Raw genomic sequence first — 57,671 nt, 5'->3', positions numbered from 1 at the left:
CGGGTTCGAGTTCCGTCTTCGCCGCGTTGCGCTGGCTGGCGCGCGGTGCCGCGATGGCGTCGACCAGGGGCAGGTGCCGGTCGAGGAACTCGGTGAGGGTCTGCAGCACGGTGGTGATGATGGTCGCGCCGCCGGGCGAACCGAGCGCCACCACCGGCCGGTTGCACCGGTCCAGGACGATGGTCGGCGAGATGGACGAGCGCGGCCGCTTGCCCGGCCCGGGCAGGTTCGGGTCGTGCACGGCCGGGTTGGCCGGGGCGAAGGAGAAGTCGGTCAGCTCGTTGTTGAGCAGGAAGCCGCGCCCGGGCACCGTGATGCCGCTGCCGCCGGTCTGCTCGATGGTGAGGGTGTAGGAGACCACGTTGCCCCACTTGTCGGCGACCGTCAGATGGGTGGTGTTCTGGCCCTCGTACGTCGTGGGGGCGGCCGTTCCGCCCTTGCCGCAGGCCGCGGGGTGGCGGGGGTCGCCGGGGGCGAGGGGGCTGGTGAGAACCGCGTCGTCCTTGATGAGGCAGGCGCGCGAGTCGGCGTACCGCTGGGAGAGCAACTGCTTGGTGGGGACGTCCTCGAAGGCCGGGTCGCCGACCCAGCGCCCGCGGTCGGCGAAGGCGATGCGGCTGGCCTCGATGAAGTGGTGCAGGTACTGCGTCTCGCTCGCCTTGGAGAGGTTCGTGCTCTGCAGGATGTTGAGGGCCTCGCCGACGGTGGTGCCGCCGGAGGAGGAGGGGGCGATGGAGTAGACGTTCAGCCCGCGGTACGACGCCCTGGTGGGCGCCTGGAGCTTGGCGCGGTAGACGGCGAGGTCCTTCTCGGCCAGCTTGCCGGGGCGGGCGTTCCAGCCGGAGGCGGGGTCCACGGGCGGGTGCTCGACCGTCTTGACGATGTCGTCGCCGATGTCCCCGCGGTAGATAGCGCCGACGCCCTTGCGGCCCAGCTCCTCATAGGTGCGGGCCAGTTCGGGGTTCTTCAGCGTGGAGCCGACGACCGGGAGCTGTCCGTTCGGCAGGAACAGCTTCGCGGTGTCCGGGAAGTAGCGGAACCGGGTCTCGTTGGCCGCGGTCTGGGAGCGGAAGGTGTCGTCCACGGTGAAGCCGTCGCGGGCGATGCGCTCGGCGGGCCTGAGGACCGTGCCGAGCCGTCTGCTGCCCCATGTCTCCAGGGCCGTCTGCCAGGTGGCGGGCGTCCCCGGGGTGCCGACGCCCAGCCCGCTGCTGACGGCGTCGGCGAAGGCGAGCGGCTTGCCGTTCTCCAGGAACAGGTCGGAGTCGGCGGACAGCGGGGCGGTCTCGCGGCCGTCGATGGTGTGGACGGTGCGGGTTCTCGCGTCGTAGTAGACGAAGTAGCCGCCTCCGCCGACGCCGGCCGAGTAGGGCTCGGTGACACCGAGCGCGGCGGCGGTGGCGACGGCCGCGTCGACCGCGTTGCCGCCGTTCCTGAGCACCTCGATGCCGGCGGCGGAGGCGTCGGCGTCCACGCTGGCGACGGCTCCGCCGTAGCCGACGGCCACGGGGACCTTGGTGGCCTTCTCGCTCGGTGTGGCGGCGGGTGGCGCCGCAGCGCCCACCGACACCAGGGCGGCCGAGACCGCCAGAACCGCCAGTTTCCGCGTGCCAGGACGACCCATCCGAACCTCCCGTCGGGACATCCGCGCAGCGTAACCAGATTGCCGTACTACCGACAGTACGCCTCGGCCGCTCACCACACGAACGCCACACCTCGAACACCGGTGCGCCTCAGGTGACCGGGGCCCGCTAGCATGCGCGGCCATGAACGACGACGTGCGCACCATCGTCCTGGGTGTCGTGGCCGCGGGCATCAGTGCCGCGCTGGGGTGGCTGGCCCGTACCTCTCTGTGGCGCCGCACACTGCGGCGCAAGCAGGCCTTCTTCGGGCTGCCGGAGCATTCCGAGTCGCTGCTGGTGGTCAACCGCAACGTGACCGGCGGGGAGTTGTCGGTGATGCGGCAGGACGTGTTCGCGCTGCTGGAGCTGTCCGCGCTCATCAAGGACTGCCACGCGCACGCCCAGGTGGTGGCGCACGACGCCATGCAGCAGGGGTTCGGGGAGCGCACGGAGTTCTGTCTCGGCGGTCCGGCCTCGAACCGCCGGATGGCCGCCCATCTGTCGTCGCTGCTGCCGGGTGTGCAGGTGAACACCGAGGACGAATCCGGCCCGGACATGGGTGCGTTCCGGATCGGCGAGCAGGACTACCGCATGGAGAGCGGCCGCTGCGAGTACGTGCTGCTCGCCCGGCTCACCGCCGGTGCGCGGGCCGGCTCCCGGCCGGTGTTCCTCTTCTGCGGACAGCGGGCGATCACCCACCAGGCGGCGACCCGCTATCTCGCCCGCGAGCACACGCGGTTGGCGCGCAAGTACGGCGGCGGCTCCTTCGTCCTGCTGCTGAAGGTGGTCAACTCGCAGGCGTACGGCCCGGATGTGGTGGAGCTGGTCGCGGACGTGACACGGCCCGCGCAGACGCCGCTGCCGGATCCGGAGCCCGCGCAGTCGTAGAAACCTTTACCGGTGCGTAACTTACCGACGGGTTACTTACGGTAAGGTCCTCCGGTTACCGTCGGGTCACTTTGCATGTGAACCAATGAGGAGTGACCCCATGGGACTTGGTCGCACCACCCTGCGCACCTCCGCCGTCGGTACCGTCTCCGCGGCTCTGATCGCCGGCACCGTCGTCGGCCTGGCCCCGGCCGCGCAGGCCGCCCCGTCCGTCCGCTTCGTGGACATCGCCGGCGACGGAGGCACCGTACTGAAGGCGAACGTCCTCACGCCCGAGGGCGCCGACGGCTCGCACCGCTACCCCCTTCTCGTGCTCCCCACGAGCTGGGGCTTTCCCCAGGTGGAGTATCTCGCCCAGGCGCAGAAGCTCGCGGACGCCGGATACGTCGTCCTGGCGTACAACGTGCGCGGGTTCTGGCAGTCCGGCGGTCACATAGAAGTGGCCGGTCCACCGGACACCGCGGACGCCTCCAAGGTCATCGACTGGGCCCTCGCCCACACCCCCGCCGATCCCGCGCGCATCGGCATGGCGGGGGTCTCCTACGGCGCCGGCATCAGCCTGCTCGCCGCCGCCCACGACAAGCGGATCAGGGCCGTCGCCGCGCTGAGCGGCTGGGCCGACCTGATCTCCTCGATCTACCCGAACCGCACCCAGAGCGTCCAGGCGGCGGCCGTCCTGGACGGCGCGGCCACCCTCACCGGCCGCGAGAGCCCGGAACTGCGCGAGATCTTCGACAACTTGTACTCCTCGAACCTGTCGCAGGAACAGCAGATGATCGACTGGGGGAGGAAACGTTCCGCCGCAACGTATGTCGACCAGCTCAACAAGAACCGCCCCGCGGTCATGCTCGCCAACGCGTGGGGCGACACGGTCTTCCCGGTCAACCAGTACGCCGACTTCTACGAGAAGCTCACCGTGCCCAAGCGCCTGGAGCTGCGCCCCGGCGACCACGCGACCGCCGAGCTGCCCGGCCTGTTCGGGCTGCCCAACGACGTCTGGACGGACACCGAGCGCTGGTTCGACCACTATCTGCGCGGCGCCGACAACGGCGTCGACCGCGAGCAGCCCGTCCGCGTCAAGCCGCGCAGCTCCGGCGGGTACGAGGACTACCCGGACTGGAAGTCGCTCGCGGCGACCCGGCGCAAGATCGCGCTCGCGGGCTCCGACACCATCCACGCCAACGTCGACTCGGGCGCGGACGGCGGCATCGTCTTCCTCTCCAGCATCCTGGACCAGATCGCCCAGTTGCCGCCCATCGCCTCGATCCCGCTGCTGCCGCGCCGCTGGGCGGCCGTGTGGCAGTCGGAGCGGTACGGCACCGCCCAGCGGGTGCGCGGCACGGCCACCCTGCACACCACGCTCACCCCGACCGAGGAGAGCGGCACCTTCATCGCCTACCTGTACGACGTGGGGCCGCTCGGCTTCGGCAAGCTGGTCACCCACGTGCCGTACACCTGGCACGGGCGCACCCCCGGCGAGCCGTTCGACGTGAACCTCGACCTGTTCTCCACGGCCTACGACGTGCCCGCCGGGCACCGTCTGGCGCTGGTGGTCGACACGGTCGATCCGCTGTACATCGAGCACAACCCGTCCGGCGCGCAGCTGACCTTCTCCTCGCCGCCGGACGACCCGTCGTACCTGTCCGTCCCCGTGCGCGAGCAGTGATCTCCGGCTGCCGCCGGACGAGCCTGGCCCGTGAACTGCCGCCCCCTTACGGTCTCAGGGCCGTGGGCGGCTCCCCACCCGGCAGCAGCGTCCCGGGTCCGACCGCGGCCACCGCCACGGCGCCGGTCCTGGGACTGCGCTGCTCACGGCGGGACACCCGGCCGGCGCACCTCGAGAGCAGCAAGCCCATCCCGTTGTGGATCGGCGGGATCACCGCACCACGGGGATGAACGGCACATCGTAGTCGAGGTTCGGCGCCCGGGTCCCGTGCATGCCGGGCGCGAACTCGGCCCTCCGCCGACCGCGTTGCCGCCGACGCGGGCGCCGGAGGGCGCGGGGCCCGCCGAACTCGCCCGGCCCGGCACGGAGTTGACGGACGACAGGCACTCCCCGGGGCGAGAACCGTAGGCGTGCTCCCGGGGACGCCGCTCACGCCTCGGCGACCTCCGCATAGAGCTGCGACAGCTCCGGGACACCGCTCGCGGCCCACTCCCGGCCGGGCTCCACCACCTCCACCTCCCGGCCGGAGGCAAGACGTACGACGGGCTCGCCGTCGGGCCGGATCCGCCAGGCGGCGCCGGGTACGGTGCGCACGACGACCGTGCCGAGATACAGCCCCGCGTCGTTGCCGAGCCAGGGCAGGATCTCCGCGTCGTCGCGCCAGCGCGGCACCAGCTGGTCCAGCGCCTCCAGGGAGGCCGGGGTGTCGTCGAGGCGGACGCCCGCCCGGGCCGCCTGGGAGCGCAGCAGTTCGCATTCGGACAGCAGCGCGGCGATCCCCTCGGGGTCGGCGGGGAGCCCCGCAGCACCGTTCTTGTCGTGCCGGTGGCCCAGGAACGGAATGTTCATGGACCCAGCCTGGCATCAGACGTCGAGGTCGACCACCACCGGCGCATGGTCGGACGCGCCCTTGCCCTTGCGTTCCTCCCGGTCGACGTAGGCGTCCTTGACGGCCTTGGCGAACGGCGCGTTGCCGTACACCAGGTCGATGCGCATGCCCCGGTTCTTGGGGAAGCAGAGCTGGCGGTAGTCCCAGTACGTGAACGGGTGGTCGTACTTCAGCGGGCGCGGCACGACGTCCGTCAGGCCCGCCTCGCGCAGCGAGGCGAGGGCGGCGCGCTCGGCGGGGGTGACGTGGGTGGAGCCCGCGAAGGCGGCCGGGTCGTAGACGTCGTCGTCCGTCGGCGCCACGTTGTAGTCCCCCAGCACCGCGAACGGGCGGCCGCCCGAGGCGTCACCGGCGACGGCGGCCTTGAGGGCCTCGAACCACTGGAGCTTGTACGCGTAGTGCGGGTGCTCCACCTCGCGACCGTTGGGCACGTACACCGACCAGACGCGGACCGGGCCGCACGTCGCCGAGAGGGCGCGCGGCTCGGTCACGCCGTCGAAGCCCGGGTCCCCGGGCAGGCCCTTGACCACGTCCTCGATGCCGACGCGGGAGAGCACCGCCACGCCGTTCCAGCGGCCGGTCGCGTGCACCGCCGCCTCGTACCCCAGCTCGCGCAGCTGCTCGAAGGGGAACTGCTCCTCGGCGATCTTGGCCTCCTGGAGGCAGAGCACGTCGGTGCCGCTGCTCTCCAGCCAGGCGAGCAGCCTCGGGAGGCGGGCGGTGATCGAGTTCACGTTCCAGGTCGCGATGCGCATGCCTCACAACCTACCTGGCGGGTGTGACAAGGGGTCCGGGGTCACAGGTCGGCGGACGCCCCCGGGGCCAGCCGCAGGTGCTCGGCCCCGGCGAGGGCACCGATCTGGCGGTCGTAGATCGGCCGGGCCAGGTCGGTGAGCAGGGCGTCGTGGACGTCGTAGGCGCGCTGCGGCTTCACCTCGCGGACGTAGTCGATGACCTCGGCGATCTTGTTCCAGGGCGCCATGACCGGCAGCATCAGGGTCTCGACCGGCCGGCCGGGGACGGTGAGGGCGTCGCCGGGGTGGAAGACCTTGCCGCCGTCGACGAGGTAGCCGACGTTGGTGACGCGCGGGATGTCCGGGTGGATCACCGCGTGCAGCTCGCCGTGCACCTGTACGTCGAAGCCGGCGGCGGTGAAGGCGTCGCCGTGCCCGACGGTGTGCACACGGCCGGGGAAAGCCGCCGCGAGCTGTTCGGCGACGGACTTCAGGGTCCAGATCCGGGCGGCCGGGTCGTGCTCCAGTGCGGCGCGCAGCCGGCCCTCGTCGAAGTGGTCCGGGTGCTCGTGCGTGATCAGGATCGCGTCCGCGCCGACCGCCGCGTCCGGCTCGCTGAACCCGCCGGGGTCGATGACGAGCGTCTGCCCGTCCTTCTCGAGGCGGACGCAGGCGTGGGACTTCTTGGTGAGCTTCATGCTTCCCCATCCTGCCGAACACGGGGCCCCGGGGCCTCACTCGGCGGGCGTGGTCTCCTCCCGGATCACCTGCTGGGCCACCCGGAACGCGCGGTCGGCGGCCGGGAGGCCGCAGTACACGGCCGCCTGCAGCAGCACCTCCCGGATCTCGACGGGGGTGAGGCCGTTGCGCAGGGCCGCGCGGGTGTGGTCGGCCAGCTCCTCCAGGTGACCGCCGGCGACCAGGGCGGTGAGCGTGACACAGCTGCGGGTGCGGCGGTCCAGGCCGGGCCGGTCCCAGATCTCCCCCCAGGCGACGCGGGTGAGGAAGTCCTGGAAGTCTCCGGAGAACGCGTCGGCCTGCGCGAGCGCCTGGTCCACGTGCGCGTCGCCCAGGACCTCCCGGCGGATCTTCAGCCCGGTCTCGTACCGGTCCGGCGGCACGGGCGGCTGCGGCGGTACGACGGCCGGCGCGATCTCGGCGACCGGCACGGGCTGCGGCGGAGCGGCGACCGCGGGACCCACGGGGACGGCCGGGAGCGCCGTCTGACCGGTGTCGTAGGGCTGCTGCCAGGCGGTGGAGAAGTGCCGGACCAGCAGGTCGGTGACGGCCGCCGGCTGCTCGACCGGGACCAGGTGGGAGGCGCCGGGGACCACCGCGAGCCGCGCGTCCGGTATCCCGGCGACCAGGGTGCGGGCCTCGGCCGGGCCGGTGACCTGGTCGTCGGAGCCGACCAGCACCAGCGTGGGCACGCCGACCCGGCCCAGCTCGGGGCGTACGTCGAAGCCGGCGAGGGCCTCGCAGGCGGCGATGTAGCAGCCCGGGTCGGTGGTGCGGACCATCTGCACGGCCCACTCGGTGATCGCGGGCTGGGCGGCGGCGAACCCACCGGTGAACCAGCGCTCCGGCGCGGTCCGGGCGATCGGGTCGAGGCCGTTGGTCCGCACGACCACCCCGCGCTGACGGAACTCGTCGGCGGTGCCGAACCGGGGCGAGGCGGCCACCAGTGCGAGCGAGGCCAGCCGCTCGGGGTGGCGCAGCGCCAGCTCGATACCGACGGCACCGCCCAGCGCACAGCCGGCGTACCCGAAGCGCTGGACCCCGAGCGCGTCCAGCGTGGCCAGCAGCCGCGCCGCCAGCTCCCCGACCGACCCGGCCGGGTGCGCGGGCGCCCCGCCGTGCCCCGGCAGATCGAACCGGAAGACCCGCCACTGCCGGGCGAGCTCCGGGATCTGCCGGTCCCACATGTGCCAGGTGGTACCCAGCGAGGGCCCCAGGATCAGGACGGGAGCCTCTTCTGGCCCGTCAAAGCGGTATTGCAGGGTGTTCGACGGTGTCTCACTCACGCGTCAGACCCTCTCACGTCTCACGGACGCCTCTATAACGTAGGGGTGCGGGAGACTGTTCCGACGTTCGTAGTACGCCTGGGTACGGGGGTCGTGGCGCAGGCGGGTGAACACGATGCGGTGCAGGGCGGCGTTCGCCTGCCGGTCGCCGCCGTGGTTGAGCCGACGCGTGCTCCGGCGGCCGGAGGAAATGGTGATCAGCAGTGTGACGGCGCTGTCCGGGCCGACGCCCACCGGTACGAGTAGCTGTGGACGTGGCGTTCGACGAGCTGGGTCAGGCATTGGTTCAGCTCACCGCGTCCTCGTCTCGCCCACCGCCGGGCAGACCGAGGCGTGCGCAGGTGCGGAAAGCTCGCGGTTGCCAAGGCTGGACAGCCGTTCCCGCAAGGCGGGATCGGCGATGACCAGGACGGCCTTGAGCTGGTTGATCGCCTGGGTTGGCTCGCGCGGCGGCCTGAGCGTCGAGCGGGTCCGACTTCCCGAGCAGCCGGCGGGCCGCGCGGTCGGGCCGGTTCACTTCGAACACCTGGATCTGCTGGGCCGGCAGGTAGCGGGACAGGCCCGCGCCGAAGGTGCCGGTTCCCTCCAAGACGGCCCGGCGCACCGTACCCCGCTTGCGGGCCCGAACAAGAAGCGGCCGATAGCCGGAGGCCGGCACAACGGCACGTCCCGACCACAGCCGGATGACTTCGCACGAACCAGCGCTCAACGTGGTACGCGGCTGTCCACATGTCGTGTAGTGGGCACCGCCGGCCCGCCTGATAGACCTGTTCAACGCCTCGCCAAAACCCTCCAGGCGGTTCCCGGCCAGGCCGGTGAAGCCGACCCGGCACCGCAAGCTGGAGGACGACCTACCCCGCGTCCACGCCGAACGCGACGACCTCCGGTCCTGACCCAACAACTCGTCCGCGCCGTCCACGGCCTGGAGCTCGAAGGCATCGCGCTGAGGGAAGCGAACCGCGCTCTTGAACAGGCCCTGGCCGCGCGTCGCCCGGGCTGGCGCCGTTGAGCGGGGGGCCCAGCCGGTCAGCTGCCGCAGGCGCAGCCCGCGGCCGCCTTCGCCTCGGCCCGCGTCTGGGCCGGGTCGACGGACTCCTCGTCAGGGGTGCAGCAGGCCCTGAGGCCGACGCCGAACGACTCGGCAAAAACGTTCGCCACCGATCCGCCCGGACCATGACCAAGGCGTAGGGCGCACCGCGGCCAAGGGGGGTTTCCCCGCAGGCCGGACCGTGCGTGGCGGCAGGGTGAGTCCTGCCGGCACAGCCGCTGCACCCTCAGGCTTAGTAGGCCACCAGCGCTGGCAAGTGCGGCTTGCAGGTGCACCGGATGCCACATGGTCGTCGTGTCGCCGCAGGCACGGTGAAGCATCGAACTGGTCAGCCGGGAGTGGTCCCTTGCAGCGCTGAGCAGATCTGGACGTGTTCCATCGCCGACAGGCCCCACGCCGAACAGCGAGGAACCAATGATCGCCCAATGAGCCGGTCGCCCGAGACCAGGAACGTACCGTCCCCGGCCGGCGCTCGGGACAGTGTGATCAGGACACCGCGGTCAGCACTCACCTGAGTCAGACCCCGCCGTAGGGCCCTCCCGCCGACGCCGGCCCGGCACATCGCACGGCAGACCGCGACCGGGGCCCGGCCGCCGGCGGCATTGGCCTTCGAGCGTGTTGGCGATTTAGGCTGCGTCGGTTCGTGCCGTTCACGGCGGCAGCCCATCGACGGAGAGGAAAGCCGATGATGCAGCAGGCATCGGCCACCGACCCGGCTCCCGGGCGCCGCCCCGAGCTGGTCCCTGACCCGGATGTGGAGGCAGCCCGGATTGCGGCGGTGCGCCGCTACGACATCCTCGACACTCCGCCCGACGGGGCGTTCGACCGGGTGGCGGCGATGGCCGCCCGGCTCTTCGACGTGCCGGTGGCGACCGTCACGATCGTGGATACCGACCGCATCTGGTTCAAGGCAGCCCACGGCCTGGAGGGTGTCGTGGAGATCGGCCGTGATCCGGGCCTGTGCGGCTCGGCGATCCTGCGTGATGACACGATGGTCATCCCCGACACTCTCCAGGACCCCCTCGCGGTGGACAATCCGCTGGTCGCCGGAGAGATGGGGGTGCGTTTCTACGCCGCCGCACCGATCATCACCCCCGACGGGCACCGGCTGGGCACGGTCAACGTCCTTGACACCCGGCCGCGCTCGATCACCGAGGGAGACACCGCCACCCTGGCCGATCTCGCCGCGATCGTGCTGGACGAGATGGAGCTGCGGCTGTCGGCGCTGCGCGCCCTGCGCGACGAACAGGCCCGCCGGGAGGCGGAGAGGCGGCACGCCGAGGCGGAACGGGCGCGGGCGGAGGCGGAACGGGCGGCGCGGGAGAAGGCGGAGCAGGACAAGGCCGCCATCGCCGCGTTCGCCGCCACCCTCCAGCGCACCCTGCTGCCCCCGGCTCTTCCCGTGGTGCCGGGTCTGGAACTGGCCTGCCACTACCGCACCGCCTCCGCCCACGACGTGGGCGGCGATTTCTACGACGTCTTCCCACTCGACGGCGACCGGTGGGCGTTCTTCCTCGGTGACGTGTGCGGCAAAGGCCCCGAGGCGGCGACCGTCACCGCCCTGGCCCGCCACACCCTGCGCACCGCGGCTCAGATCAACGCCGACCCCGTCACCGTGCTGAGCGCGCTCAACACCATGCTGCTCACCGACGTCACCGCCGGCCGCCGCTTCTGCACCGTCCTCTTCGGCCTCCTGGAGCCCCGGGAGGACGGCGGCTTCACCGTCACCATCGCGACCGGTGGCCACCCGCCGGCCTACCACGTGCGCCCCGACGACAGCGGCGCCGTCTGGGTGCGGGCCGTACGCCCCAAGGGCGGGATGCTCGTCGGCGCCTTTCCCCAGGCACCCTTCACCCAGACCACGTTCTCCCTGACGGCCGGGGAAAGCCTGTTCCTCTACACCGACGGGCTGACCGAAGCCCGCACCACCGAGGGTGCCATGCTCGGTGACGACGGCCTGACCGGCTTCCTCCACCAGCGCACCGGGCCCGTCACCGCCACCTCCCTGGTCGAGGACAGCATCACCCTGCTGGCCTCGCTGCCCGACGGAGCCGGCGACGACGTGGCCCTGCTGGCCCTGTCCGTCCCCTACCCTTGCACCACACCCGACGGCAGTGTCGCTGCCACCGCCCACACCGCCGCCGCGCCCGAACACTTCGGCCAGGAGTGATGACCGACGTGACCGACACGCTGCAGCTGACCGTCCAGCACCCCCGTCCCGGCCTCGCGATCGCCATCGTCGCCGGCGACGTGGACACGCGCACCGCGGACACCCTGCGCCACGAAGCCTCAGGAATCATCGAACAAGGGTGCCCGCACCTGGTTCTGGACCTGTCACAGGTCGGCTTTTGCGACTCCGCCGGTCTGAGCGCGCTCATCGGCCTCTGGCACGCCGCCCAGGCGGTGGGCGGTGCGCTCAGACTTGCCGCCGTCCCCGACCGCCTGATGCGGATGCTCGTCCTCACCGGTGTCGACGCAGTCCTGCCGGTCCATGCCACCGCCGCCGATGCAGTCACCACCATGACCGACAGCCCATCCACCAGCACCAGCGAGCACGGCTCCATCACCCCCGCCTCCACCGGCGGCGGGACCAGTACGCCGACCGGGATGCAGCGCGCGGCCTGCGACAGCGCTCACAACCCCCCTGCCAACCTGAGCTGATCGCGCCGACCCGCCAGGGGGTTCGTACCAGCGACCGTCCCGGCCCTCCCGCCGGAGTATCGGGCCCGAGCTGATCCCTTCCCCGGGCACCGCGGCGCGAGCGAGCTGCTTGCGCATCACTTCGATCCCCCCGACCGACAGGCGCAAGTCATCGGCCTTACGTGCGAGGTCCTGACGGCCGACGGGATCATCAGCTGGCCGTTCGGATTTTCGCGATCTGTCGACGTGCTGCTGACGAAAGACGCGCGGGACGGCGAGTCATGGTGCCGCCTTGTCCCCGGCATCCGCCGCCTGCCGGGCCTGTTCGGCGTGGTGGCGCTCGACGGCCAGGGCGGCCGTGTCGGACGGGACTGAGCGTCCATCACGGCGCACCGATCAGTCCAGCGCCAGGTGCATACGAACGATCAGGCCCGACGGCGGGGTGCGCATCTCGACCAGGTCGCACAACTGGTGCATCATCCAGACGCCCCGGCCGCCGGCCGGGGACAGCGGATCGGGACGGCGCCGGCCCACGAGCGCGTCCGTGAGCCGTCCGCGGTCCCGCACCTCGGCGACCAGGGTGTCGGCCGTGCGCCACAGCCGGAGAATGCCCTCTCCTCCGCCGTGCCGCACCGAATTGCCGGTGGCCTCGTTGACGGCCAGCAACCAGTCGGTGTGTCGACGAGGGGACAGGCCGGCCGTCTGTGCCCAGTGCCCCGCGGTGTCACGGACATCGGCGAGGTCCTGCTCCGTGAAGTGCAGGACGAGTGGATCCGCCGGCTCCTCCAGGGGTTTGTCGCAGTCGCGGCACACTGTCTGCGGGTCCTCGTAGCGCGGGCTGTGCCGGTAGCCGTCCGGGGCTCCGACAACGGGGTGCGTGCGGTGCGCCTCCGCCAGCACCCGCTCCGGCAGGGCAGTGTCGTAGGGGCACAGAATCGTGACAGGCCGACCGTTGAACGCCAGGTTGATCAGCGCCTCGTGGCGGGTCGCTTCCCGTGCCTCCGCTTCCGTGCGCCCTACCCAGATGGGTTCGCCCACGATGGACGGGCGCCTTTGCGGGTGCCGGTCGGCGAAGTCCTGGAGCACCGACAGGATGCGCCCGGGGTTGCGTCCGGCCTGCCGCATGTCGACGAAGGTGACGTTCTCGTCCTCGACACCGACGGCTTCCCTGAGCAGCTGCAGTCGTGAACCGGGAACAGCGACCAGAACGGGGCGTCCGCCGGTCGCCTCCGCCTGGACGAACTCACCCACGCCTTGCAAGTACTCCTTCTCCGTGGAGTAGAAGAGGGCGGGGTGGTGGAAGAACGGATCGACCCGGCTCGTCGCCGGCGTCGGTGTGTACGGCGTCACCGGCCGGCCTCCTGCAGGCCGGCTCCGAGCTCGGGGAAGAGTTCCAGTATGCGGCGAAGCGCGGGCGGCGCCCCGACGAGCCGCAGCGGTGTCCCGAAGGGGCGTCGCCGCGCGGCGTGGGCGATGTCGGCCAGTGCGGCGACGTCGAGGTGGTCGAGGCAGGACAGGTCCAGGGTGATGTCCTGCGTCGGCGAGGCAGCGACAGCCGCTGACGCCGAGGCGGCCACGCGGCGGCTCTCATAGCCCGCCGATCCGGACAGACGGAAGCCGGGCCGACCGGCCAGAGGCACGACCGAGAGCCCGGGCCGGACGTGGGAGCGAGGCTCGGCGCCTGCCCGCGTCAGGTGGGCGCCCGTCAGTACGTCGAGGGCATCGGGTGCCAGCAGGCGGCGGTCGTAGAAGCACCAGGCCGTCAGCGGCAACTGCTCGAAGACCTCGTGGTGGATGCGCAGCTCGTATTCCAGCAGGCGCTCGGCGCCGGTGATGTGCCGGGCGCCCCAGGACATCTCGCCGATCACCCGCAGGTTGCCGTACCCCTGACCGAGGGCGGTCTCGACGGCGCGGCCCCACAGACCGATCATGGCGTCCGGGTCGAAACGGGCCCCGCTCAGGTAGGTCTCGTCGGCTGTGGTCACCACGAGCTGTCCGCGCCGGACCGCGGTGTCGGCGTCGATGCCACGCTCGGCGAGCGTGCGCATCACGAGGCGGGGGTCGGTGGCATCCGCGAAGTACTGCACCTGCTCGCCCCTGTCGAAGCCCGCGCGGACGAAGGGCACGAGGTGAGCGGCCCAGTCGTCGTCGGTGGAATACTCCACCGCGACATGACGGTCCGCCGCGGCCTCGCCGTCGTGAGATCCGCATACGGCGTGCATCAGATCGCCCGCCCTTCCCGCGTGACCCCGTTGCCCACCATGGGCGCCCATCACCCTAACGCAGGACTCGAAAGACTCGGGAAACCCTCACTCCCACCGGTGAACGTTCCATGAGCGTCACGGTGGAGCGGCCATGCCGTCACTCGGACGAGGCGGGGCTGCGGTTCGGCACCACGCTCGACCTGGGCGCATGTTTTCCCCGAACAAGATCCGCAAGGCTGGAGGGCTCCAGGTGGACCCTGTGCGTCTGGGACTACTGGAGAGAGCGGGTCGAGGCCGGAAGCGTCACAGGAATACAGAGAGGACCCCAGGCCGGGCGGCGAACACCGCCACGGCGCCGCCCGGGCCCGGTATGGACTCCAAGCTCCGGATAAATGCGTTGGACTGCCCGGCCACCGCTGATAGCGTCTGGGCAGCCGTGAGAGAACGCGAGGAGGTGAGACCCATGAAGGCTGTATCCATGTGGGTGCTCCCCCATGTCGTCACGGTGGGCGATTGACGTAGGTGTCGCCGGGAGCGCCTCAACAAGGCACTCCTGAAAGGCAACACCTATGAACTTTGTGCATTCCGCTCCGGGCACGGACAACCATCCGGTCGTGGTCACGCGGGTCTCGGACACGCAGTGGCACGCTGTGGAGGACGACCTGACGGTCGGCCGCGGTGTCGCTTCGCGTCGGCCCGACGGGCGGCTCTTCGTAAGCATCGACGCATGGCACGGCGCGGCCTTCGACCGCATCGCCGACGCGATGCTGGCAGACCTGCCGACACCGCTGTACACCGTCGTCGACGAGGCCGACCGCGACTCGAGGTCCGCCTGGGAGCGGGCCGGCTTCGCCACCGCACGCCGCGAGTGGGGCTATCTCGTGCCCACCGACCCGCACATCACCGGTCTCGGCTCGGTGCGGCCCCCGTCCGGCATGACGGTCGTGCCCGCCGGTGAGGCGGAGGAGGGCCCGCTGCGCGCTCTGGACCGCCTCATCCGCGACGAGGTCGAGGCCACCGTCGGATGGCAGACGATGCCCGCTGAGGTGCTGCCCCGCCCGGCGGGCACCACCCTGCTCGACCCATCGAAGTACGCGGTGGCGCGGCACGTGGACCAGTACGTGGGACTCATCCGGGTGGCCCCGCTGACCCGCCGGCCACGGATCGGGCTGATCGCCGTCCGGGCCGACAGACACCGCCGCGGCATCGCCCGGACGCTGCTGGCCCACGCGCTGGGTGCGCTGCACCGCTCCGGGACCGCTTCGGCATGGGCCGAGGTGGACGAGTCCAACGCGGCGGCCACCGCCCTGTTCGAGAGCATCGGTGCCCGGCGGACGGCCACCACCCTGGAGCTCGTCAACCGCTGACGATCCGCCACACCAGGCACCGAGCGACCGTTTCCTACCGAATTCGCCGTCACAGAACGGGAGAAGTGAGGGACCATGACCAAAACAGCAGGGGGCGTAGAAGCCGAAGGCACCGTCGTCGAGTGCCTGCGCAATGCCACCTTCAAGGTGGAGCTCCAGAACGGGCACACGGTGCTCGCCCACATCAGCGGGAAGATCCGGAAGAACCGCATCAAGATCCTCCCGTACGACCGGGTGCTCGTGGAACTCAGCCCCTACGACCTCACCCGCGGCCGGATCCGCTACCGGTACCGGGCGTAGCGGAAGGAGCCGGCGCCTCACATTGCCGCTGCTGCTGACGCGTCACGTGGGTCACCCGACGACTGCGGATCTTGCCGGTGAGGACACCGAGATGCAGCCAGAGGCGGTCGTACGCCTCCGTGTTGGCACGCAGCGGCCGCTCCTCGCCCGCGCCTCCCTGCCGGAAATCCCAGGTCTCCGGGGCCAGCCGGGCGCGGGCGAGATGCGTGAAGTCGTGCGGGGTGAAAGCGTCCTCGGCCACCGGTCCCGGAGCCGCGCCGGTCATTCGGCGTTCAGCCGGTCGCGCTCCACGGCCTCGTAGAGGGCCCTGATGTTGGAGCTGCCGAAACCGCGGGAGCCTCGTCGCTGGATGAGTTCGTAGAAGAGGGTGTTGCGCTCGTAGGGCGAGCGGCTGAACAGCTGGAGCAGATAGCCCCATTCGTCCCGGTCGGCGAGAACGTGGGCGGCCCGCAGAGAATCGATCTCCGAGTGCAGCCCATCGTGCCGTTCGAGGAGCATGTCGTAGTAACTGGCAGGCGTGTTCAGGAACTCCACGCCCCGGCCACGGAATGCGTGCACGGTGGGCACGATGTCGTCGACGAGGAACGCCAGGTGCTGGACGCCCGGGCCCGCGTTGCGTTCCAGGTAGGCGTCGAGCTGTCCGGATCCCAGGCGGGGGTCCGGCGCGACGAGGGTGAAGGTGACACGGCCCGACGCGCTGCGGACGACGATGGAGTCCATGGCCTGTCCTCCGACGTCCACGTACTCCGAGGAGTAGCGGGAGAACCCGAAGGCGTCCCGGTAGAGGTCGGCGTACTCCTCCAGGGTGCCGCCCTCCAGGCAGACGGCGACGTGGTCGAGCAGGCGGATGGCGTCAGGGCCGGACTGCCGTGTGCCCGGGGTGGGCTCGGGTATCCAGGGACGGTCGTCGGGCAGGACCGGACCGGCGTTTTCGGCTGCGGGCAGCAGGGTGTGGCAGACGTCCCCGAATCCCGAGACCACCGTGCGGCTTCTCGTTCCCGACGTGACGATCCTCGCCCCGGCCGCCGCTGCCGCGTCCCGGGTACGTACGACGTCGTCGCAGCGCAGGGCGATGTCCGCGACGCCGTCGCCATGGGCGTCCAGGAACTTCCAGGTCGCCGGACCCGAGGAGACGACGAGGCGTACGTCTCCCTGCCGCAGGAACACCGAGCTTCGTTCGGGCTCCGTGGACCTGGCCACCTGACTGAAACCCATCGCCGCCTGGAAATAGCTGACGGTGTCCTGTTCATCGCTGGTGAGCAGTTCGACATAGGCGATGTCGCGCACTGTCATTTTGAGAACCCTCTCGAAAGCAGAATGGCCAGGAGCGGCCCGCCCGAGCAGCAGCATTCCTGTGCCGTGAAATCAATCGGAGCGGCTTCGTCTCAATTGACCGAAGAACGGGATCGCTCAAGAGGAATACCCGACCACTATCTCGGGAGTGGCGCCGTTAATCAACGGCGTGCTGCTAGCAACTCCCGGCCGGCCGCCGGCGCTCGGCGCGCGCTGTCCCGTTGACGCACTCCTCCAGTTCCTGCGCAAAAGCGCTCCATTTCCTTGCGTACTGGTGCGCGAGTTGCGCAATAAGGGCGCGCCGGTGCGGTGGCACCGCGGCGATGAGCCGGGACCGTTCCCGCAGGACGACGGCGTTGTACTGGAGCAGACGCGGCAGGTCCCTCCGTCCTTGCGCCGCCGCAGCGACGGATCGCCCGTCAGCTGTTCGAGCACCGCGTCTGGATCGGGCGTCGGCCGGCGGTTTCCTTGGGACGAGGCCATCCGGGACGCGCGCGGCTCTTCCGCGCCCTCGGGCCCGCCACCCACCGTGGCCGCTGCCGGCTCCGCCCTCCCCGTGCCGTCCGGGACGGTTCCGTCCTCGTCCGCGTCTGCCGCGGGCCCTGCCGGGTGGTGCTTCGGTCCGGCCGACGGCGGTAGCCGGACGCGAGGCGTCTGCGGACGTCGCTCCCGGTCGCCGGGGAGAGCCCGACCAGTGCGGCGATGTGGCGCAGCGAGGCGTCGGGGTGCTCGGTGATGAGTTCCGCCGTCCGAAGCCGGGCCTTGGCGGCCTCCAAGGGGCGCATCCGGCCGTCCCGGCCGCGTCTGGCGTTCAACTGCGGCCTGCCCTCACTTGAACGAGCGCGCAGCGCGGCCACCGCCTTGGCGCTGAGACCCGATATGCAGGCGATCGCCCGGTCCGACAGGTGCGGATGCGATGCGATGATCCTCTTCACCGCGATCCACCGGTCCTTGCGGACAGCGGCAGTCCGTGGTCCACGTTCGCCGAAACGGCGAGCAGCGCATTGCGCGCCGGTTCACCAGGATGGGAGGGAAGCGGCTGGTGCACGGTCACGAGTCTCGCGACGTGTTCGGCGTCGCATCCCTGGGAGCATGGGGACTCGCCGGGCAGCCGTGAGGCGAGGAGTAGGACGACCACGGGTCTTCCGTCCGGATCCCGCTCCGGTCTCGGGAGGTCGGCGCACACGCGGGGGCCGGCGGCGTCGGTGACGGGGACCGGGCGAGTGTCTGCTTCCCGCAAGAAACCCTCCCTGTGGAACCGACGCGCCGGCTTTCGTCTCGTTCGGGGCCGGGTCGAGCCGCCGCTGTCAGCCGGTTGAGGTCAGCCCTCGACCCAGCCGTGCTTCTTGACGAACGCCGTCAGCTCTCGTCTGATCTCGACAATCTGAACAGCCGTCAGTGATGATGTGCGGAGGAGGAGTTCAGTCAGTTCCACGGTGAACTCGTCCTCGCTCACGACGTCGTCGATAACGTTGTCTCCCCCCGAGTTCCGTGCCACCGGAACTGGCAGTTCGGCCCCCTCGGCCAGCCGTACCGAGAACGCCTTCGGCCCCCTGTCACCGACGTCGACTTCGAATTCCACCGCGAGGCCGGACCTCAGGTAGGCCTCGGGAATGAGGAGGTCGTTGGCGTGCAGAAAGACGTCCTCCTCACCGTTGTCCGGGGCGATGAACCCATAGCCTCGAGCACCGTCGAACCTCACCACACGACCGGCGACCACACCAACCTCCGAAGACGTCGTCTCTGTATGCCACAACAGCGGAGCGCACTGATCCCGTCACTCTCCCGCGGCGGGACGGCGGGCCGACTGCACCTTCTCGTCGAGCTTCTGGGCGAACTCCAGCCACGTCTCCGCGTACTGCCGGGCGAGGTTCACCACCAGCGCACCGCAGTGCGGTGGGACCGCGGCGGTGAGTTCTGAGCGCTGGCGCATTCCGATGGCGTTCTGGTGCAGCAGGCGCAGCAGGTTCCTGCCCTCCTCCTTGTGCCGCAGGGAGGGGTCGCGCAGCAGCTTCTCCAGCATGGTGATGGAATCGGCGTCGAGCAGTTCCTCCTTGCGCTCGCCGCGCAGCCTTCGCACCCGCGCGGGTGCGTCGGTTGCCTTGCCCTCCGGCGCCGGCTGCTCGGCGGAGACCACCGGGGGCTCGCCGGCCCGCAGTCGCCTGCGGACGTCACTGACCGTCGCCGGGGAGATCCCCGCCAGCCGCGCGATCTCCCGCAGTGAGGCGTCAGGTCGCTCGGCGATCAGTTCCGCAGCCCGTCTGCGTCCTTCATCACTGCTGAGCGGGCGGACCTTGCCGTCCCTGCCGACCCTGGCGTGCAACTGCACCACCCCGCCGGCCTGGCGGCGGATTCCGGCCACCATCTTGGCACCCAGGCCCGCGGCATGTGCGATGGCCCGATCGGACAGGTGCGGGTGCGAGGCGACGATCTTGGCCGCGGCGGCCCGACGGTCGGCCTGCGACAGTGGAAGACCATGCGTCACGTTCGCCTGCACCGCATGCAGGAACGCGTCCTCGGTGCTGCCCTCGAAGAATTTCACACTGATCATCTGGTCGCCTCGAACGAAGGCGGCCATCAGACGGTGCATTCCGTCGATCACCCGCATGGTGCGGCGGTCGACGAGAATGGGCGGAAGAGCGTCTTCGACTTCGGCGAGGCGAGCGACGTGTTCCGTGTCCGGCCCTTCGGACCGGGGTGAAATGCCGGGAAGTAGATTCGATATGGGTACCCACTCGGGGCTTGGCCGCTCCTGAGGCGACGGTGATCCGGACTCCGACGTTCCGGATTCATCGCCACCGGTGCCCGTGCTGTGGGCATCGGCGGCCGATGGAGGGTAGACGACAGCGTGAGGAACTCCGACTGGAACTGGCTGATGCAAACTGCTCACCCCGTTGGTTGACTGCTCAGGACCTGACGCGCGCGGGATCTCAGGGCAAGGGAATTCCACCTCACCGCCGGGCCACGCCGTCCCGACCATCGACAGTAAGCACTGGGTCGGCCGTGAGGATCAGACGAAACAAAGGGTTCCGGTCACATTGCGCTCGAGTAGAAAACTACTCTTAATGCAGGTCAAAGCGACAAGAACCGACCTGCCGGATACGCCCCCGCCCCGCTCTTCGATTTGCCGGTTGGTCACTGGTAATGATCATGTGTACCGCATGTCATTGTCGAGTCCTCAAGCTTCAACCAGCGAAATCCTTAGGGATTCATTACCGATTTTTGAGGGGACCATTCCGCGTTGGCCAGTGGCGCTCCGCGCCTCCGACAGTCCTTTTGGTCAACGATCCAGTTTTCACGGTGGGCCCGCCGGAATCTCACCGGCCTAACAGGGCCTGGTCGGGCTTTCCGGACGTCGGCCTTGACGAAGTCACGGTCCGTCCAGCCCTGCCGCGGTGTTCCCCACCGACGGCGCCTGACGGTACGAGGCCAGGACCGGCTGTCGGCCCGGCGCGTCCCCCGACGAGTCCGCATCGGATCATCCCACTGCCCGCGGTCCGGTGCCGTTTCATCCCGTCGGCGTACGCCCGCGGGCCGAGACCATCACCGAATGCGCCAGCCCTGGGAGTGGAGCGCGTCCTCCAGAGCAGGTGCGGCGCGCTGGTCGACGCTCAGCCGGACGACGCCGGTGAGCCGACCCGTGGAGTGTTCCAGGTGGATGTCCTCGATATTGACGCCGGATCGGTCGGCGTCGGCGAACAGCCGGGCCAGCTGGCCGGGTTGGTCGCCCACCACCACTCCGAGCGTCCGGTAGCGGGCGGGCCGGATGCCGTGCTTGCCGGCGATGCGCCGACGGCCCGACCTGCCCTGACGCAGCAGGGCGTCGACGCACTGTCGGCCGGCATCGCGTTTGGCCTCATCCGTGGCCGCCATGGCGCGCAGGGCGGCCACAGCGTCCCCCAGGTCGGAGCCCAGCTCTTCCAAGATGTCGGCGACGACACCTGCGTTGGCCGAGAGGATGTCCACCCATAGGTCCGGGTCACCGCCCGCGATCCGGGTGAGGTCCCGCACGCCCGGCCCGGCGAGGCTCACCGCCCGTTCCCCCGCCTTCGCAAGGCGCTTGGCGACCAACGCCGCCACGACGTGCGGGGCGTGGGAGACGAGGCCGACCGCGCGGTCGTGCTCGGCGGCCGCCATCACGACGGGGGTGCCCCCGCAGGTCGCCACCATCTCCAGGGCGGTGTTGAGCGTCTCCGTGCCGGTGTCCGGCGTCGGTGTGAGCACCCAGGTGCAGCCTTCGAACAGGTCGGCGCGGGCGGCTGTGGGTCCGCTGACTTCTCCGCCGGCCATGGGATGACCGCCGATGTAGCGGGTGGTGTCGCAGCCGAGCACGACGACGTCCTCCCGCGGCTCCGCCTTGACGCTTGCCACGTCGGTGTAGTGGCGGGCGATCCCGGCCGCCTGAGCGTCGGCCAGGACGCTGCCGACCAGGGCGGGAGGCACCGCCAGCACAGCCAGGTCGACAGCCGCGGTCGGGGCCTCCACGGTCCCGGCGCCCAGGGATGCGGCGATGCGGGCCGCCTCGGGATCCGCGTCCCGCAGGTGCACCGCCACGCCCTGGGCGCTGAGCGCGAGCGCGACGGACGTTCCGATGAGTCCGGTGCCGACCACAACTACGGAGCGCATGACAGCTACTTCCTTCTCCGGCGGTGCGGTGGCCGGTGTCAAAGGCGGCGGGCGGGATCATCCGGCGGTCAGCCGGTGGTGGTTCCCCGCTTTCCGCGGGGCCAGGACCTGTGCGGCATCGCCGCCGCACCCGCCCCGCTGGACGAGTTCGATGCAGAGGGCGCCGCTCAGACGGGGAGGGCGTGCGGCGGCGACGTCATCGACCAGGAAGGACAGCTGCCGCACGCCGGGCCTGTCATCGTGCCCTGCGTGTGCGGTGGACTCCCCTGTCAGAGGGCGTGGTTGATGCCGGAAGAGGGTGAAGGTCGTGCCGCGGCCGGCGCTGTCCAGGAGGACGGCTGACGGTTCCTGCGCAGCCCCGGAGGCGTTTTCCGGCCGCTGCCGGACGAATCCCAAGACGTCCACGTAGAGTGGAAGGTAGGCCTCCGGATCCGGCCCGTCGACCGCGATGCTCACTCGGTCGAGCCGCCAGCTCCCTTCAGTCGACGGCCCGAGATCCTGGGGCAGTTCGACCCAGCGGTGGCCCGTCGGCAACAGGTTCGCGGTCCGGGTGGCCGGCAGCAGGGTGTGGGTGAGGCCACCGGGCCCGGACAGGATCGGGTTGCCGCGCAGGGAACCGGTCAGGCCGGCGCCGGCCCGCACGGCCCGCTGCGCCGTCGCCGTGACGTCGGCACAGAGCAGGGCGATGTCCGCGACGCCCTCCCCGTGCGTGTCCAGGAACTTCCAGGTCGCGGGACCCGAGGTGATGACGAGGTGGGCGGCGCCCTGCCGAAGCAGCAGAGAACTGCGGTCCGGCGCCACCGAGTCCGCCACGCAGGTGAAGCCCAGCGAGGCAAAGGAGTGGGCGGTCTGCTGCTTGTCCTTGGCGTACAGCTCGACGTAGGCGATTTCGCGCGCTGCCATGCCTGTCCTTCCTGCGAGCGATGGGGCGGAGGCCGGCGGGCCGGGCGCTCCGGGGGATCCGCTGTTCAACTGTGGCCGTGCGGCAGTTGAACAGGCGGTACGAGATCGGGCTGGGGCACTCCGGACGCGCCGTCGGTGTCCTCGGTCGCCTGCTCGGCGAACTGGGTGCGGTACAGGTCGGCGTACAGCCCACCCTGGCTGATCAGCTCCGCGTGGGTTCCGCGCTCACGGATCCGGCCCGCCTCGACCACGAGGATCTGATCGGCCTCGCGGATGGTGGACAGGCGGTGGGCGATCACGAGTGACGTACGGCCGGCCAGCGCGGTCTTCAGAGCTCGCTGGATGGCGGCCTCCGACTCGGAGTCGAGATGGGCGGTGGCCTCGTCGAGGACGACGACGGCCGGCGCCTTCAGCAGCAGCCGGGCGAGGGCGATGCGCTGCTTCTCCCCGCCGGACAGCCGGTAACCCCGGTCGCCGACCACGGTGTCGAGGCCGTCGGGGAGCGCCTGGACGATGTCCCAGATCAGGGCCGCCCGGCACGCCTCCGTCAGGTCCTTCTCGTCGGCGTCGGGCCGGGCGTAGAGCAGGTTGGCGCGCAGTGTGTCGTGGAAGAGGTGCGCGTCCTGGGTGACCACGCCGACGGTGTCCCGCAGCGACTGGAGGGTCAGGTCGCGGATGTCGTGGCCGCCGATGCGCACCCGGCCCTCGTTGGGGTCGTAGAGGCGCGGCACCAGGTGGGTGATGGTGGTCTTGCCCGCTCCTGACGGGCCGACCAGGGCGGTGAGCTTGCCGGCAGGAGCGCGGAAGGTCAGTTCGTCCAGGGTGAGGCCGCTGTCGGCGCGTTCCGGCCTGCGCAGCGCGATGGTCTCCAGGGAGGCGAGGGAGACCTCCTTCGCGACGGGATACCGGAATGAGACATGGTCGAACTCGATGTCGGGCGCGGAATCGGCAACCAGCGCGCGCGCCGTGGGGCTTTGGCTGACGATGGGCTTCAGATCCAGCACCTCAAACACCCGGTCGAAGCTGACCAGGGCGATCAGCGCGGTCGACTGCATGGTCGTCAGCTGGTTGATCGGCACGTACAGGCGGAGCAGCAGCGTCACCATGGCCACCAGGGTGCCGATCTCCAGCGTCCCGTCGATGGTGAGGACGCCTCCGAGGCCGTAGACGAGAGCCGTGGTCACGGCGGCGAGGACGCTGACGATGATGAACAGGAGCCGCCCCCACACTACGCCGACCGCGGCGACGTCCCGCACCCGGGCGGCCTTGCCCGCGAACATCGCCTCCTCGTCCGTCGAGCGGCCGTAGAGCTTGGCGAGCATCGCCCCGGAGACGTTGAAGCGCTCGTTCATCATCGAGCTCATCTCGGCGTCGAGCTGCATCGTCTCCCGGGTGAGCCGTTGCAGGCGGCGGGAGATGAGCCGAACCGGCACGAGGAAGAAAGGAATCATCACCAGCGCGGCGACGGTGATCTGCCACGACAGACAGAACATCGCACCGAGCACGAGGACCAGCGTCAGGAGCGTGGAGACCGACTGGGACAGCAATGTGGTGACCGCTTGCCGGGCACCGACGACGTCGGCGTTGAGCCGGCTGACCAGCGCACCGGTCTGTGCCCGGGTGAAGAAGGCCAGGGGCTGCTCCTGCACATGGGCGAAGACCTGGGTGCGCAGCTCGTAGACGATGCCCTCGCCGACCCGGCCCGAGCACCAGCTCTGGACGTACACCGCCGCGGCGTCGACCAGCGCCAGTCCGGCGACCGCCAGGCACAGCCCCACCACGACTGAACGGTCCCTCGGCTCAATGCCGTCGTCGATGATCATTTTCAATATCAGCGGGGTGGCGACCGCGGTGCCCGCGTTGACGACCGTGGTCAGCATCAGCAGCAGCAGCGACCAGCGGAACTTTTTCGTATACGGGATGATCCGGCGCACCGTACCCGGCCTGACCCGTTGCCGGGTGATCGACTCATCGTCCAGCCGGAGCCCTGCCGGGCCCAGTGCCGGGCCTCCGCCACCCATCATCGACACGGACATCCGCCTCGCTTCTCATGCAGCCGCGCATGGCGCGCCGCCACGTGCTCAGTACTTGTCGAAGAACTCGATGACGGCCGCGTTGACCTCGTTCGGGCGTTCCAGGTAGCCCAGGTGGCCGCAGTCCGGTATCTCCACGAAGTCGCAGCCGGGGATGGCATCGGCCACCTCGGCGACCAGGTGGGGCGGGCTGATCAGGTCGTCGGCGAACGCGATGGCCCTGCATGGCACGGTGATGCCGCCCAGCGCCTCCCGGCGGTCGCCGAGCCGCTCGACGACCGCTGCCTGCCCCGCGACGGTATTCCCGCCACCGACCAGCTCGAAGAGTTCCAGCATCGGACCGACGGCGGCGTCGTCGTTGAGCGTCGCCGGCGAGAACATCTCGGCGACCGCCTTGACCGCCTCGTAGTCGGCGGGCAACCGCACCCCGCTCTCCCGCAGCGCCTTCTCCGCGGCGAGCTGGGCCCGCCGGAAGGTGTCCGACCGGGCCCTGCTGGCGATCAGCACCGCCGAACGGACCAGTTCGGGCGCGGCGAGCGCCAGCTCTTGGGCGACCATGGAGCCCAGCGAGGTTCCCACAAGGTGGCAGGGTCCCAGCTCGAGCCGCTCGATGAGGCCCTTGGTATCGGCCACCAGGTCGGCGAGCGCGTAGTCGCCCCCAGGCGCGTCGGACGGGGGAACGCCCCGGTTGTCGAAGGCGACCGTCTCGTAGCCGGCACGATTCAGGGCCGGTGTCTGGTGCAGGGTCCACACCCGGCCCGAGGCCGAGGACCCCATGATCAGCAGGACGGGCACACCGCTCCCCGACCGCTGGTAGGAGAGCCGGATGCCGTTGGTGCTCACGAATGGCATGACGAGCCCCTTCTCGTAGGGGGCGACACACACGCCCCGCGCGGCGCGGAAGCGGTCCCGGGTGGCCGCTTCGCCGGTGACCTCGTGCCAACTCGGGTGCCAAGACTGGCCGTTGTGCGGGGATCATCCCTGCTGCGCCGCGGCTCACGATGGCATCGCAGCGCTGCGGCGATCAAGCGTCGCCGACCGCGTACACCCGCCCCGCGGGTGTTCAACCGCCGCGGGGACGCAGTTGAGCACACACCGGGCGACACCCTTGCGTCCATGGGTTCGGGGGGAAGTGCAACTGTCACAGATGACATGGACCGCCAGGCCAGGCTCGGTCCGGCGGTTGATCTCGGCCAGGAAGTTCAGCACGGCGAACAGGTCGATGGTGCCGTGCCGCACGTAGTCGAGGCTGCGGCGCCGGTCGCGGAAAGCGCGTCCGCCAAGGGCGCACCGCGGAGCGGTCCGTGTCACACCGCGCGGCGGCCACGGTGTTGTTCCACCCCCCGGGCACGTGCGAGCACGATCCGTGCCAGCTTCGCCAGGCCCTGCGCCGTCGCGCGACGCCTGGCCCGGTTCTCCGACACCAGCCGCTCACCAGCCGCTCGGCCTCGGACAGCACCAGCGGCTCCAGCCTGGGATCACCCACGCAGCCTGGGATCACCCAGGAGCGACCGGTGACGACGGCATCCACGGCTGCACAAGCGGCCTCCGCGCGGGGCGTCACGAAGACCTACGGTGCCGGAGAGACCCGCGTCACGGCCCTCAACGCGGTCGACGTGGACATCCCTGAGCGACGGCGATCACCAGCATCGGCCAGGTCGGCTGTCGGAGCGTGGCGATCACACTCGCCTCGGCCCGGCCTTCTTCGGGCCGGCGGTCTGACCACGCCAACCCGTTCACGATCCCGTGTGCCGTGCCGGTGCGGGTGGGTGTCACGGGGCTTCGCGCCCTGCGGTCAACTGCCGTACTGATGGGTCGAGTTCGGCGTGCAAGGCAGTGATCCCGCCGGCCAGGAAGCGGTCGCGCATCGCGGCGCGCTGGATCTTGCCGCTGGTAGTGCGGTCGACGCTGCCGCGCCGCACCAGCAGGACGTTGCGGACCGGCGCGCCGGTGGCGGCGGTGAGGCGGCGGATGACGGCTGCCGCGGCGGCGCGCAGTTCCTCGGCCGATACGGTCGGGCTGACCTCGTGCACCAGCACGATCCGCTCGTCGGGTGCCTGGACACCGAAGGCGGCGCCGACGAACCTCTCCAGCGCGGGGTGGGCGGCGCGCGCCTCGTGTTCGAGGTCGTGCGGGTAGAAGTTGCGGCCGTGGACGATCATCACCTCCTTGAGCCGACCGGTGATGAACAGTTCGCCGTCCACCAGGGCGCCCAGGTCGCCGGTGCGCAGCCAGCCGGGTTCGGCGTCGTCGGCACCGGCGGGGCGGGCCTGGAAGGAACGGGCGGTGAGGTCGGGTTTGCCCCAGTAGCCGCGGCCGACGCTGTCGCCGCGCAGCCAGATCTCGCCGACCTCGCCGGCGGACAGGGGGCGCAGGGTGGCGGGGTCGACGATGAGGGTGTCGAAGGCCTCGGGGCGTCCGACGCCGGTGATCTCCGTCCCGTGGCCGTCGCGGGCGGGAACCAGCACGGGGTGGTCCGCGTCAGCGAGGCGCTGGGCGTCGACGACCAGGACGGTCGGCGGGAGCGGGATGGGGGTGCCGCTGGCGTAGACGGTGACCTCGGCCATGCCGTAGCCGGCCACGACGGCTTCGGGACGCAGGCCGATCTGCGCGAACCGCTTGGTGAACGAGGCGATGGTGGGGGCATGGATCGGCTCGGAACCGTTGCTCAGGAAGCGCAGCGGTGACAGGTCGAGCCCTTCGAGGTGTTCGTCCTTGATGAGGCGCAGCGCAATGCCGTACGCGAAGTTGGGGGCGGAGCTGGCGGTGGTCCGGAGTTCGCTCATCATCCGGAACCACTCGACGGGCCGGCGGGCGAACACCGTCGGCGGCATCAGGACCGATGTTGCGCCGAAGAAGAGTGCGCCGCTGAGCTGACAGAAGAGACCGAAGTCGTGGTGCAAGGGCATCCAGCTGCCGAACGAGTCGTCACCGTTCAGGCCCATGACGGAGTGCAGGGCCGCGAGGTTCGCCTGGACGTTCCCGTGAGCGAGCATCACGCCCTTCGGCGTGCCGGTGGAGCCGGAGCTGTACTGGAGGACGGCGAGCGAGTCATGGTCGGCGTGGCGGCCGCGGAGCGCCGCTGGGGCTGCCTCACCGGCCGGCACAGGGGCGGCGGCCCGGACGGGGACGCGACCCAGGCCCTGCGCGTGGAAGCGCTCGGCGAGCGTGTCGAGGTCCCCGGCGTCGGCGAACACCAGTCCGGGGGTGCAGTCCGCGGCGATCGCTGCGACGCGCTGGGCGGCGCTGCTGGAGCCGGTCGCCGGCGGGGCGGGCACAGCGGTGACACCGGCCAGCAGGCAGGCGAGGTAGAGCTCGACGAACTCGGTGCCGGTCGGCAGCGCGATGAGGACGCGCTCGCCGGGAACCAGGTGCTGCGCCAGGTCGGCAGCGCGCAGGCCGGCCCGGCGGAAAAGTTCGGCGTAGCTGAGGCTTTCGTGCGCGGCCTCGGCGGAGTCGCGGTAGATGGTGATCGCGGTCTTGTCGGGGTGTTCGGCGACACGCGCGGCGAACGCATCGCCGAGGTTCCGGTAGCCGGTCAGCTCGAAGGCCATTGCTTCCCCTTGGGCTTGGCGCTGCGTCGATCTGGGCGGCGCGCGGACATGCACGGCGGCGCGCGCCGCGCGGCTGAGTGATGTCGTTCTCGACTGTCGGGATCAGGCAGTTCGGCCGTAGCTCTGCCCGCGGTTCCTCGATCCGGTCCAGGCGTCCTGACATCCGGCCTAGCCGAATTCCGTCGGTTCCTGGCGGCACAAATCACTATGCCCCAACCACTGGCGATGGTGCGGGCGTTCAACCCCGGTGCAAGTGATCGGCACGGGTGTTCAACCATCGCCGTGCGCCAGTTGAACGAGGACCGTCGGAGGTGGAGTCGTCCGCTTGGAAGGCGGCGTCGGCGAGGTACGGCGGGTCGCAGCCCGGTGTGTCGGCTCCGGGCCAGGACGCCGGTCAACTGAGCGGCCTGGTGCGCCGGTTCATCGAGCGATCGCGAGTTGTGGACGGCGCTGCCGCACCCTGAAGGGTCGTGGTCCGGCCGCTTCCGACACCGGAGTGCGTGACCGGGCCCGCCGGTGGCCCAGTTGTGCGGCCCAGAGCCCCGCGATCCGTCGGGTCCGCAGGGACGCAGGTCCGCAGGTCCGCAGGTCCGCAGCGGCAAGGTCATCCTGATCTGCGACAAACAACTGTGGCGCCCACAAGACGGCGTCAAGGGCTGAGGGCCCTTCAGGCCGCCGACCGTTCGGCCACCAGGCCGGCCAGGTGAACGGTCAGAGCCGCGACCGTGTCGACGTCCCACACCAGAGTGGGCTCCACGGTCACACCCAACCTGTCCTCGATGTCCCCGCACAACGCGAAGGCGTACACCGACTCCAACCCGTACTCGGCGAGCGAGACACCCGGATCGATCTCCCCCACCGGCGTCTCCAGGTAGTAGGACACCCGCTCCATCAACCACCGTTCGATGTCCTCGCCCGACACTCGCACACCCACTGTCCGATCAGTCATTGCAGTCCCTCTCTCATCTCAGGTATATGATGAAAAGTCAGTCCATAGTCGACGGCCCACGGATGCTCGGGACCGCGAGATGGAGCAGTGCCTGCTCGAACCGGCGCTTCGCGCCGTACGGGCCAGGACTCGCTGTAATGCCGGCCCCCCTGCCGGCGGGGCTGCCTCAGCTGGCCGGGCCGATGGTGCAGCCACGCACGACTGAACGATCCTTGACGATCACACAGCCACCGTTCAACTGCGTTGGCGCGCCGGTTGAACGACGCCGAACAACCGCCCGGGTTACGGCACGGCAGACGCTCCCGGCAGGCGGCCGAACCGAACCGCTGCGTCCAACTGCGGCGCCCCGTAGGTTGAACGGCTCGGCGCCCAACGCCCCAACCACCAAGGAGACATCACCCATGAGCGTTCAGCAGGGCTGGGCACCGCGACGGTTCACGCCCGAGAATACCGGCGTCAGCGCCACCACCCGGGGACTGGTGGAGTACCTCGACCCGGCCACCGTCGGCGAACTGCTGGACCGTCATCAGGCCCTGCTGTTCAGGGGCTTCGGCGTCACCGAGGCGTCCTTGGCGGAGGTGATGCCCGCCCTGCTGCCCGAGCGCCTCGCGTACGTGCACGGCAACACGCCCAGGACCAAGGTCTCCGACAACGTCTACACCTCGACGGAGTACCCGCCCGAGTACGCGATCTCCATGCACAGCGAGCTTTCCTACGCCCACACCTGGCCCTCCCGGCTGCTCTTCTGCTGCGTACAGCCGGCTACCACCGGAGGCGCCACTCCGCTGCTGGACGGCGCCTCCTGGCTGGCGGCACTCGACGAAAGGATCCGCGCGGATTTCAGCGGCGGTGTCTGCTACCGGCAGTACCTGCACGGTGGCAGAGGCTTCGGCAAGAGCTGGCAGGCGACGTTCGAGACGGACGACCGGGCGGAGGTCGAGAAGCTGCTGGCCGAGGCGGGCGTGAGCTGGGAGTGGACCGCCGGCAATGCGCTGCGGACGCGTCAGGTCCGGCCCTCGACGCTCCGGCACCCGATCTCCGGTGAGGAGGTCTGGTTCAACCAGGCCGACCAGTGGCACCCCGCGACGCTGGGCGAGGAGACCATGCGCGAGCTCGCGGCCATCGTCCCCGCGGACGAGCTGCCGCAGTCGGTGACCTTCGCCGATGGCTCCCCCATCCCCGACGAGTACGTGCTCGAGATCCGCGAGAAGGGACTGGCGCTGGCCGTTGACGTCGACTGGCGGCAGGGCGACGTCCTGGTCGTCGACAACGTCGCCGTCGCGCACGGGCGCAGGGCGTTCGCCGGAAGCCGCCGGGTCCTGGTCGCCATGTCGCGCTGAGAGCACCGGGCAGAACGCGGCAGCCCTGGTCCGCAGCCGGTCGACCAGGGCTCCCCGGTTCGGTCGGTGGCGACCGGGGCGTCACTCGGGCGGCGGGACGATCTTCGCCTCATGGGTGGCGATGGCGAGCTGCACCCGGTCGCGTGCATCGAGCTTGACGAGCAGGCGCGCCACATCAGGACCTCGAGCTCTGAGGGGTTACGCAGTTTCCGGACAGGCACCCACCAATGGGGTTGTCCTGAACAAGGCAACGAGCAAGAATCGACGCTACCCAGTAAGTACTCGCCGGAGTTCCGCGAGGAAGTCGCCCGGGAGCTTGAGCTGAACTCGGAGATGCTCCGCGGCTGGGTGAAGAAGTACCAGAAGCAGCGGAACCGGCCCCTGACGGTGAACGGGCGGGAGCGCCTAAAAGGAACTCGAACGATGTGGCCGTGAGCTGGAGATGGAAGTCACCTTGCTGAAAAAAGGCCGCAGCACTTCGCTCATACGCGAACTGGGCCTGGTGCCCTGCCTGCCACGGTCCCGGTGACATTGCCTTGGGAATCGCTGTGTGAAGTTGAACGCCTTAACGTGGCGCAACCGATCCTCCTACCATTGGGACGACAACCGGTCCAAGGAAATGGAAGGACCTGATCCAATGTCACATACGCTGGAATTGCAGGTCGTCGACGGCAAGCCGGCCATAACGCAGGTCGCCGGTCTCACCGGGATGACACAGGTCCGCGCGTGGCTCGAGGATGTCCGTTCACAACTGTCCGCGGCTCTGCGGGAATACGGCGCGATCTACCTGCGTGGTCTGCCGATGGCTACCATCGAGGACTTCGCACAGATCCGAGACATGCTCATCAGCGAGCGGACGCCGTACCGGGAGAAGACCACTCCCCGCAGCCGGCTCGGCGACGATGTCTTCTCTTCGACGGACCTCCCGGCCGCCCAGTCGATCCGGATGCACAACGAGAACAGCTACACGCTGACCTTCCCCGGCCGGTTGTTGTTCGGCTGCCTGATCGCACCGTCGCAGGGCGGGGCGACACCCGTCGCGGACTGCCGAAAGGTCCTCGAGGCGCTCCCCGATCAGGTGATCCAGAAGATCCGGACCGCCGGGTGGCGACTCTCGCGCAGCTACTCCGAGCACATTTCCACAGACTGGCAGACCGCGTTCGCCACCGATGACGTGGACGAGGTCGCACGCTACTGCGCGGACAACCTCATCGGCCACCAGTGGTACGACGACGGCACCCTGAAGACGAGCCAGATCCGTCCCGGCATCATCACCCACCCGTCGAGTGGTGAGGAGGTGTGGTTCAACCACCTGCTCTTCTGGAACGAGTGGGCGCTGGAAGAGGACCTGCGGGAGGCGCTGGTCGATGAGTTCGGACGCGACGGTCTTCCGTTCAACACCGAGTTCGGTGACGGGGCCGCGCTGAGCAACGAGGACCTCCAGGCCATCCAGGCGGCCTATGACGCGGCCACGGTGCGCGAGACCTGGCGGCCGGGCGACGTGATGCTGGTCGACAACATCCTGACCGCGCACGGCCGGGATCCGTTCCGCGGCGACCGGAGGATCGTGGTGGCCATGGGCGACCCGGTCGAGCTCTCCGAGTGCCGGCCGACCGTCGAGCCCGCGCCCGCGTTCGCCTGAACCTGAGCGACGCCGTCAGACCGGGTCGATCCGGTGGCCGCGCCATGCCCCATTCCTGTGCACAAGGAGCCCGTTCCCGTGACTGACCTCGCCCAAAAGCCGGTTGACCTGGTAGCACGCTTCCGTGCTACCGCACTGCACGCACCGGACCGGATCGCCGTACGGGGCGCCGACGGTGAGCTCACCTTCGCCGAGCTGGACCGGCGGACCGCACAGCTCGCCGGCGCGCTGGCCACCCGTGGCATCGGCGCCGGCGACCTGGTCGGGGTCAGCCTGCCGCGCAGCACCCAGCTGGTCGTGTCGCTGCTCGCGGTGTGGCGGGCGGGTGCGGCCTACCTCCCGCTGGACCCCCGCTATCCGGTGGACCGCCTGGAGTTCATGGCCAAGGACGCCGACATCCGGGTACTGCTGGGCGCCCCCGACCACGTCCTGGGGGCATCCGGCCTCGACGTCGTCGATCCGGACTCCGCGACCGGCGCCCCTGAAGCCGCCGGCTCGGAGCCGGTGGCCGCCAATCCGCTCGACCCGGCGTACGTGATCTACACCTCGGGCTCAACCGGTCGGCCCAAGGGCGTTCAGGTCGGACGGGGATCTGTCGCAAACCTGGTCACGGCCCTGGAGCGGGCCGGCGTATACGCCGAAGAGCCGCGGGTCGTCGGCTGGAACGCCAGTGTCTCCTTCGATGCCTCGGTGAAGCAGTGGGCGCGGATCTGCCGCGGCGACACCATCGCCATCCTCGACGAGGACCAACGCACCGATCCCGTCCAGCTCCGGGCCCTGCTCGACGCGTACGGCATCCAGGACCTCGACCTCACCCCCTCCCACTGGGAGCTGGTGCGGACCTGCCTGCTGGACAGCAGTGCCGACGGCCCGCTGCCGCGTCTGTTCATGGGCGGGGAGCCGGTGCCGGAGCGGACCTGGCAGGAGATGTCCAAGGCGACCGCGAACGGGCTGCTCGAAGCGGTGAACCTCTACGGTCCGACCGAGTGCACCGTGGACGCCACCAGTGCTTGGATCACCGGTGGGGGGGCGCACATCGGCCACCCGCTGCCGGGCACCCGGGCGTACGTGGTCGGCGACGACCTCCGGCAGGTGACCGCTCCCGGTGAGACGGGCGAGCTGTACTTGGCAGGCGAGGGCCTGGCCCTGGGCTACCTCAACCGGCCGGCCCTGACCGCCGAGCGCTTCGTCGCCGACCCGTTCGCGGCGAACGGCAACGGGTCCTTCCTGCCCGGCGGCGGGCAAGGAGGGAGGATGTACCGCACCGGAGACCAGGTCCGCCTGCGAGCCGACGGTTCGCTGGACTTCATCGGCCGGATCGACCGCCAGGTCAAGATCCGCGGCTACCGGATCGAACTCAGCGAGGTCGAGGCCGCGGTCTCCTCGCACCCCCGGGTGACCACCGCCGTGCTCACCGGCTACCGGGACTCCGCGCTCGGTGACAAGTTGGTGGCCTACTGCGTCCTCGACGGGCCGCCGACCGGCGTGGAGTTGCGTGACCACTGCGCGGCAGTGCTCCCCGAGTTCATGGTCCCTTCGGTCTTCGTGACGGTCGACGCCATTCCGCTGACCGTCAACGGCAAGGTCGACTGGGAGGCACTGCCGGCGCCGCATGCGGCACCCGCCGAGCAGTTCGTCGAGCCCCGGGGAACGGTCGAGGAGTTGCTCGCCGAGGTCTGGTCGGAGGTCCTGGGCCGGGACCGGATCAGCGCCGACGACAACTTCTTCGCCCTGGGCGGCCACTCGTTCGTCGCGCTGCGCGTCATCAGCCGGCTGAAGCGCGAGCTCGGCCTCACCGTGCGGACCAAAGAGGTGTACCAGCACCCGCAGTTGCGCGAACTGGCCGGGTACGTCGAGGCCAAGCTTGCCGCAGCACCTGAGACCTCCTGACCCATCACATCACAAGGATTCCCGCCCATGGCTACCGCCCAGGACCTCATCGTCGTCCGATCCCGCCGAACCGAGAACGCCGCCCGCACCCTGATCTGCCTCGGCTTCTGCGGCGGCGGCACCGGGCAGTACCATCAGTGGGGCGGCATGCTCCCGGCGGACGTCGACCTCGCCGCCATCTGCTACCCGGGCCGGGAAGGCCGCTTCATGGAGGACTTCGCCCAGACCTGGGACGCCCTCGCCGACGACACGACCCAGGCCGTGCTCTCCGCTGCGGCCGAGGGCCCCTATGTGCTCCTCGGTCACAGCATGGGCGGCTGGATGGCCTTCGACGTCACCGTGCGCATCGAGCGGCTCGGCGGCCCCGCGGCCGAGGCGCTCGTGGTGTCCTCCGCCAACGCGGCCCACCGCGGGCTGACCGCCCAGGACGGGTCCCCGACTCAGCAGGACAGCGACGAGCAGCTGCTCGGCTGGATGACCATGCACGGGATGCTGCCCGAGCACGTCGTCAACGACCCGGACCTGCGGGAACTCGCGGTCGAGCTGATGCGGGCCGACATCCGGGTCCGGGACACCTTCCACTACGTTCCCGGCTCGAAGGTCAGTGTGCCGCTGCAGGTCCTGACCGGCGAGACGGACACGGTGATCGAGCCCAACGCCGGCGAGTACTGGCGGGACCTCGCGACCGGTGACTTCCGGCACGACGTCCTGCCCGGCGGCCACTTCTACACGCCGGAGGTCTGGAGGCGGATTCCGACCTACATCCCGGCCCTCTCCGGGGCGTTCAGCTCCCGCTGACGCCCCCCGGGGGCTCTCCGACCAACAGCGCGGGGGCCGAGGCTGTATCACAGCCTCGGCCGCCGCGCTTCCGCGTTCCCGCCGGTCCCGAGCCCGCGCTGTCCGACGGCCGCGACCTGGGCTCTGGCTCGGGCATGACCAGGCTCGTCCCGGACCAGAGCCCAAGCCCACCGCGGGGGCATTGCCGCACCAGCGCCCCACGCCGAGTAGCCGAGGGGAATCTCACCCCCGGCTCTCACAGAGTGGAATAGGCCGCCGACGAGGTGCCCCGGTGGGGTCGGTCCTTTTCCGACGGCCCCTTCCCGAACGGGACGGGCCGGCTTCCCGGCATCCCGCTCTCCTGTGGGTCAGCTCCTTTCGCTTCGCGCCGGCCATGACCGGCCGCCTGTCGGTGAGGACTGCAAGGGGAAACGGGACGGCCGCCACCCGCGGTGCGGATGACGGCCCTTCCCTTCGCCGGCGGCGTGCCTACCGCTGCGCCCGGAGGAGACCGCTACGACCGGCCCGAGCCCAGCCACCCCTCGACGGCGGCCCACACCTGGCCCAGCGTGTGAGGCCGCATCATGTCGGCGTGTGCGAAGGGAAGGCTCACCTCGGTGATCTCCCCAGAGATGTACGGTTCCCACCGCTGCGCCCACGGCACATCGGTCTCCTTGCCCTCCGCCGCGACCACCACCAGGGCATTCCCGTCGAACCGACCGGTCCGGTGCTCCACCCGCAGCCGGCTGTTGTTCTCAAAGACGTGCAGGACGCGGCTCAGCTCCTCGTCCGAGATCCCGCCGAGGACAGCGCCCATATCCGCCCGGAGCTCCCGGAGTCTCTGGGCGCGCACGTCGTTCTCGTCGGACGCCGACGAGCTCGCCGGGTCGTCGGACCGGTCCGCCTCCCCGGCGTTGCGGGATGCCTCGCCGACCGCGGCGGGATCCGTGTCCTGCTCCGCCGGGAAGGTGTCCAGAATGACGAGCGCGGCCACCTGCTCACCCGCAGCCTGAAGTTGCACCGCGATCTCATGCGCCAGCGTCCCCCCGAAGGAGTAACCCATTAGATGGTAGGGGCCGTTCGGCTGCACGGAACGAATCTGCTCAATGTAGGCCGCAGCCATCTCCACGGCGCGGGTTGCGAGTTCACTTGTGCCGTCGAGCCCGTCGGCCTGCAGCCCGTAGAGCGGATACTCCTGCGGGATGTACCGGGCCAGCGGCAGGTAGCACCAGCTCGACCCGCTTCCGGGATGCACGAAGAAGAACGGCGACTTGCTGCCGCTCGACCGGATGGAAAGCATGCCGCCGAGCGCGTCCTTGATCGACGACAAGGACAGCCTGCTGAGCAGCCGCGCCACAGTCGGGTTGGTGATCAGGTCGCGCACGGTCACCGACAAACCACGCGTCCGCAGCTCCTCCGCCAGCGACACCGCCAGCAGCGAGTGGCCGCCCAGGGCGAAGAAGTCGTCGTCGAGCCCGACGCTCTCCAACCCCAGCACCTTCGCGAACGCCTCGCACATGGTCTGTTCGAGGGCACTGAGCGAGCCGGCGCCGTCGGGAGCCTTCGCACTCACGGCATACTGCGGGGCGGGCAGGGCCTTGCGGTCCAGCTTGCCGTTGACTGTCAGCGGCAGCGCGTCCATGACCACGACCGCGGCCGGGACCATGTACTGCGGCAACCACTCGGCCGCGAACGCAGCCACCCCGGCAGCCAGTTCCTCGCCCGAACCCTCAACGGCCGGCACCACATAGGCCACCAGACGCTTGTCACCCGGCACGTCCTCACGCACCACCACCGCCGCCCGCGCGACCTGCGGGTGCCCGACCACCACCGACTCGACCTCACCCGGCTCGATCCGGAAACCACGGATCTTCACCTGCTCGTCCGCACGACCCGCGAACACCAGCTCACCGTCGGCGTTCCACCGCGCCCGGTCACCCGTGCGGTACAGCCGGCCACCCGCGGGCCCGTACGGATCGGCCACGAACCGCTCGGCCGTCAAACCGGGACGTCCCAGGTACCCGCGGGCCAACTGCACACCCGCGATGTACAACTCACCCGCCACACCAACCGGCACCGGCTGCAGGAACCCATCCAGCACATACAGACGCGTGTTGGCGATCGGACGACCGATCGGCACCGTATCGCCAATGTCCTGGCCCGCGGTGAGCTCGAGGACGCAGCAACCCACCACCGTCTCGGTCGGCCCGTACTCGTTCACCACCACCGAACCCGGAGCCCGCGCCAACCACGCCCGCACATGCGCTCCGTGCAGCGCCTCACCGCCCACCACCAGACGACGCGTCGAATCCGCAGCCTGCTCGTCCGACACCAACTCTGCCAGCAGCGGCAGATGGCCCGGGACCGCCTTCACCAGCCCGAACCCACCCCGGGAACGGAGCAGTTCAGCCAGACCTTCCGCACCACCAGCCATACTCGCCACCACCGCCGATCCCGACAGCAACGGCACCACCACACTCGTCACCGTCAAATCGAACGACAACGACGAATGCAACGGCGCACCACCACCCCCCTCCATCCCATACGCCCCAACCGCCCACCGCACATAGTTCGCCAGCCCACCATGCGTGACCGCCACACCCTTCGGCCGCCCCGTCGACCCCGACGTATAGATCACATACGCCAACTGCCCAGGTCTCACCTCGATCTCAGGAGCCGTCACGGGCTGCTCCGCCAGAGCCCCCACCACCAACGGCTCATCCACCGCGATCGCGCGAACCGGCCCCACCGACAGCTCGTCCAGCACCTCCTTCACACTCACCAGCACCGACGCATCGCTGTCCCGCAGCATGAACGCCAACCGCTCCGCCGGATACTCGGGATCCAACGGCACATATGCCGCCCCTGCCTTCCACACCCCCACCACCGCGACGACCATCTCCACACCACGCGGCAGACACAACCCCACCAACGACTCCGCACCCACACCCTGCAACCGCAGGTAGTGCGCCAACCGGTTCGCCCGCGCGTCCAACTCCGCATACGACAGCTCGACACCCTCGGACACGACCGCCACCGCATCCGGCGTCCGCTCAACCTGCGCCGCGAACAACCCCGGCAACGTCAACGACGCCACCTCGACCTCGACCGCCGTGTCGTTCCACTCCTCCAGGAGCAGGCGGCGCTCATCCGCCCCCAGCACATCCACCGCCGACAGTCGCGTCTGCGGCTCGGCGACAACCGTCTCGACGACCCGCAGCAGCCAACCCGCGAAACGCTCCGCCGTCCCCGCATCGAACAGATCCGCAGCCGCGATCAACCTCCCCCGGACGCCCGCCGGCTTGCCCTGCGCGTCAAAGACCTCCCCCACACTCACTTCCAGGTCGAACTTCGCGGCCGGTGCACCCGCGGCAAGCGCCCCAAGCCGCAGCCCAGGCAACTCCAACGCCGCCGAAGCCGTGTTCTGCACCGTGAGCATGACCTGGAAGAGCGGGTGACGCGCCATCGACCGGACCGGCGACAGCTCCTCCACGAGCTTCTCGAACGGCACATCCTGATGATCGAACGCGCGCAGGCTGGTCTCCCGCACCCGCTCCAGCACCTCGTCGAAGGTCGGGTCACCGGACAGGTCGGTCCGGATCACCAGGGTGTTGACGAAGAACCCGACCAGGTTGTTGAGCGCCTCATCGGTGCGCCCGGCGATCGCGGAACCGATCGGGATGTCCGTGCCCGCGCCGATCCGGTTCAGGGTGACCGCCAAGGCCGCCTGCAGCACCATGAACAGGGTCGCCCCCCGCTCCCGGGCCAGCGCCGCCAGTCGCTGGTGCGTCTGCGCGGAGACGGCCAGCTCCACACTCTCACCGCGGTGTGAAGCCGTCGCCGGGCGTTGGCGGTCCACCGGCAGCTCCAACTCCTCCGGCACCCCCGCCAGCGCCTCGCGCCAGTACGCCACCTGTCCGGACAGCACACTGCCCGGATCGTCCTCCCGCCCGAGCACCTCCCGCTGCCACAACGCATAGTCCGCGTACTGCACCGGCAGCGCCGCCCAGTCGGGCATCCGGCCCTCCAGCCGAGCGGTGTACGCCATGGAGATGTCCCGCGCCAGCGCACCGGTCGACCAGCCGTCACTGGCGATGTGGTGCACCAGCACCACCAGCACATGCTCCTGCGGTGCCACCGCGAACACCGTCGCCCTCAGCGGAATCTGCACGGCCAGATCAAACAGGTGGCCAGAGGCCTCGGCCACCGCCGCATCCAGCCCGTCCGGCTCGACCACCACGACCGGCATCTCGAAGCCGCACTCCTCCAGCGACAGCACCCGCTGGAACGGCCCACCATCCACCACCGGGAACACCGTGCGCAGCACCTCGTGCCGCCCGATCACGTCCCGCAGCGCCTCCGCCAGGGCCTCCCGGTCCAACTCCCCGGTCAGCCGCAGCGCCATCGGAATGTTGTAGGTCGCACTCGGACCCTCCAACTGCCCCAGGAACCACAGCCGACGCTGCGCGAAGGACAGCGGCACCCGCTCCGGACGCACCACCGGCTGCAACGCCGCACGGCCCGCGCCGGCCTCACCCATCCACGCCGCGACCGCGGCCGGCGTCGGACGCTCGAACAGCACCCGCAACGGCAGCTCCACACTCAGCACCGCACGCACCCGGCTCACCAACCGCATCGCCAACAGCGAATGACCACCCAGCGCGAAGAAGTCATCCTCCACACCGACCCGGTCAAGTCCCAGCACCTGCGCGAACGCCTGGCACAGCAGCTCCTCCTGCACCGTCGCCGGTGCCCGGCCCGCGCCGGCCAGACCCGTGTAGTCCGGAGCGGGCAGGGCCTTGCGGTCCACCTTGCCGTTGACGGTCAGCGGCAGCGCGTCCATGACCACGACCGCGGCCGGGACCATGTACTGCGGCAACCACTCGGCCGCGAACGCAGCCACCCCGGCAGCCAGTTCCTCGCCCGAACCCTCAACGGCCGGCACCACATAGGCCACCAGACGCTTGTCACCCGGCACGTCCTCACGCACCACCACCGCCGCCCGCGCGACCTGCGGGTGCCCGACCACCACCGACTCGACCTCACCCGGCTCGATCCGGAAACCACGGATCTTCACCTGCTCGTCCGCACGACCCGCGAACACCAGCTCACCGTCGGCGTTCCACCGCGCCCGGTCACCCGTGCGGTACAGCCGGCCACCCGCCGGCCCGTACGGATCGGCCACGAACCGCTCGGCCGTCAAACCGGGACGTCCCAGGTAACCGCGGGCCAGCCCCGCGCCCGCCACATACAGCTCACCAGCCACACCCACCGGCACCGGGCGCAGCGCGGCGTCCAGCACGTAGGCGCGCATGTTGTCGAGCGGGCGCCCGATCGGCAGCGCGCCCTCCCCGTCGACCGCGGTGTGCGTGGCAGCGAACGTGGTGGCCTCGGTCGGCCCGTACCCGTTCACCACCACGATGTCCGGGCAGGCCGCCCGCACCCGGGCAACGGCCACCGGCGACAGCACGTCACCACCGGCCCACACCTCACGCACCCCGGCCAGACACCCCGGGTCCTTCTCCACCACCACGGCGAACAGCCCCGCTGTCAGCCACAGCGCCGTGACCCCGAACGAGGAGACCACCTCGGCGAGCGAGACCGCCGTGACATCACCGGCCGGCATCACGACCACCCGGTTGCCGGTCAGCAGCGGGACCCACAGCTCCATGGTCGACGCGTCGAAGGAGTGCGGCGAGTGCAGCAGCACCCGCTCCATCGCCGCGCCCGCGAACCGCCGGTCCCGCGCCAGCGCCGCCACGTCCGCATGCGTCACCGCCACGCCCTTGGGGCGACCGGTCGAGCCGGAGGTGTACATCACATACGCCAACTGGCGCGCGGAGCACGAAACGTCGACCGGCTCGGCAGTCGTCGCGTCGACCGTCAGCATGGTCAGGCCCAACTCCTCGGCCTGCTCCCGCAGTCCAGCATCGGTGAGCACCACCTTCGCGCCCGTCTCGGACACGATCGCCTGCCGATGCGCCAACGGGTAACGGCTGTCCAGCGGCACATAGCACCCGCCCGCCTTCACCACACCCAGCAGCGCCACCACCAGATCCGTCGAGCGCTCCATCAGCACCGCGACACCCGACTCCGCGCGCACGCCGTGCTCAACCAGCCGCCGCGCCACAGCATTCGCCCGCGCATCCAGCTCCGCATACGTCAGCTCGACACCCTCGGACACGACCGCCACCGCATCCGGCGTCCGCTCAACCTGCGCCGCGAACAACCCCGGCAACGTCAACGACGCCGCCTCGACCTCGACCGCCGTGTCGTTCCAGCCCGTCAGGACGAGCTCGCGCTCCTCCTCGGCCAGCAACTCGACGTCAATGATCGGGCGTTCCGGTGCCGCCAGCAGCTCCCGCAGTACCCGGACGAAGCCGTTGCCGATCCGCTCGGCGGTGTGCTCGTCGAACAGGTCCCGGGCGAAGACGACGCTGGCCGTCAGGCCGGCGGGGGCGCCGGCCGTGCCGGACTTCTCGCTGAAGGTGAAGTTGAGGTCGAACTTGGCCGGGGCCGGCCTGCCGGCCACCGACTTGGCGGTGAGTCCCGGGAGGTCCAGCACGGGCTGGGCGTTGTTCTGCAGGGAGAGCATCACCTGGAAGAGTGGGTGACGGGCCATCGACCGGACCGGCGACAACTCCTCCACCAGCCGCTCGAACGGCACATCCTGATGCTCGAACGCGCGCAGGCTGCTCTCACGCACCCGCTCCAGCAGCTCGACGAAGCTCGGCGCGCCGGCCACGTCGGTGCGCAGCACCAGGGTGTTGACGAAGAAGCCCACCAGGTCGTTGAGGCCCTCGTCCATCCGGCCGGCGACCGCGGTGCCGATCGGAATGTCGGTGCCGGCGCCGAACCCGGACAGCAGCACGGCGAGCGCCGCCTGCAGCACCATGAACGGGGTGCAGCCCTTGGCGCGGGCCAGTTCGGTGATCCCCCGGTGGAGTTCAGCGGGGACCTGGAACTCCACGGTGCCGCCGCGGTGGCTGGCCACGGGCGGGCGGGGCCGATCGAAGGGCAGCGCGAGCTCCTCGGGCAGCTCGGCCAGCGCCTTCCGCCAGTAGGCCAGTTGCTCGTTGAGCAGACTCTCCGGGTCGTCCTCCTCGCCGAGCAGCTCGCGCTGCCAGAGCGCGTAGTCGGCGTACTGGCCGGGCAGTTCGTCCCAGTCGGGCGCGGTGCCGACCAGGCGGGCCCGGTAGGCACTGGATACGTCACGGGCGAGCGGGCCCATCGACCAGCCGTCACCGGCGATGTGGTGCACCACCAGCAGCAGCACGTGCTCGGCCTCGCCGCGCGAGAACAGCCAGGCTCGCAGCGGGAGTTCCTCGGCGAGGCGGAAGACGCAGCAAGCGGCGTCGGCCAGTGCGGCGGTCAACTCCGTCTCGGTCATGGCGGTGGCGTCGACCACGGTCAGCAGCGAGCCCACCGACTCGGCGTCCCGGATGTTCTGCCAGGGCTGCCCGTCGACCGCCGGGAACACTGTCCTCAGCACCTCGTGGCGGGTCACCACGTCGCGCAGGGCGCCGTCCAGCGCCGCGATGTCGAGGGTGCCGGTGAGCCGCAGGCCCTGCGGGATGTTGTAGGTGGCGTTCGGGCCCTCCAGCTCGTTCAGGAACCAGAGCCGCTGCTGGGCGAAGGAAACCGGGATCATCGTTCAGGACTCCTTGTTCCCGCGCATTGCCCGGAACGCGGGCCGTGCCTTCTTGTTCGCCGATTCGAGCCGCTTTGCCACACCGGCGACCGTCGGTGCCTCGAAGAGGGCCTGGATGGGCAGTTCCACGTTGAGTGCTTTCCGGATCCGGCTGACCAGTCGCACCGCCAGCAGCGAGTGACCGCCCAGGGCGAAGAAGTCGTCGTCGAGCCCGACCGATGCAATCCCCAGCACCTGCGCGAACGCCTCGCAGAGCTGCTGTTCGCGAGGCGTGGTCGGGGGCCGGTGTGCGGCCGCAGGGCCCAGGTCGGGGGCGGGCAGGGCCTTGCGGTCCAGCTTGCCGTTGACGGTCAGCGGCAGCGCGTCCATGACCACGACCGCGGCCGGGACCATGTACTGCGGCAACCACTCGGCCGCGAACGCAGCCACCCCGGCAGTCAGTTCCTCGCCCGAACCCTCAACGGCCGGCACCACGTAGGCCACCAGACGCTTGTCACCCGGCACGTCCTCACGCACCACCACCGCCGCCTGGGCGACCTGCGGGTGCCCGACCACCACCGACTCGACCTCACCCGGCTCGATCCGGAAACCACGGATCTTCACCTGCTCGTCCGCACGACCCGCGAACACCAGCTCACCGTCGGCGTTCCACCGCGCCCGGTCACCCGTGCGGTAGAACCGCTCGCCCGGCGCACCGAACGGGTTCGCCACGAACCGCTCAGCCGTCAAACCGGGACGTCCCAGGTAGCCGCGGGCCAGTCCCGCACCAGCAACGTACAACTCGCCTGCCACACCGACCGGTACGGGCTGCAGAGACTCGTCCAGCACGTACACCCGGGTGTTGACCACCGGTGTGCCGATCGCCACCATCGACGACGCCGGATCGCACCGCCACAACGTGGCATCCACCGTCGTCTCCGTCGGGCCGTAGGAGTTGAACATCCTGCGGCCCTCGGCCCAGCGCGCCATCACGTCCGGCGGACACGCCTCACCCGCCGTGACCACCACCACGCCACGATCCACCGAACCCGCGTCCAGCGTCGCCAACACCGCCGGCGGCAACGTCACATGCGTCACTCCCTGCTCCGCCAGGAACACCGGCAACGCCTCGCCCAGCCTCCGGTCCTGCGGAATGACCACCAGCGCGGCACCCGTCAGCAGGGCCATGAACCACTCCCACCCGAAGGTGTCGAAGCCTGCCGAGGCGAACTGCCCCACCCGCGAACCAGCACCGACTGCCAACCACCGCACATGACCCGCCACCTGGTGCGCCACGCCCGCATGCGACACCAGCACACCCTTGGGACGCCCGGTCGACCCCGACGTGTAGATCACATACGCCGGATGCGCCGCAAGCAACGGCACCCGGCGCTCTGCATCCGTCACGCCCTCACCCGACAACCCGGCCAGCTCCGCAACCGTCACGGCATCGTCCAGGACCACCACCGGCACCGACCCCGCCAGTCCCCCGGCCGTAGCCCGGCTCGCAACAGCCAGCACCGAAGCGGCGTCCCGCACCATGTACGCGATCCGCTCCGCCGGATACTCCGGATCCACCGGCATGTACGCGCCGCCCGCCTTCGCCACCGCGAGCAACGAGACCATCAGGTCCACACCGCGCTCCAGGCAGACGGCCACTACCGACTCCGGCCCCACCCCCACACCGATCAGATGACGCGCCAGCCGGTTCGCCCGCGCATCCAGCTCCGCGTACGACACCTCGACGCCGTCCGCCACCACCGCCACCGCAGCCGGAGCCAGCCTCACCCGCTCCTCGAACAACCCCGGCAGCGTCGACGACGCCACCTCGACCGCCGTGTCGTTCCACTCCTCGACGACCTGACGGCGCTGGGCCTCACCCAGCACCCTCACCGCCGACAACCGCGACTGCGGAGCCTCCTCCAAAGCGGCAGTCAGGTTCGTGACGGCGGCCTGCAACAGCGCGCAGATCCGCTCCGCATCGACCGGTGCCACCGCTTTGGCGGTCAGGAAGAAGCCACTGCCCATGTCGTCGACGGCCACGCTCACGGGGTAGTTGGTGGGGTCGCTCGCGGCCAGCACTCCGACGCCCTCAAGGCCGGGGCCACTGCCCTGTGCAGCGGCCTCGCTGTGCCGGTAGTTGAAGATCGAGGTGAACAGCGGGCTACCGCCCGTGACCCCGCTCGCCTGCTGCGCCAGCGACAGCGGCGCGTGTTCGTGCACCAGCAGCTCGGCCAACTGGCCCCGCATGCCGTCCAGCGCCTCACCCGCACTCTGCGAGTCCACCCGCACGCGCACCGGCAGGGTGTTCATGAACAGACCCGGCACCCGGTCCGAACCGGCGCCCGCGTTCATCCGGCCGAACAGCACGGTACCGAAGACCACATCGTCACGGCCCGACAGCGATGCCAGCACCCGCGCCCACGCCAGGTGGAACACCGTCGCCGCACTCACGTCCTGCCGTCGCGCCACCTCACGGACCCGGCCGGCCACCTCGGCATCGAGGGGAACCTGGCAGTGCATCGCGGCGGTGCCGTCACCATGCACATCCAGCAGCCCGAACGGCGCCGTCGTCTCGGTGACGTCCCCGAGCAGCTCGGCGAAGTACCGCTCGTGCTCCTCCCGCGGGACGCCCAGGCGGGCCTGCGCCACGAAGTCGCGGAACGGCAACGGCTCCGGCAATGTGTCGGCACGGCCGGACATGAACGCCCGAAGCTCCTCGAGCAGCACGTCCCGTGAGGTGTGGTCCCCCACCAGGTGGTGCATGCGCAGCAGTGCCAGCCAGCGGTCACCGCCGGGCTCCGCCGCGATGTGGACCGTCATCAGGGGCGCCCGGGTCAGATCCATCCACGACCCGCCGATCGCCAGCAACTGCTCCACCGGGTCGGGGCCCTGCGGGTCCAGCACGATCTCCTGGACCGGCAGCCCCACCCGACGCAACACCACCTGCACCGGCTCGGCCAGGCCCTCCCACACGAACGCCGTGCGGTAGACGTCGTGCCGGTCGATCACCTCCCGCAGCGCGTCCAGGAACGCGTCCACCCGCTCCCGCGAGTCGAATCCCAACACCGACGGCCGCATGTAGACATCCGCCTGATCGCCCTGATCCGCCATCATGTGATGGAAGAGCAGGCCCTCCTGGAGCGGGGCCAGCGGGTAGACATCCGCCACATTGGCCGCACCACCCTCGACCGTGGCCACGACCAACTCGATCTCCGCCTCGGTGAGCTCCACCAGCGGCAGCATCTCCGGCGTGATCTCGACGGCACCCTCAGGTATCAGGTTCGGCGGAACCACCGCCTGGACCGGCCCGGCAGCGCCGGCCAGCTCGGCCGGCGTGGGGTTGCGCAGCAGGGTGCGGATGGAGATCGACACACCCCGGACCCGCAGGTACTCCACCAGCGACACCGCAAGCAGGGAGTGGCCCCCCAGGGCGAAGAAGTTGTCCTCGACGCCGACGCTCTCCAGACCCAGGGCGTGTGCGAACGCGGCGCACAGGACTTCCTCCTGCACCGTTGCCGGACCACGGCTCACTGGGACGTCCTCATCCGCGGTGCCGGAGTCGTCCGGTGCGGGCAGGGCCGCGAGATCCAGCGCCCCGTCCGACGTCAGCGGCAGTGTGTCCATGACCACGACCGCGGAGGGCACCAGCTGCTCCGCCAGGCGGTCGCCGGCGAACTGCCGCACCGCGTCCGCCAACGCTGCGTGATCAGCGCCGGAGTCGGCGGGTACGACATAGGCGACCAGGCTCCCGCCGCCTCCCGGCCGGGATGCCTGGCCGTCGTCCGCATCGTGCTCGCGCTCGATGACCGCCAGCTGAGCCAAGCCGGGCTGCGTGGCCAGCACGGTCTGCACCTGACGCGCGGTTCGCCCGCGCGTCAGGATCCGCTCCCGCTCGTCCTCACCCAGCACGGCCACCGACGCAAGCCGGGTCCGCGGGTCGGCCGTGACCGTCTCAAGGACGCGAACCAGCCAGACCGCGATCCGCTCGGCCGTGTCCGCGTCGAACAAGTCGGCTGCCGCAACCATGACACCACGCAGACCCGCCGGAGCGCCCTGGGCGTCGAAGGTCTCCCCGAGCGACATGCTCAGGTCGAACTTCGCCACCCCCGTTCCGGCGGCCTGCCGTCCGACCCGCAGCCCCGGCAGCTCCAGCAGCTCCAGCTCGGACCGGCCATTGCCGGAGGCCGTGGCGGTGTTCTGCAAGGTGAGCATGACCTGGAACAGCGATTGACGGGCCAGCGACCGGGTCGGCGCCAACTCCTCCACCAACCGCTCGAACGGCACGTCCTGGTTCTCGTACGCGCGCAGGCCCGTCTCCCGGACCCGCTCGACCACCTCACCGAAGGTCGGGTCACCGGACAGGTCGGTACGGATCACCAACGTGTTGACGAAGAACCCGACCAGCTCGTTGAGCGCCTCATCGGTGCGCCCGGCGATCGCCGCACCGATCGGGATGTCCGTGCCCGCACCGATCCGGTTCAGGGTGACCGCCAACGCCGCCTGCAGCACCATGTACAAGGTCGCCCCCTGCTCCCGGGCCACCGACAGCAGGGCCTCGTGCAGCCCTGCGGGGATCTCCAGCCCCACTGTGTGACCGCGGTAGGTGGGTGCCGCGGGCCGCGCCAGGTCAGTGGGCAGGGCGAGTTCCTCCGGGACCCCGGCCAACGCCTCACGCCAGTACGCCACCTGCCCGGACAGCACACTGCCCGGATCGTCCTCGCCCCCGAGCAACTCCCGCTGCCACAACGCATAATCCGCGTACTGCACCGGCAGCGGCTGCCACTTCGGCACCCGACCCGCGACCCGTGCCGCATACGCCACCGACAGGTCCCGCGCCAACGGCGCCGTCGACCAGCCGTCCCCGGCGATGTGGTGCACCACCACCACCAGCACGTGCTCGGCCTCGCCGAGCGCGAGCAGCGTCGCCCGAAGCGGGATCTCCGACGTCAGGTCGAACGCATACCCGACCGCCTCCGTCACCGCCGCATCCAGCTCCTGCGTCGCCACCTCGACCACCGACAGCTCGAAGCCGCACTCCTCCAGCGACAGCACCCGCTGGAAGGGCTCACCGTCCGCCACCGGCAGGACCGTGCGCAGCACCTCGTGCCGCCCGATCACGTCCCGCAGCGCCTCAGCCATGGCCTCACGGTTCAACTCCCCGGTCAGCCGCAGCGCCATCGGGATGTTGTACGTCGCGCTCGGCCCCTCCAACTGCCCCAGGAACCACAGCCGACGCTGTGCGAACGACAGCGGCACCCGCTCCGGACGCACCACCGGCACCAACGCCGCACGGCCCGCGCCGGCCTCGCCCATCCACGCCGCGACCGCGGCCGGCGTCGGACGGTCGTACAGCATTCGCAGGGGCAACTCCACGCCCAGCACCGCGCGCACCCGGATTATCAGCTTCATCGCCAGCAGCGAATGACCACCCAGCAGGAAGAAGTCATCGTCCACACCGACCGCGGGCAGCCGCAACACCTGCGCGAACGCCTGGCACAGCAACTCCTCCTGCAGCGTCACCGGACCCCGGCCCCCACCCACCAGCTCCGTATAGTCCGGGGCGGGCAGGGCCTTGCGGTCCACCTTGCCGTTCGCCGTCAGCGGCAACTCCTCCAACACCACCACAGCCGACGGAACCATGTACTCCGGCAGGCTCCGGGCGAGGTGGGCCCGCAGGTCCGCCGCATCCACCTGCACCCCGGCCCGGGGCACGACGTAGCCGGCAAGCCGGTGGTCCTCCGCACCGCTCCCGTTGACCGTCACCGCCGCCTGCGCCACCAGCTCGTGACGCTCCAGCGCAGCCTCGATCTCACCCAGTTCGATCCGGAAGCCACGCACCTTGACCTGCGTGTCGACCCTGCCCAGGCACTCCAGCGTCCCGTCCTCGCGCCAGCGGGCCAGGTCGCCGGTGCGGTACATCCGCTCACCCGTCGGCCCGAACGGCGCGGCAGTGAACCGCTCAGCACTCAGCCCAGGACGGCCCAGGTACCCCCGAGCCAACTGCGCACCCGCCAGATACAACTCGCCCGCCACACCTGCCGGGACCGGCTGCAGGAACCCATCCAGCACGTAGGCACGCATGTTGGCGAACGGACGCCCGATGGTCACCGGACCCTCGCCGACCTCTGCCGAGGTCGCCCAGACCGTGGCCTCCGTCGGACCGTACAGGTTCACCGCCCACAGGCCCAGCTCCCGCAGCCGGCCCGCCAACTCCTCGGGCAGCGCCTCACCGCCCACCAGCACCCGCACCCCGCGCGCCCAGTCAGCCTCACCGGACAGCAGAGCCCGCCACAGCGACGGAACGGCCTGAACAGCAGTCACCCCGCCCGCGACGACCAACTTCCGCAACGCCGCCGCATCACGTACGGTCTCCCGCTCGGCAAGCACCACAGCCGCCCCGCACACCAACGGCAGGAACAACTCCAGCGCCGCGATGTCAAAGGACACCGTCGTCACAGCCAGCAGACGGTCGCCAACCCCCAACGGAACCCGCTGCCCGGCCGCCCGCAAATGGTTCACCAGCGCCTGGTGAGTGACCACGACCCCCTTGGGACGCCCGGTCGAACCTGACGTGTGAATCACATACACCGGATGGGCCGGCAGCAGCGGCGCAACCAGATCGGCATCCGTCAGCTGCACCTCCTCGAAGCCCGAGCCCTCGGCGCGCAGTTCGGCGGAGTCCAGCACCAGCACCGGCCCGTCAACCGAGTCCGGCAGCACCCGTGCGCACTGCTCCGTCGTCAGGACACACACCGGCGCGGCATCCTCCAGCACATAGGCGATCCGGTCCACCGGATACTCCGGATCCACCGGCAGATACGCACCACCGGCCTTCACCACCGCCAGCAGCGACACCACCAGGTCCACGCCGCGCTCCATCACCACCGCGACCACCGACTCGGGCCCCACACCCCGGCCGATCAGCAACCGCGCCAGCCGGTTCGCCTGCGCGTCCAACTCCGCGTACGACACCTCGACGCCCTCGGACACCAGCGCCACCGCATCCGGCGTCCGCGCCACCTGCCCGGCGAACAACCCCGGCAACGTCGACGACGCCACCTCGACGGCCGTGTCGTTCCACTCCTCGACGACCTGACGGCGCTCGGCCTCACCCAGCACCCCCACCGCCGCGAACCGCGACTGCGGAGCCTCCTCCAAGACGGCCGTCAGGTTCGTGACGGCGGCCTGCAACAGCGCGCAGATCCGCTCCGCATCGGCCGGTGCCACCGCTTCGACGATCAGGCTGAAGCCACTCCCGAGGTCGTCGACGGACACGCTCACGGGGTAGTTGGTGTGGTCGCTCACGGTCAGCACCCCGACGCCCTCAAGGCGGGGACCGGTCCCCGCCGCCGGTGCCTGGCCGTGGCGGTAGTTGAGGATCGAGGTGAACAGCGGGCTGCTGCCCGTCATCCCGCTCGCCTGCTGCGCCAGCGAAAGCGGCGCGTGCTCGTGCACCAGCAGCTCGGCCAACTGGCCCCGCATGCCGTCCAGCGCCTCACCCGCACTCTGCGAGTCCACCCGCACGCGCACCGGCAGGGTGTTCATGAACAGACCCGGCACCCGGTCCGAACCGGCGCCCGCGTTCATCCGGCCGAACAGCACCGTACCGAACACGACATCCTCACGACCGCTCACCGCAGCCAGCACCCGCGCCCACGCCAGGTGGAACACCGTCGCCGCACTCACGCCCTGCCGCCGCGCCACCTCACGCACCCGGCCGGCCACCTCGGCATCGAGGGGAACCTGGCAGCGCACCACGGCGGTGCCGTCACCATGCAGATCCAGCACACCGAAGGGCGCCGTCGTCTCGGTGACGTCGCCGAGCAGCTCGGCGAAGTACCGCTCGTGCTCCTCGCGTGGCATACCGAGGCGGGCCTGCGCCACGAAGTCGCGGAACGGCAACGGCTCCGGCAACGTGTCGGCACGGCCGGACATGAACGCCCGCACCTCCCCGAACAGCACATCCAGCGAGGTGTGGTCCTGCACCATGTGGTGGGTTCGCAGCAGTGCCAGCCAGCGGTCACCGCCGGGCTCCGCCGCGATGTGGACCGTCATCAGGGGCGCCCGGGTCAGATCCATCCACGACCCGGCAATAGCCCTCAACTGCTCCACCGGGTCGGGGCCCTGCGGGTCCAGCACAACCTCCTGGACCGGCAGCTCCACCCGGCGCGACACCACCTGCACCGGCTCGGCCAGGCCCTCCCACACGAACGCCGTGCGACAGATGTCATGCCGGTCGATCACCCGCTGCAGTGCCGCCAGGAACTCGTCCACGCGCTCCCGCGAGTCGAATCCCAACACCGACGGCAGTACGTAGACATCCGTCCCGGCGTCCCGGTTCGCCATCAGGTGGTGGAAGAGCATGCCCTCCTGGAGCGGGGCCAGCGGGTAGACATCCGCCACATTGGCCGCACCGCCCTCGACCTCCGCCACGATCCGCTCGATCTCCGCCTCGGTCAGCTCCACCAGCGGCAGCATCTCCGGCGTGATCTCGACGGCTCCCTCAGGTATCAGGTTCGGCGGAACCACCACCTGGACCGACCCGGCAGCGCCGGCCAGCCCGGCCGGCGTCGGCGTCTGGAACAGGGCCTTCACCGAGACGGATACACCCCGCGCACGGAGGTTGGCCACCAGCGAAACCACAAGGAGCGAGTGACCGCCCAGGGCGAAGAAGTCGTCATCGACACCGACTCGATCGAGTCCCAGGACCTCGGCGAACGCCTGGCACAGAAGCTCCTCCTGCACCGTCGCCGGCGCCCGACCTGCTCCCGCCGCATACTCCGGTGCGGGCAAGGCCTTGCGGTCCAGCTTGCCGTTCACGGTCAGTGGCAGCGCGTCCAGCAACACGACCGCCGACGGCACCATGTAGGCCGGCAACCGCTCAGCGACGAATTCACGGACGGATGACACGAGTTCGGCACTGTCGCCGTCCGCCACGACGTACGCGACCAGGCGCTTGTCGCGTGGCACGTCCTCACGCACCACCACCACGGCCTGCTCCAGGCCCGGGTGAGCAGCCAGGACGGCCTGCACCTCACCCGGCTCGATCCGGAAACCGCGGATCTTCACCTGCTCGTCCGCACGACCCGCATACACCAGCTCGCCGTCGGCGTTCCACCGCGCCAGGTCTCCGGTGCGGTACAGCCGGCCACCCGCCGGCCCGTACGGATCGGCGACGAACCGCTCGGCCGTCAGCTCCGGGCGCGTCACGTACCCACGCGCCAGCCCCGCACCCGCCACGTACAGCTCACCAGCCACACCCACCGGCACCGGGCGCAGCGCGGCGTCCAGCACGTAGGCGCGCATGTTGTCGAGCGGGCGCCCGATCGGCAGCGCGCCCTCCCCGTCCACCGCGGTGTGCGCGGTGGCGAACGTGGTGGCCTCGGTCGGCCCGTAGACATTCATCACGACGGTGCCCGGGCAGGCGGAACGGACTCGGTCCACCAGGACCCGGGAGACCACGTCACCGCCGGTCCACACCTCGCGCAGGCCCGCGAAGCAGGCCGGGTCCTGTTCGGCGAACAGGTTGAACAGACCGATGGTCAGGAAGAGCCAGGTCACCCCGTGCTCGGCCACCACCTCGGCCAGCGAGGCGGCCGTCAGGGCACCGGCCGGCGCCACGACCACCCGGTTGCCGGTCAGCAGCGGGACCCACAGCTCCATGGTCGACGCGTCGAAGGAGTGCGGCGAGTGCAGCAGCACCCGCTCCAATTCCGCGCCCGCGAACCGCCGGTCCCACGCCAGCGCCGCCACGTCCGCATGCGTCACCGCCACGCCCTTGGGACGACCGGTCGAGCCGGAGGTGTACATCACATACGCCAACTGGCGCGCGGAGCACAAAACGTCGACCGGCTCGGCAGTCGTCGCGTCGACCATCAGCATGGTCAGACCCAACTCCTCGGCCTGCTTCCGCAGTCCAGCATCGGTGAGCACCACCTTCGCGCCCGTCTCGGACACGATCGCCTGCCGATGCGCCAACGGGTAACGGCTGTCCAGCGGCACATAGCACCCACCCGCCTTCACCACACCCAGCAGCGCCACCACCAGATCCGCCGAGCGCTCCATCAGCACCGCGACACCCGACTCCGCACGCACGCCGTGCTCAACCAGCCGCCGCGCCACAGCATTCGCCCGCGCATCCAGCTGCGCATACGTCAGCTCGAGGCCGTCGGTCACCACTGCCACCGCATCCGGCGTCCGCGCAACCTGCGCCGCGAACAACCCCGGCAACGTCAACGACGGCGCCTCGACCTCGACCGCCGTGTCGTTCCAGTCCTGCAGGAGCAGGCGACGCTCATCCGCCCCCAGCAGATCCACCGCCGACAGTCGTGTCTGCGGCTCGGCGACAACCGTCTCGACGACCCGCAGCAGCCAACCCGCGAAACGCTCCGCCGTCCCCGCATCGAACAGATCCGCAGCCGCGATCAACCTCCCCCGGACGCCCGCCGGCTTGCCCTGCGCGTCAAAGACCTCCCCCACGCTCACTTCCAGGTCGAACTTCGCCGCCCCCAGACCCGCTGACGACGCCAGAGCCGAAGGCAGCGAGCCCGCCCCGGACAGATCCAACGCCGCCGAAGCCGTGTTCTGCACCGTGAGCATGACCTGGAAGAGCGGGTGACGCGCCATCGACCGGACCGGCGACAGCTCCTCCACGAGCTTCTCGAACGGCACATCCTGATGCTCGAACGCGCGCAGGCTGCTCTCACGCACCCGCTCCAGCACCTCGTCGAAGGTCGGGTCACCGGACACGTCCGTGCGCATCACCAACGTGTTCACGAAGAACCCGACCAGGTCCTCCAAAGCCTTGTCGGTGCGTCCGGCGATCGCCGCCCCGATCGGGATGTCGTTCCCCGCACCCAACCGGTTCAGAGTGACCGCCAGCGCGGCCTGCACCACCATGAACAGGGTCACCCCCCGCTCCCTGGTCAGCTTCACCAGACGCTCATGCACGCCGGCCGGCAGCTCGACTGCCACCGCATGGCCCTGATGGCTGGCCACGGCGGGACGTGGCCGATCGGTCGGCAGCTCCAGTTCGGCCGGCGCCCCGGCCAGCGTCTCGCGCCAGTACGCCAGCTGCCGGGAGAGCACGCTGTCCGGGTTCTGCTCGTCGCCGAGCAACTCCCGCTGCCACAGCACGTAGTCCGCGTACTGCACCGGCAACGGCTCCCACTCCGGTGCCCGACCCTCGGCCCGCGCCGCATACGCCACCGACAGGTCCCGCGCCAACGGCGCCGTCGACCAGCCGTCCCCGGCGATGTGGTGAACCACCACCACCAACGCATGGTCGTCCGGGCTCACCGTGAACAGCGTTGCTCGCAACGGGATTTCGGTGGACAGATCGAACGCGTAGGCGACCGCCCCGCTCACGGCGCTGGACAGAGACTCCTGGGACACCGCCTCGACCGCAAGCTCGAACCCGCTGTCCTCGACCTTGAGGACCCTCTGGTACGGCTCCCCGTTCTCGGCCAGGAAGACTGTGCGCAGCACCTCGTGCCGCTCCACCACGTCCCGCAACGCCTCGGCGAGGGCCTCCCGATCGACATCCCCGGTCAGCCGCAGCGCCATCGGAATGTTGTAGGTCGCACTCGGACCCTCCAACTGACTCAGGAACCACAGCCGACGCTGCGCAAACGACAACGGAATCATCAGTAGTCCTCCTGCTTACGCATCGGCCGCAGAGTGGGCCTAGCTATGCTCTGGGTCTCGATCTGACTGGCGGGCCGGCCGGTGAGGGCCGCCCGGTCCACATCTCCGGTCAGCTGCAGCGCCCTTGGAATGTCGTAGGTCGCACTCGGACCCTTCGACCGACTCAGGAACCACAGCCGACGCTGCGCAAACGACAACTGAGTCATCAGGCGTCCTGCTGCTTACGCATCGGCCGCAGAGTGGGCCTGGCCATGCTCCGGGTCTCGATCTGAGTGGCGAGCCAGCCGGCGAGCGCCTCCGGCGTCCGTGCCTCGAACACCGCCCGGATCGGCAGTTCGGCCCGCAGCGACTCCCGTACCTCACTGACCAGTCGGGTCGCCAGCAGGGAGTGGCCGCCCAAGGCGAAGAAGTCGTCCTCCACGCCAACCCGGTCGAGTCCCAGGACCTGCGCGAACGCCTGGCACAGCAGCTCCTCCTGCACTGTGGCCGGTGCCCGACCCGCGCCGGCGGCGTACTCGGGGGCGGGCAGGGCCTTGCGGTCCAGCTTGCCGTTCACCGTCAGCGGCAGCTCCTCCAGCACCACCACCGCCGACGGAACCATGTAGGACGGCAACCGCCCAGCTATGAACTCGCCGACAGCTGTGTGCAGTTCGGTGCTGTCGGCGTCACCGACGACGTACGCGACCAGGCGCTTGTCACCCGGCACGTCCTCACGTGCGATCACCGCGGCCTGCGCCACCTGCGGGTGCGCGGCCACCACCGACTCCACCTCGGCCGGCTCCACCCGGAACCCGCGGATCTTCACCTGCTCATCCGCACGACCAGCGAACACCAACCGCCCATCCGCCGACCACTTCACACGGTCACCCGTGCGATACAACCGGCCACCCGCCACACCGAACGGGTCCGCGACGAACCGCTCACCCGTCAGGCCCGGGCGGTTCAGATAGCCGCGCGCCAACCCCGCACCCGCGACATACAGTTCTCCCGCCACACCCACGGGCACCGGAGCCAAGTACTCGTCCAGCACATACACCCGGGTGCCGTCCAACGGCCCACCGATCGGCAGCACCCCACCCAGCGCCTCAGGCGAGCCCACCTCGTGCTGGGTGGCGCACAGCGTCACCTCCGTCGGCCCGTACAGGTGCCGCACCACCACACCCGCGTTGGCCTCCAGCACGCGGCGCACCGCCCCCACCGGCACCACATCGCCACCGGTCAACACCTCGCGCACGCCCGCGAAACACTGCGGATCCTGCTCCGCGACGACCCGGAACAGACCCGCCGTCACATGCACGTGCGACACCGCGCCGTCGACCAGCAACGACCGCAGAACCGCCGCATCCATCGGGCCAGTCGGCGCCACCACCACTGTCGCACCCGACAGCAAAGCCACCCACACCTCATACGAGGAGGCATCGAAGGCATGCGGGGCCTGGAACAACACCCGGTCCCCCGACCCCACACCCCAATGCGAAGCCGACGCCAACTCCACCAGGTCGCGCTGCGTGGTCACCACGCCCTTGGGCACACCCGTCGAACCCGAGGTGTACATCACGTACACCGGGCACTCCGGACCCACCCCGGCGCCGGTCACCTGCGCCGGCCCGGCCGGCACCTGCTCACCGTCGACCACCAGCACCGGCGCTTCCACCGACTCCGGCACCCGCGAGGCAGCATCCCGCGTGGTCAGCACACACACCGGCGCCGCGTCCTGGAACACGAACGCGACCCGCTCCGACGGAGACTCCGCATCCACCGGCAGATACGCACCACCCGCCTTCACCACCGCCAGCAACGCCACCAACAGCTCGACCGAGCGGTCCATCACCACCCCGACCAGCGACTCCGCGCCAACCCCGTGATCCCGCAGCGCCCCCGCCAACGCAGCAGCCCGCACATCCAACTCCGCGTACGACAGCTCCACGTCCCCGCACACCACCGCCACCGCATCCGGCGTCCGCGCCACCTGCGCCGCAAACACCTCCGCCACCGACAGCACAGGAGCAGCAACACCCGTGTCGTTCCAGCCGGTCAGCAGCCGCTCCCGCTCCGCCTCACCGAGGACACCGACCTCTCCCAGCCGCGTCTCCGGCGCAGCCTCCAGGGCCGCGACCAGATTGCCCAGGCAGGTGTGCAGCAGCGACCCCACCTCCTGCGGGTCGATCGAAGCCACCGCGTCGAAGGTCAGGCCGAACGTCGTCTGATCGTCGTCGACGGCGATGCTCAGGGGGTAGTTGGTCAGGTCCCGCGTGGAGAGCACGCCGACGCCCTCGAAGCCGGAGTCGAAGCTCCGCGCGGCGGCCTGATGGTGCCGGTAGTTGAAGATCGAGGTGAACAGCGGGCTGCCGCCCGTCATCCCGCTCGCCTGCTGCGCCAGCGACAGCGGAGCGTGCTCGTGCACCAGCAGTCCAGCCAACTGGTGCCGCATTCCGGACAGGGCCTTGCTCACGCTCTGCCCGTCCAACCGCACGCGCACCGGCAGCGTGTTGAGGAACAGACCCGGCACCCGATCGGCACCCGCCCCGGAGTTCATCCGGCCGAACAGCACCGTGCCGAACACCACGTCGTCACGGCCGCTGACCACACCCAGCACCCGCGCCCACGCCAGGTGGAAGACGGTGGCCGCACTGACGCCCTCGCGCCGCGCCACCTCACGAATCCGGCGGGACAGTTCATCGTCCACCACGAGACGTGCCTGGTGGGTGGTACTGCCGTCGCCGTATGCCTCCAGTACACCGAACGGCGCCGTCGTCTCGGTGACGTCCCCGAGCACCTCAGTGAAGTACCGCTCGTGCTCCTCGCGCGGCGTACCCAGGCGGGCCTGGGCGACGAAGTCGCGGAACGGCAGCGGCTCCTGCAACGTGTCGCCTCGACCGGACATGAGCGCCCGAAGCTCCCCGAACAGCACGTCCACCGAGGTGTGGTCCTGCACCAGGTGGTGGGTTCGCAGCAGTGCCAGCCAGCGGTCACCGCCGGGCTCCGCCGCGATGTGGACCGTCATCAGGGGCGCCCGGGTCAGATCCATCCACGACCCGCCGATGGCTACCAACTGCTCCACCGGGTCGGGGCCCTGCGGGTCCAGCACGATCTCCTGGACCGGCAGCTCCACCCGGCGCGACACCACCTGCACCGGCTCGGCCAGGCCCTCCCACACGAACGCCGTGCGGTAGACGTCGTGCCGGTCGATCACCTCCCGCAGCGCGTCCAGGAACGCATCCACCCGCTCCCGCGAGTCGAATCCCAACACCGACGGCCGCATGTAGACATCCGCCTGATCGCCCTGATCCGCCATCATGTGGTGGAAGAGCAGGCCCTCCTGGAGCGGGGCCAGCGGGTAGACATCCGCCACATTGGCCGCACCGCCCTCGACCGTGGCCACGACCAACTCGATCTCCGCCTCGGTGAGCTCCACCAGCGGCAGCATCTCCGGCGTGATCTCCCGCGCGTCGACGGGAATGGCGTTCGCCGGCACCACGACACCCTCGGAGACCTGTGCGGCTGCCAGCCCGGCCACCGTCGGGGTCTCGAAAAGCGCCCGCACCGCCACGGACACACCCCGCACTCGCAGACGTTCCACCAGGGCCACCGCCAGCAGCGAATGGCCACCCAGCGTGAAGAAGTCGTCATCGACCCCGACCGTCGGCAAGCCGAGGACCTCGGCGAACGCCTCGCAGAGGATCTCCTCCCGCACACTGGCCGGCGCACGGCCCCCACCCGTCGTGTGCTGCGGAACGGGCAGCGCCTTACGGTCCAGCTTGCCGTTGACCGTCAGTGGCAGCTCGTCCAGCAGCACGACCGCCGACGGAACCATGTAGGACGGCAACCGCTCAGCCGCGAACTCCCGCAACACAGAAGCGAGTTCATCCAACGGCTTGTCCGGGTCGACCGGGACGGCGTACGCCACCAGGCGGATGTCACCGGGGACGTCCTCGCGAGCGACGACGGCGACCTGGGCCACGGCAGAATGGGCGGCCAACACGGCCTGCACCTCACCCGGCTC

The 57,671-nt window shown here is 70.3% G+C and carries 32 protein-coding genes (1 of these 32 running past the window's edge); 11 read left to right on the top strand and 21 right to left on the bottom strand.

All coding sequences use genetic code 11. The features are described from left to right. A protein-coding gene (ggt, locus tag ACZ404_RS15455; RefSeq protein WP_468439927.1) for a gamma-glutamyltransferase crosses the window boundary here: on the bottom strand, positions 1-1,624 show its 5' portion. It extends 179 nt beyond the left edge of the window; 1,624 of the gene's 1,803 nt are visible here — the first part of the coding sequence; it begins with the start codon at positions 1,622-1,624; its stop codon lies off the left edge, out of view. Positions 1,625-1,766: 142 nt separating this feature from the next. Here ggt and ACZ404_RS15450 point away from each other — a divergent pair, with 142 nt between their 5' ends. Beyond that, positions 1,767-2,510: a hypothetical protein gene (locus tag ACZ404_RS15450; protein ID WP_468439925.1), complete on the top strand. Its 744-nt coding sequence runs from the start codon at positions 1,767-1,769 to the stop codon at positions 2,508-2,510. A 100-nt stretch (positions 2,511-2,610) separates the two neighbouring features. Further along, entirely contained in the window at positions 2,611-4,176 is a 1,566-nt protein-coding gene (locus ACZ404_RS15445) for an alpha/beta fold hydrolase (protein ID WP_468439923.1), read from the top strand. A gap of 429 nt (positions 4,177-4,605) precedes the next feature. Here the strand turns inward: ACZ404_RS15445 and ACZ404_RS15440 are convergent, their stop codons facing one another. The 6 genes from ACZ404_RS15440 to ACZ404_RS15415 form a co-directional block, all read right to left on the bottom strand. Beyond that, positions 4,606-5,025, bottom strand: coding sequence for a DUF6278 family protein (locus tag ACZ404_RS15440; RefSeq protein WP_468439921.1), 420 nt, complete (start codon positions 5,023-5,025; stop codon positions 4,606-4,608). A gap of 15 nt (positions 5,026-5,040) precedes the next feature. After that, complete coding sequence (locus ACZ404_RS15435) at positions 5,041-5,820, bottom strand: exodeoxyribonuclease III (protein WP_468439919.1); 780 nt, start codon at positions 5,818-5,820, stop codon at positions 5,041-5,043. A 41-nt stretch (positions 5,821-5,861) separates the two neighbouring features. After that, positions 5,862-6,497, bottom strand: coding sequence for an MBL fold metallo-hydrolase (locus ACZ404_RS15430; RefSeq protein WP_468439917.1), 636 nt, complete (start codon positions 6,495-6,497; stop codon positions 5,862-5,864). 36 nt (positions 6,498-6,533) lie between these two features. Further along, on the bottom strand, positions 6,534-7,823 hold the full coding sequence (gene pcaDC / locus ACZ404_RS15425; protein WP_468439915.1) for a bifunctional 3-oxoadipate enol-lactonase/4-carboxymuconolactone decarboxylase PcaDC: 1,290 nt from the start codon (positions 7,821-7,823) through the stop codon (positions 6,534-6,536). A 3-nt stretch (positions 7,824-7,826) separates the two neighbouring features. Beyond that, positions 7,827-8,105 (bottom strand): transposase, encoded by a 279-nt coding sequence (locus ACZ404_RS15420; protein ID WP_468439913.1) that lies wholly within the window; start codon positions 8,103-8,105, stop codon positions 7,827-7,829. Positions 8,106-8,849: 744 nt separating this feature from the next. Next, the gene (locus ACZ404_RS15415) at positions 8,850-8,981 is read right to left on the bottom strand and encodes a hypothetical protein (protein WP_468439911.1); all 132 of its coding nucleotides are present in this window, start codon (positions 8,979-8,981) and stop codon (positions 8,850-8,852) included. Between the two features lie 575 nt (positions 8,982-9,556). Between ACZ404_RS15415 and ACZ404_RS15410 the strand changes: the two genes are divergently transcribed. The 3 genes from ACZ404_RS15410 to ACZ404_RS15400 all read left to right on the top strand — a co-directional run bounded on the left by ACZ404_RS15410 (position 9,557) and on the right by ACZ404_RS15400 (position 11,886). Next, positions 9,557-11,041 (top strand): PP2C family protein-serine/threonine phosphatase, encoded by a 1,485-nt coding sequence (locus ACZ404_RS15410; RefSeq protein ID WP_468439909.1) that lies wholly within the window; start codon positions 9,557-9,559, stop codon positions 11,039-11,041. Then, a complete protein-coding gene (locus ACZ404_RS15405) occupies positions 11,041-11,532 on the top strand; it encodes an STAS domain-containing protein (protein WP_468439907.1) in 492 nt (163 codons plus the stop codon). Before ACZ404_RS15410 ends, ACZ404_RS15405 begins: the two co-directional genes overlap by 1 nt. Before the next feature lie 225 nt (positions 11,533-11,757). Then, positions 11,758-11,886, top strand: a complete 129-nt coding sequence (locus tag ACZ404_RS15400; protein WP_468439905.1) for a hypothetical protein — start codon at positions 11,758-11,760, stop codon at positions 11,884-11,886. A gap of 21 nt (positions 11,887-11,907) precedes the next feature. On the opposite strand, the gene ACZ404_RS15395 is transcribed toward ACZ404_RS15400, so the two are convergent. Both ACZ404_RS15395 and ACZ404_RS15390 read right to left on the bottom strand, forming a co-directional pair. Further along, positions 11,908-12,861 carry an anti-sigma factor RsbA family regulatory protein gene (locus tag ACZ404_RS15395; RefSeq protein WP_468439903.1) on the bottom strand — a complete coding sequence of 318 codons (954 nt, stop codon included), beginning with the start codon at positions 12,859-12,861 and terminating at the stop codon, positions 11,908-11,910. Then, positions 12,858-13,676 (bottom strand): MEDS domain-containing protein, encoded by an 819-nt coding sequence (locus ACZ404_RS15390; protein WP_468439900.1) that lies wholly within the window; start codon positions 13,674-13,676, stop codon positions 12,858-12,860. The genes ACZ404_RS15395 and ACZ404_RS15390 overlap by 4 nt, the downstream gene beginning before the upstream one ends. 608 nt (positions 13,677-14,284) lie before the next feature. Between ACZ404_RS15390 and ACZ404_RS15385 the strand changes: the two genes are divergently transcribed. After that, positions 14,285-15,082 (top strand): GNAT family N-acetyltransferase, encoded by a 798-nt coding sequence (locus ACZ404_RS15385; protein ID WP_468439898.1) that lies wholly within the window; start codon positions 14,285-14,287, stop codon positions 15,080-15,082. Positions 15,083-15,157: 75 nt separating this feature from the next. Continuing rightward, a complete protein-coding gene (gene infA / locus ACZ404_RS15380; RefSeq protein WP_103817901.1) occupies positions 15,158-15,382 on the top strand; it encodes a translation initiation factor IF-1 in 225 nt (74 codons plus the stop codon). Between the two features lie 261 nt (positions 15,383-15,643). On the opposite strand, the gene hppD is transcribed toward infA, so the two are convergent. The 9 genes from hppD to ACZ404_RS15335 all read right to left on the bottom strand — a co-directional run bounded on the left by hppD (position 15,644) and on the right by ACZ404_RS15335 (position 28,740). Beyond that, positions 15,644-16,675 carry a 4-hydroxyphenylpyruvate dioxygenase gene (gene hppD / locus ACZ404_RS15375; RefSeq protein ID WP_468439895.1) on the bottom strand — a complete coding sequence of 344 codons (1,032 nt, stop codon included), beginning with the start codon at positions 16,673-16,675 and terminating at the stop codon, positions 15,644-15,646. A gap of 1,321 nt (positions 16,676-17,996) precedes the next feature. Continuing rightward, positions 17,997-18,395 (bottom strand): cold-shock protein, encoded by a 399-nt coding sequence (locus ACZ404_RS15370; protein ID WP_468439893.1) that lies wholly within the window; start codon positions 18,393-18,395, stop codon positions 17,997-17,999. Positions 18,396-18,452: 57 nt separating this feature from the next. After that, complete coding sequence (locus ACZ404_RS15365) at positions 18,453-19,226, bottom strand: transposase (RefSeq protein ID WP_468439891.1); 774 nt, start codon at positions 19,224-19,226, stop codon at positions 18,453-18,455. Between the two features lie 992 nt (positions 19,227-20,218). After that, positions 20,219-21,343 (bottom strand): prephenate dehydrogenase, encoded by a 1,125-nt coding sequence (locus tag ACZ404_RS15360; RefSeq protein WP_468439889.1) that lies wholly within the window; start codon positions 21,341-21,343, stop codon positions 20,219-20,221. A gap of 15 nt (positions 21,344-21,358) precedes the next feature. Further along, positions 21,359-22,204: a 4-hydroxyphenylpyruvate dioxygenase gene (locus ACZ404_RS15355; RefSeq protein WP_468439887.1), complete on the bottom strand. Its 846-nt coding sequence runs from the start codon at positions 22,202-22,204 to the stop codon at positions 21,359-21,361. 65 nt (positions 22,205-22,269) lie between these two features. Beyond that, positions 22,270-24,240, bottom strand: a complete 1,971-nt coding sequence (locus tag ACZ404_RS15350) for an ABC transporter ATP-binding protein (protein ID WP_468439885.1) — start codon at positions 24,238-24,240, stop codon at positions 22,270-22,272. A 45-nt stretch (positions 24,241-24,285) separates the two neighbouring features. Then, the gene (locus ACZ404_RS15345) at positions 24,286-25,089 is read right to left on the bottom strand and encodes an alpha/beta fold hydrolase (RefSeq protein ID WP_468439883.1); all 804 of its coding nucleotides are present in this window, start codon (positions 25,087-25,089) and stop codon (positions 24,286-24,288) included. Between the two features lie 920 nt (positions 25,090-26,009). Further along, positions 26,010-27,791: a fatty acyl-AMP ligase gene (locus ACZ404_RS15340; protein WP_468439881.1), complete on the bottom strand. Its 1,782-nt coding sequence runs from the start codon at positions 27,789-27,791 to the stop codon at positions 26,010-26,012. A 667-nt stretch (positions 27,792-28,458) separates the two neighbouring features. Continuing rightward, positions 28,459-28,740, bottom strand: a complete 282-nt coding sequence (locus tag ACZ404_RS15335) for an acyl carrier protein (protein ID WP_468439879.1) — start codon at positions 28,738-28,740, stop codon at positions 28,459-28,461. 401 nt (positions 28,741-29,141) lie between these two features. Between ACZ404_RS15335 and ACZ404_RS15330 the strand changes: the two genes are divergently transcribed. The 4 genes from ACZ404_RS15330 (at position 29,142) to ACZ404_RS15315 (ending at position 34,410) form a co-directional block, all read left to right on the top strand. Next, positions 29,142-30,080, top strand: coding sequence for a TauD/TfdA family dioxygenase (locus tag ACZ404_RS15330; protein WP_468439877.1), 939 nt, complete (start codon positions 29,142-29,144; stop codon positions 30,078-30,080). 637 nt (positions 30,081-30,717) lie between these two features. After that, positions 30,718-31,722: a TauD/TfdA family dioxygenase gene (locus ACZ404_RS15325; RefSeq protein WP_468440571.1), complete on the top strand. Its 1,005-nt coding sequence runs from the start codon at positions 30,718-30,720 to the stop codon at positions 31,720-31,722. Between the two features lie 78 nt (positions 31,723-31,800). Next, positions 31,801-33,612 (top strand): non-ribosomal peptide synthetase, encoded by a 1,812-nt coding sequence (locus ACZ404_RS15320; RefSeq protein ID WP_468439875.1) that lies wholly within the window; start codon positions 31,801-31,803, stop codon positions 33,610-33,612. A 27-nt stretch (positions 33,613-33,639) separates the two neighbouring features. Next, positions 33,640-34,410 carry a thioesterase II family protein gene (locus ACZ404_RS15315; protein WP_468439874.1) on the top strand — a complete coding sequence of 257 codons (771 nt, stop codon included), beginning with the start codon at positions 33,640-33,642 and terminating at the stop codon, positions 34,408-34,410. A 493-nt stretch (positions 34,411-34,903) separates the two neighbouring features. Here the strand turns inward: ACZ404_RS15315 and ACZ404_RS15310 are convergent, their stop codons facing one another. From ACZ404_RS15310 to ACZ404_RS15300, 3 genes are all read right to left on the bottom strand, one after another. Further along, entirely contained in the window at positions 34,904-42,040 is a 7,137-nt protein-coding gene (locus tag ACZ404_RS15310; RefSeq protein WP_468439872.1) for an amino acid adenylation domain-containing protein, read from the bottom strand. Between the two features lie 3 nt (positions 42,041-42,043). Beyond that, positions 42,044-53,668 (bottom strand): amino acid adenylation domain-containing protein, encoded by an 11,625-nt coding sequence (locus ACZ404_RS15305; RefSeq protein ID WP_468439870.1) that lies wholly within the window; start codon positions 53,666-53,668, stop codon positions 42,044-42,046. Positions 53,669-53,873: 205 nt separating this feature from the next. Beyond that, the coding region (locus tag ACZ404_RS15300) for a non-ribosomal peptide synthetase (protein ID WP_468439868.1) at positions 53,874-57,671 on the bottom strand (3,798 nt) is incomplete at its 5' end.

The organism is Streptomyces sp. NPDC030798, assembly GCF_055572275.1.
The sequence above is the reverse complement of the archived record's forward strand: the minus strand, read 5'-3'. Positions and strand labels throughout refer to the sequence as shown.

Excerpts from the sequence above, each read along its gene's own strand:
- ACZ404_RS15450 (WP_468439925.1), top strand. The coding sequence starts at position 1,767 with ATGAACGACGACGTGCGCACCATCGTCCTGGGTGTCGTGGCCGCGGGC.
- ACZ404_RS15445 (WP_468439923.1), top strand. The coding sequence starts at position 2,611 with ATGGGACTTGGTCGCACCACCCTGCGCACCTCCGCCGTCGGTACCGTC.
- ACZ404_RS15440 (WP_468439921.1), bottom strand. The coding sequence starts at position 5,025 with ATGAACATTCCGTTCCTGGGCCACCGGCACGACAAGAACGGTGCTGCG.
- ACZ404_RS15435 (WP_468439919.1), bottom strand. The coding sequence starts at position 5,820 with ATGCGCATCGCGACCTGGAACGTGAACTCGATCACCGCCCGCCTCCCG.
- ACZ404_RS15430 (WP_468439917.1), bottom strand. The coding sequence starts at position 6,497 with ATGAAGCTCACCAAGAAGTCCCACGCCTGCGTCCGCCTCGAGAAGGAC.
- ACZ404_RS15420 (WP_468439913.1), bottom strand. The coding sequence starts at position 8,105 with ATGCCTGACCCAGCTCGTCGAACGCCACGTCCACAGCTACTCGTACCG.
- ACZ404_RS15410 (WP_468439909.1), top strand. The coding sequence starts at position 9,557 with ATGATGCAGCAGGCATCGGCCACCGACCCGGCTCCCGGGCGCCGCCCC.
- ACZ404_RS15405 (WP_468439907.1), top strand. The coding sequence starts at position 11,041 with ATGACCGACGTGACCGACACGCTGCAGCTGACCGTCCAGCACCCCCGT.
- ACZ404_RS15385 (WP_468439898.1), top strand. The coding sequence starts at position 14,285 with ATGAACTTTGTGCATTCCGCTCCGGGCACGGACAACCATCCGGTCGTG.
- infA (WP_103817901.1), top strand. The coding sequence starts at position 15,158 with ATGACCAAAACAGCAGGGGGCGTAGAAGCCGAAGGCACCGTCGTCGAG.
- hppD (WP_468439895.1), bottom strand. The coding sequence starts at position 16,675 with ATGACAGTGCGCGACATCGCCTATGTCGAACTGCTCACCAGCGATGAA.
- ACZ404_RS15365 (WP_468439891.1), bottom strand. The coding sequence starts at position 19,226 with ATGATCAGTGTGAAATTCTTCGAGGGCAGCACCGAGGACGCGTTCCTG.
- ACZ404_RS15355 (WP_468439887.1), bottom strand. The coding sequence starts at position 22,204 with ATGGCAGCGCGCGAAATCGCCTACGTCGAGCTGTACGCCAAGGACAAG.
- ACZ404_RS15350 (WP_468439885.1), bottom strand. The coding sequence starts at position 24,240 with ATGTCCGTGTCGATGATGGGTGGCGGAGGCCCGGCACTGGGCCCGGCA.
- ACZ404_RS15345 (WP_468439883.1), bottom strand. The coding sequence starts at position 25,089 with ATGCCATTCGTGAGCACCAACGGCATCCGGCTCTCCTACCAGCGGTCG.
- ACZ404_RS15340 (WP_468439881.1), bottom strand. The coding sequence starts at position 27,791 with ATGGCCTTCGAGCTGACCGGCTACCGGAACCTCGGCGATGCGTTCGCC.
- ACZ404_RS15335 (WP_468439879.1), bottom strand. The coding sequence starts at position 28,740 with ATGACTGATCGGACAGTGGGTGTGCGAGTGTCGGGCGAGGACATCGAA.
- ACZ404_RS15330 (WP_468439877.1), top strand. The coding sequence starts at position 29,142 with ATGAGCGTTCAGCAGGGCTGGGCACCGCGACGGTTCACGCCCGAGAAT.
- ACZ404_RS15325 (WP_468440571.1), top strand. The coding sequence starts at position 30,718 with ATGTCACATACGCTGGAATTGCAGGTCGTCGACGGCAAGCCGGCCATA.
- ACZ404_RS15315 (WP_468439874.1), top strand. The coding sequence starts at position 33,640 with ATGGCTACCGCCCAGGACCTCATCGTCGTCCGATCCCGCCGAACCGAG.
- ACZ404_RS15310 (WP_468439872.1), bottom strand. The coding sequence starts at position 42,040 with ATGATCCCGGTTTCCTTCGCCCAGCAGCGGCTCTGGTTCCTGAACGAG.
- ACZ404_RS15305 (WP_468439870.1), bottom strand. The coding sequence starts at position 53,668 with ATGATTCCGTTGTCGTTTGCGCAGCGTCGGCTGTGGTTCCTGAGTCAG.